Genomic DNA, 57,671 nt, shown 5'->3' with positions numbered 1-57,671 from the left:
CCGCCGACACCAAGCCGGGCACGATCACGGTCCGCGTGGAAGGCGAACACCAGAGCATGCAGGAATACGTGCTGCCGCACGGTGCATCGATGGGGATGCTGCTTACCCAGATCAAGCCGTCGGCGCAGTCGGACATGGCGAACATCCAACTGTTCCGCGTGAGCGTCCAGGCGCGCCAGAAAGAGCTGCTCGACACCTCGCTGACGAACCTGCAGCAGGCGGTACTGACCGCCCGCAGCGGCACCGCCGAGGAAGCGCAGCTGCGCAAGGAGGAAGCCGGCCTGATGCTGCAATGGGTCGATCGCGCGCGCAAGGTGACGCCGCGCGGCCAGGTGGTGATTTCCCGTGCCGCCAACCGCAACGACATGGTGCTGGAAAACGGCGATGTGCTGCGCATTCCGCCGAAAGGCAGCCTGGTCCTGGTCAGCGGGGAGGTGCTGTTCCCGAACGCGGTGGCCTACGACCCGAAATGGGACGTGGAGGATTACGTGCGCGTGACCGGCGGCCTGACCCAGCATGCGGATACCTCGCGCATCATCATCGCTCACCCGGACGGCAGTTTCGACGACAGCAGCAATCTGTCCGCGCTCAAGGCCGGCGACGAAATCATGGTGCTGCCGAAGGTGGACGTGAAGTCGCGCCAGATCTGGAAAGAAGTCACCCAAGTTATCTATCAAATCGCCATCTCGGCAAAAGTCGCACTCGGATTATGAAAATACTGACTGTATTCGGGACCCGTCCCGAGGCCATCAAGATGGCCCCCCTGGTAAAGCTGCTGGCCCGGCAGGAAGACCTGGACGCGCGCGTCTGCGTCACGGCGCAACACCGGCAGATGCTGGACCAGGTCCTTGACCTGTTCGAGATCACGCCGGACTACGACCTCGACATCATGAAGCCGGGCCAGACCCTGTCCGGCATCACGACCGAGATCCTGGCCCGCATCGAGCCGGTGCTGGCCGAATTCCGCCCCGACCTGGTGCTGGTCCATGGCGACACCTCGACCACCTTCTGCACCACGCTGGCCTGCTTCTACCAGCGCATCCCGGTGGGCCACGTGGAAGCCGGCCTGCGCACCGGCAACCTGCTGTCGCCTTGGCCGGAAGAGGCCAACCGCAAGCTCACCGGCGCCCTGGCCGCCCTGCATTTCGCGCCGACTGCCCAGTCGCAAGACAATCTGCTGCGCGAGAACACCGACCCGCTGCAGGTCCACGTCACCGGCAACACCGTGATCGACGCCCTGCTGTGGGTGAAGGAAAAGCTCGACCGCGATGAAGCGCTCGCGCATTCGCTGCGCACGCTGTTCCCGTTCCTGCGCGACGGCGCGCGCATGGTGCTGATCACCGGCCACCGCCGCGAGAACTTCGGCGACGGCTTCGAGCGCATCTGCGCCTCGATCCGCGACCTGGCGCGCGACTTCCCGGACGCCGATTTCGTCTATCCGGTGCACCTCAACCCGAACGTTCGCGAACCGGTCGGCCGCATCCTGAAAGGCCTCACCAACGTGCACCTGATCGAACCGCAGGATTACCTGCCGTTCGTGTACCTGATGACGCGTTCCCACATCATCCTGACCGACTCGGGCGGTATCCAGGAAGAGGCGCCGTCGCTCGGCAAGCCGGTGCTGGTGATGCGCGAAACCACGGAGCGCCCGGAGGCGGTGGCCGCCGGCACGGTGCGCCTGGTCGGCACCGACCCGGCGTCGATCAAGTCTGGCGTCGCGGCCCTGCTGACCGACCGCCAGGAATACGACCGCATGAGCTTTGCCCATAACCCTTACGGCGACGGCACCGCGTGCCAGCGCATCGTCAACATCATCAAGAAAACGAAGAATCAACATGCTGCAGCATAAAGTCAAATCGGTATCCGTCATCGGCCTGGGCTACATCGGCCTGCCGACCGCCGCCATGTTCGCCTCCCGCAAGGTGCAGGTCATCGGCGTCGACATCAACCAGGACGCGGTCGACATCATCAACCAGGGTCGCATCCACATCGTCGAGCCGGACCTTGACATCATCGTGCACGCCGCGGTAACCGAAGGCTACCTGCGCGCCACCACGAAGCCCGAGCCGGCAGACGCTTTCCTGATCGCCGTGCCGACCCCGTTCAAGGACGACCTCACGCCCGACCTGGCCTACGTCAAGGCCGCCGCCGAGTCGATCGCACCGGTGCTCGCCAAGGGCAACACCGTGATCCTGGAGTCGACCTCGCCGGTGGGCACCACCGAATCGATGATCGAATGGCTCGCAGCGGCCCGTCCGGACCTGCGTTTCCCGGTCGCCGGCGCGGCTGCCGACGCGATCGACATCCACGTGGCCTACTGCCCCGAGCGCGTGCTGCCGGGCCGTGTCGTCACCGAACTGATCGAGAATGACCGCATCATCGGCGGCATCACGCCCGCCTGCTCGCAGCGCGCGGCCGAGATCTATCGCGTGTTCGTGCTGGGCGAGCTCCTGTTCAGCAATGCGCGCACCGCCGAAATGGCGAAACTGACCGAGAACGCTTTCCGGGACGTTAACATCGCGTTCGCGAACGAACTGTCCCTGATCAGCGACAAGATCGGCATCGACGTCTGGGAACTGATCCGCCTGGCGAATCACCACCCGCGCGTCAACATCCTGCAGCCCGGCTGCGGCGTCGGCGGACACTGCATCGCCGTCGATCCGTGGTTCATCGTCGACAAGACGCCCGAGCAGGCACGCCTGATCCGCACTGCGCGCGAAGTCAACGACAGCAAGCCGGAATGGGTGCGCGAGCGCATCCGCACCGAAGTCGCCGCACTGGTCGCCGCCGGCAAGGCGGAGCAGGACATCAAGGTGGCCGTCCTCGGCCTGGCTTTCAAACCGGACATCGACGACCTGCGCGAAAGCCCGGCGCTGCACATCGCCGAGAAGATCGCCGCCGACTCGCGCACCCAATTGATGCTGAGCGAGCCTAACGTCGAGGCCCTGCCGGCTTCGCTGTCCGCGCTGCCGCTGGTCAGCCCGGCCGAGGCCATCGCAAGCGCCGACGTCATCGCGGTGCTGGTCAAGCACCGTCCGTTCGTCGAGCTGGCGCAGCAGCTGCGCGAGCATCCGCACGTGATCGATGCCGTGGGCATCCTCCACGCGCGCTGATCCGACGGGCAGGGGCGGCCTTCCGGGCCGCCCCTGCCGACATTCCGTACCCTACAATAGACACCCCGCACCTCCGGCGTGCCTGTGCAACCACCCATGAAAACGTCCACCCTACAAAGCGTTCCCTCCCCAATGCCAGAGAATATTTTTGAGCTGTCGGCCGACGGTGTTTCGTATCGTATGCTGCTGCCGAATGCCGACCTCGACTATATCCAGCGCAAGCTGGCGACCGAGCACATTCCTTACGAGCTGCCGATGCTCGAGGACATGCGCACGCGCCTGTCGGCGGACGACCTGGTGGTGGACGCCGGCGCGAACATCGGCAACCATACGATGTACCTTGCCGCCGTGGTCGGCTGCAAGGTGGTGGCTTTCGAACCGAATTCGGAACTTGCCACCGCCCTGCGCGGCAGCCTGGCGCTGAATGCCCTGGACGGCAAGGTGCAGGTGCGCGAGCTCGGTCTCGGCAAGGATACCGGTCGGGGGCACTTCGCCAAGGAAATTCCTGACAATCTCGGCGCCCAGAGCATTGCCAGCGGCGACGGCCCGCTCCAGATCGTTCCACTCGACAGCATCGATTTCCCGCAGCAGGTGAAGGCGATCAAGATCGACGTCGAAGGCATGGAAATCGACGTGCTGGACGGTGCGACTGGCCTAATCCAGCGCGACCGGCCTGTCCTGTACGTCGAATGTGCGGATCAGGTCAGCTTCCGCCAGATTCATCAATGGATGACCGCAAAGAACTATGGGTATTGGGATACGTTCAATGCAACGCCGACCCATTTGTTCCTGCCGAATGAACAAATGACGGTCGACCAGCGTCTGTCGCGCTTGCAGCTGAAGGGTGCTCAAGACACTTATCAGCTTCAACAGCAGATCGGCAAAACCCGCGAAATGCTGGACAGCGCGAACCTGAAATACCGTACGGCGACCGAACAGGTTGCTAGCCTGAAAGTGCAGTTGGCCCAGCAGGAGTCGGCGCGTCAGAAAGCAGAGCAGGCCGCTAACGACGCACAGGGCCAGCTGGCGCAAACGCGCGATCGCCTCGAAGGCGAACGTACTGGCCTGCAACAGGAAGTGCAGCGCCTGAGCACGCTTGCGGAGACGCACCGTGAAGCGGCGCATGATGCCGAAAAACAGCTCATCCGTATCGAAGCGGCGCTTGAGATCGCACGCGCCCAAGCTGCCGAGGCAACGGCCGGCCGCAACCGCGCGGTGGCCGAGGCCGAGCAGCAAACCGTCCAGGTACGCGAGCTGTCGAACAAACTGACGACGGCGAACGATCAACTGGCTTCCACGCGGGACAACCTGAATGAGGCCAACCGCAAATACCGTGTTACCACTGAGCAGGTGCACGAAATCCGGCGCAAGGCCGAGCACGACGATTCGCTCGCTAAGCAGGCTGCCGAGGCGGCAGCGAAAGCCAATGCGCAGCTCATCGAGACGCAATCCCGTCTGCTGGAAGAGCGCGATACGCTGCTTGGTCAGATCGAGCAGCTGCGCCAGGACTGGCATCAGGCCAGCAAGGGTGCGCACGAGATCGAAAAGCAGCTGGTCCGTATCCAGGCGCAGTTGCAGGCCGAGAAGGACGCGCTCGCCGCTGCGAACGACAGGTATCGTGAGGCAGTGAGCCAGGTCGCGGCGCTCGAGAAGCGCGTGGTCCAGGAAGAGCAGGCGGCACGCGGCGCCGAAAAGCAGCTGGGTGAAGCGCAGGCCGACATGCATCAGCTGAAAGCCGAGCTCGGCAAGGTCACGGCCAACTACCAGGCGGCGACCGAGCAGATTCGTGAGCTGAACGCAAAGATCGAGACCGAACAACAAGCGCTGGCGACTGCGAACGCGAAGGTCAGCGAAGTGGCTGCCGAGGTCGAGGCGCTCAAGCAACGCGTGGCCGAGGAAGAGCAGGCGGCGCGCGGGGCGGAACACGAGGTCGAAGCGCTCAAGCAACGCGTGGCCGAGGAAGAGGAGGCGGCGCGCGGGGCGGAACACGAGGTCGAGGCGCTCAAGCAACGCGTGGCCGAGGAAGCACAGGCGGCGCGCGGGGCGGAACACGAGGTCGAGGCGCTTAAGCAACGCGTAGCCGAGGAAGCACAGGCGACGCGTGGGGCGGAACACGAGGTCGAGGCACTCAAGCAGCGTGTGGCCGCGGAAGAGAAGGCGGCACGCGGCGCCGAAAAATTGTGGGGCGAAGCGCAGGCAGACCTGGCACGGACCAGGGCCGACCTGAACAGCAAGACCCAAGGCTACAAGGTCGCCCAGGATCGCATCGCCGACCTGGGACAGCAGCTCAATGACGCCAACGTGAAATACCGTCGCCTTACTGGCGAAGAGATACCGCAACTGAAGGCGAAGGTCCAGACCAGCCAGGCACAGGCACGCGAACAGCAGCGCAACCTGGAGCAATTAAAACTCGAACTGGCAACCCACAAGAAGAACCTGAGGGAAACGAATCAGCAACTCGAGCGTGCACGCCAGCAGAAGATGCAGGCCGAGCAGCAGGTCATCAAGACCCGCGCCAGCCTGTCGTTCCAGCTGGGTTATATCCTGATCAACGGTTTCAAATCGGTACGCGGTTTTATCGGCATACCGTCGGCCATGCTTGCATGGCGCAAGGAAGTGATCAAACGCCGCAAGCAGAAAACACAACAACTGGAGAAACTCCAGCCTGTCGTCGCCCCGGCCGCACCAGTGCAGGTTGCGCCCGCGGCACCGGTCGCCAAGGTAGCGCCGAAACCGGTGGAAAAGGCAGTGCCGGCTGCTCCAGTTGCGGCAATGCCGGTAGCCGCGGAGCTGCAGCAACCCATCCAGCGTGCTGTTGCACCGTATGACCTGTCGCGTGATCTGCGTCAGCTCAAGGTCGCTTGCATTATGGACGAGTTCACTTTTGGCTCATATCGAGCCGAGTGCGATCTGTTCCAGTTGACCCCGGCAAACTGGCAGGCCGAACTCGAAGGCTTCAAGCCGGAACTGCTCTTCATCGAATCGGCATGGCGCGGCAAGGACGAGCTCTGGGGCAGTAAAGTCGGGCATAACAGCCAGGAAGTACAAGGCATCGTCGCGTGGTGTCGCCAGCATGGCGTGCCGACGGTATTCTGGAACAAGGAAGACCCTGTCCATTTCGAAACCTTCCTGAGCACCGCAATGATGTTCGATTGCGTGTTCACGACCGACATCGACTGCATCCACCGCTACAAGGCGGCGCTGAAGCACGACAACGTGTTCCTGCTGCCGTTTGCGTGTCAGCCGAAGAACAATCACCCGATCGAAACCTACGAGCGCAAGGACGCGTTCTGCTTCGCCGGCGCGTATTACGTACGCTACCCCGACCGTACCCGCGACCTGGGTAATTTCATCAGCGAGCTGCCCAGCTTCCGCCCGGTGGAAATCTACGACCGCAACTACGGCAAGAACGACCCCAACTATCAGTTCCCGCCGGAGTACCTGCCGTACATCGTGGGTACCCTGCCGTTCGACCAGATCGACAAGGCCTACAAGGGCTACCGCTATGCGATTAACCTGAATTCGATCAAGCAGTCGCAGACCATGTTTGCGCGCCGCGTGTTCGAACTGATGGCGTCCAACACGATCACGGTCAGCAACTTCTCGCGCGGCATCCGTCTGATGTTCGGCGACCTGGTGATCACGACCGACAGCGGCCATGAGATGGTGCGCCACCTCGAATCGGTCGCGGGCGACGACGTACGCAGCGCCAAGCTGCGCCTTGCCGCACTGCGCAAGGTGCTGCAGGAACACACCTACGAGCAGCGGCTGGCGTATGTCTTCTCCAAGGTCTCGCAGCAGCCTGCGGTGGTTCGACAGCCGAAGATCGCCGTGCTGGTCACTGCGGCAAACCAAGCCGAACTGAACCTGCTGCTTGAAAACGCGGCACGGCAGACCTACGCGCATTACCAGATGCACGTGCTCCTGGCAAAGAACTTTGCACCTGCGCGTTCGACGGACGAGCGGGTACGGTTCCTGACGGCGGACGCCGCCGAAGGGCTGAGCATCGCGGCAATTGTCCAGGACGCGGAATTCGTTGCCGGCATGGTGGCGCAGGATTACTACGGCCCGAATTACCTGCTCGACATCGCACTAACAACTACCTACTCGGGGGCGGACGTCATCGGTAAAAATGCACATTACCTCTGGCAAGAAGGTGCTGTCGCCCTACAGGCGGGCGGGACGGCATATCATCCGGCGCAGAGCTTCGCGCTGCGCTGCACCGCCGTGCGCCTGGCACGCCTCGCCGAAGCGAATGCGGCGTCGTGGGTCGCCGCACTGGCCTCGTCAAAGCTGGATACGGACAACGGCCTGGCCATCGATGAGTTCAACTACTGCCGTAACGGCCAGGACAGCGCCGACCGCGCCCTGATGCTTGCCATGGTCGATGACCTGCAAGGGCTGGACAAGGGCGTGTCGATCGACGAACTGTTGAGCCTGGCGGAACACATCCCGCCTGCTGCCGAAGGCGCCGAAAAAGGCAAAATGATCAGCGGAAAGCAGTTTTCCGAAGCTTTCACCAAGGCGCCGAGCGCCGCGGTACAAACCGAGTTCGACGGTGATAACTGGTGCTTCCAGTCGTCTCTTGCGGACGGCAAACATGAATACTTGTACGCTACCACCGAATACCCGCTCGACAGCCTGGGTTGGAGCGACAAAGCGGAATTCTATTTCGATACGACTCCTGGCCTGAATCTGCAATTGGTGCTCGTGTTCCTCGATGCGCAAAAGCAGAAGATCGCACACGTGATCAAACACGCCAATCGTAATCAGGAAGCCGACATTCCACTCGGTACGGTCTACGTGCGCCCGGGCCTGCGCTTCTATGCCGGCGGCAGCTGCGACGTCAAGGGTCTGGTACTGGCGCATCGCGACCTGCAGCCGGCCGAGATCATCGGCAAGGCGGACAAGCTGATCCTGACCAACCATTATCCGTCCTACGATGACCTGTACCGGAATGGTTTCGTCCACAGCCGCGTGATGGCCTACCGGGAGCGAGGCGTCCGCTGCGACGTATTTCGGATGCGCCCCTCGGAGCCGGTCTCGTATCACGAGTTCGAAGACATCGACGTAACGACCGGCTCGCAGGAAGTGCTGCACCACATGTTATCCAGCGGCCGCTACAAGACGGTGCTGGTGCATTTCCTGGATACGACCATGTGGGAGGTGCTGAAGCACCACATCGATCGCATCAAGGTCATCGTCTGGGTGCATGGCGCCGAAATCCAGCCGTGGCACCGTCGTGACTTCAACTATTCGACGGACGATGAACGTACTGTCGCCAAAATGAAGAGCGACGCCAGGATGGAATTCTGGCGCAGCCTGCTGCGCCCGATGCCTGCCAACCTGAAGCTCGTGTTCGTGTCACATTACTTCGCAGAGGAAGTAATGGAAGACATCGGCTTCCGTATTCCCGAAGAACACTACGCGATCATCCATAATCCGATTGATACGGATGTGTTCAGTTATCATCCCAAAGCGTCCGAGCAGCGCAAGAAAATCCTGTCGATCCGCCCGTATTCGTCGGCTACCTATGCCAACGATCTGAGTGTGAAAGCGATCCAGTCCCTGGCCGAGGAGCCTTGGTTCAATGAAGTGGAATTCCGCTTGATCGGCGATGGGCCATTGTTCGACAATACACTTGCGCCATTGCGTCAGTTCAGTAACGTGTTTATTGAAAAGCGTTTCCTGAAGCGTTCGGAAATCGCAGCGTTGCATAAGGAATATGGCATTTTCCTGTGCCCGACGCGTATGGACACGCAAGGGGTCTCTCGTGACGAGGCCATGGCATCCGGTCTGGTGCCGGTGACCAACGCCGTTGCAGCAGTGCCCGAGTTCGTCGACGAAAACTGCGGTATCCTAGCGCCCGGAAATGATGCGGCCACGCTGGCACGCGGCATTGCCAAGCTTTATCACGAGCCTGCGCTGTTCCTGGCGATGTCGAAGGCGGCCAGCGAGAACGTCAACCGGCAACGCGGCAAAGAAGAGGTGATCTTGTCTGAAATTGGAATCATGTCATGACGTTTTATAAGCCATCGTTTCGCCTTGTCCATGTGATTCCGGTGCTGGCACTGGCCTGGTCCGCTGGTGCCAAGGCAGACGGAAGCGGCAATCTGCCGGCCGTCTTTACCTTTGCCGCGGGTTACCGTGTTGATTTGCCGAGCCCACGCAATTTCGTTGAGTACGGCGTCATCAGGAAATGCGGCGATGCCTGGTGCATGAATGTCGAGCGCTACGACAGCGCCAAGCTTTTGCCGCGTGTGCCGACGAAGTACATCCACGAGATGAATGCGCCTTACGGCGGGACCACGTGCATGAATGGCCCGATATCGCGTATACGCATGGACGTGGTTGAGGAGGAAAAGCCCAGAATCCGGCGGGAGCCCGATGGGATCTCCGTCGAAACCCGGAAGTTCCGATATCGCTGGGCAGCCGATGCGACTGCCCCCGACGGCTACAAGCTGGTCGAGATCACCCAGAGTGCCGGTGGAGCGCAGCTGGAGCAAGTCGTCGGTTTTGCCTTTGCAGCCGACCGTCCCATTTTGGGAGACATATCGCCCGCGCAAATTGGCTGGAAATACAAGGGCGAGATCTATGTAAAGACTGCGTTCACGGGCGTATCGGGGCAGTGGGACTTCAAGCCCTCGATCATCGATTTCCGGCGTTTCCAGTCCACTGCAGACGGGGCGGTGCTTACCTTGACAGAGCCGGGTCAGCCAGCTGTCGTCAAGAAATACGGCGGACCCATGTGGGTACAAAATTCCGTTATCCTCGCGCGTAACACCAGTCCAATCGCGCCGGTGTTGGAAGAATATGGCCACGATTTCAATCGCAACGGCTGCTTCGACGAGCCTGGACACAACAAGATGCTGCTGCCGGCTGCCGGCGACAATTCGAGCGTCAGTGCTTTCGTCTACATCGAATATGCAGCCGATTTGTTGCGCGGATTCCCCATGATGTCGGTGGGAAGATATTATCGATGATCGAAAATCCGCAATGAGATCCGATCCGCAGACCGTTCGTTCATAGCATCGAACGCCTGCCGCACCTATTCCTTACCGAGTTCCTTGTGCGCCTCTGCCAGAAACCTGGTGGATCGTTTTCCTTTGCATCGGTTGAATGATTTAACAAAAAAGATTTTCATATAAATGAACAAGGAACTGAAAGACGTGTCTGCCGAGGTGGTAGGCCAGAACCTGGTATGCCGTGCTTCCTTGTCCGTGCCTGTGGAGCCCGCGCCGAATTACGCGTTTTATGTCTACCGCAACGACGAGCGCGTTCATATGCGTTGGTATTCGAAAGAGGATACGTTTGAGTACGATACGGCTGGCCTTCCCGGTTACTACAGAGTAACTGCATTCGTCAAATACGAGGACGGCTCGATGGAAAACATGAAATCCGCGCCGATTTTCATGAATGCGCTGGCCGTAACTGCCGAAGAGTTCCCGAAAGCCGACCCGAACGCAGTGGCCTACCTGCTGAAGGGCGAGACCTGGAATTTTCCCTGCCTGTTTTACCCCGGTTCGGATGACGCGTTGTTCGTCATGATGCCGTCTGCGGTGGACCGTTCCAAGATCGTTCTCCCTTCCTTCAGCCGCTGGACTTGGGCGAAGAAAGGGGCGTTCCCTGGGCATACGCTTTGCATCGCCGACCCGACCCTGGAACTCAGTAAGGATATGGGACTTGGGTGGTGCCTCGGCAAAAAAAACGACCACGCACTCGATCAGCTGGTCGCATTCATAACGCGATTTGCCGAAGCCAAGGGCATACCAAACCAAAAAATCACGATCTGGGGGTCGTCCGCCGGCGGCTTCGCGGCATTGGCACTGGCATCGCGTATCCCGGGATCGACGGCAGTAGCCATCAATGCCCAGACCGATGCCTTGTCGTATCAAATAGCAAGGCAGGTCGCCCTGGTGCGGAAATTCTGCTTCGATGATGACTCGGAAGAGCAAATCCGTGCACAATACGCGTCTCGCATCGATATGCAGGTCCAGTGGGCCCAATTCGGACAGTCGCGGGCAATCCTGATTCAAAACGAACTGGATGCTCACCATTTCGACGTGCACTTCAAGCCTTTCTGGACATCGCTGGGCGGTACGGTACAGCCTGGCATCTCGTCCACGGGCATTCACAAGGCCTGGGTATACAAGAATGAGGACGGGCACGTTCCCGAGACTCCCGAGATGGCCCAGAAAATTATTGCCATGCTCTGACCTGGCCTGGCCCCATCGGCTTCACGACCGACTACGGATGAATGTATCCTGATGACAGGATATTTTAGTTGCGATACCAAATCTTATAATGCAAATACGATCTCTGGCGATCACCAAGCGACCTGTATGGATTGATATTCGGCAGGGGCAGCTCCAGGAAATTACTGTCAAGGCAAAAGCGCGTTTCTGGCTCGGCCAGGCAAAAGGTGCGGCCCTGTTCGTTTTCGAATTCGCAGAATGTCCGGCCTTGGAGACGCTGGCGGAACATGGGATCGGCATATCCGTGGTCGGTCCGTATATGTATCTGAGGCCACCATCGGAGGCTGGTGAATTCGAGCAAACCATTTCCTTCCCGAGCGCTACGTTGAAACGCATCGGGATTCGTTTGTGGAACGCACAGGCGCCTGTCGTCCTCGACGACATCACGATCGACGCACGCGGAGCCGAGCTGTATTCCGAGTATGAAATGGAAACGGCCCGCGCCGTGAACGATCTCCGGCGATATGCGGCATTGCCGGACCACTCCAAAGTACTCGGCCTCAACCTCGAGACGAGCAGGGAGGGCTGCACTGCGCGTTGCCACGGGATCTGCCGGCATTGGTATGGCACTATGGACGAAGTGGCCCGGCGTCATCCCGCCAATGACGTCGGCAGGACCAATGGGCTTTTCAATGTCGGTGACGGCGTGCAGGTGCCGGTGACGCTATACCATGGCCAGCCTGCCATGCTCCGCATTCCCGAAACGCTGGCAGCCTATATGAGCGTCATCGGAGACAAGGGCCGGAACATGATCCGCAAGGCCCAGAGGCAGGGGTACGCATACAGGAAAGTCGACCCCGACCAGTATCTGGACGATGTCCTTGCCATCCGCACGTCCGACCCTGAGCGGCAAGGAAAATCCATACCGGACTACTTCAAGGTTCGCCCGACGCAAATGATCGATGATGCTTTCCGCAACGATTGCGAACTGCATCGTGAAGAATTTTTCGGAGTCTTCAAGGACGACAGGCTCGTCGCTTACACAACGATTTTCTTTTATGGCGAACTGGGGCAGGTAGACCATATCCTGGGGCATGCGGATCACCTGCAGGAAGGGATCATGAACCTATTGCTCAGCGAAATGGTCCGTGAGGTCATCGAAAACAAGCCGTGGGTTCGTGCGATTAACTACTTGTATCCCCATACAAGCAGGATGAACGGCGGGATGGGGCTGTTCAAGAAAAGCATCGGCTTTTTCCCCGAATCTGTCATGGTCACGCAAAGCGGTTTTGACCTGCGCTCGTACTTTTCCTCACTGCCCGACAAAGCTGAAGCCAGGCAGGAAGAACAGCCGTCAACCCCAAAGAAGCCAAGGCTGGCGGTGGGCAAGGCGGTCAAACAGGCCGCGCTTTCCGGCGACCTCGACCTCATTGTTCTGGAAAGCGAGGTCGACCGGACACAGGCCGTCGAGGCAGGCTTACAGCGGCTGCACGATGGCGATGCAGGGTTGAAGACCATTCGTCATCGGATCGACAGGCAGGAGTCTTTCGGCCAGGCTTTTGCCGAAGGCCAGATCCATGCCATCGTCTTCGATAACCTGCGTGTCAGTCGGCTTGAAGATTTTTTATCGGCAAAGCTGAAGGGCTTCCGTTCCTCGATCCCCAAAAATTCCTTTTTGTTATTCGATTTCAAGCGCAGGCTGAATCGAGAGCCGGACGGGAAATTAATCGTCATATTCCAGTCCCTGACTTCGCTATTACTGCCGCGAGGCTGGAGCATCAACGAGCGACTGGTTGAATATTTTCTCAAGCGTTTCAAATCGGTCGACCTGTCGATCGACGACGTGAAGCGCGGATTCAAGGGGAGCGATTACGTCGTAGCGGGGCTGATTGATTACACGAGCAATGGCTCTCATCGGAGTTTCGACAGCCTCCTAATCTTGCGCAAGATACGTTGAGCGCAATCTGGCGATATGCGGACTGCCGCCGCACGCCGCAGCAACAAAGGAACAGTTAAGATGATGAGGCTGTTAAAGCAGCTGAATAAGGTGCGGCGTGGGGATGCAAACGGCCCACGCATCGCCCTGGTATCGGACGCCTTGACCCAGTCCAGCCTGGATGCGGAATGTGACGTCATCACGATTACGCCGCGCAACTACAAGTTCGCCCTGAAATACGGGCGGCCGGACCTGCTGCTGGTCGAATCGGCCTGGCAGGGCTATGCGGAAACATGGAAGTTCAAGATCGCCGCCTATCCGGATCATCCGAAGCGCAGCAATGCGGCCCTGGCCGCGCTGGTCGCGCATGCGCGCGATGCCGGTATTCCGACGGTATTCTGGAACAAGGAAGACGGCGTGCATTTCGAGCGCTTCATCGACAGCGCGCGCCTGTTCGACCATATCTTCACGGTCGACGAAAACTGCCTTCCGCGCTACCGCGCCGTGGTCGGGCCCGAGGTCACCGTGAACACGCTGCTGTTCGCGGTCCAGCCGGTGACGCACAGCTTTTCGGGCTTCCATTTCAAGCACATGCGCAGCAATTTCGTGGGCAGCTACAGCCGCCACATCCACGACCGCCGCCGCACCTGGCAGGACATGTTTTTCGACGCGGCCCTGGAAACCGGGCTGGGTGTGACCGCCGTGGACCGCAATTCCGCCCGCAAGGCGGCGCATTACCGTTATCCGGACCGGAGCAATCTCGAGGTGCTGCCCGCGGTCACGCATGCGCAGACCTCGCAGATCTACAAGGATTACCTGGTGTCGTTGAACGTCAACACCATCGAAGATTCGGCAACGATGTTTTCGCGCCGGCTGGTCGAAATCCTGGCCTGCGGCGGCATCGCCGTGACCAATCCGAGTCCGGCGGTGGCGCGTTACTTCGAAGATTTTTGCCATGTGGTCCGGACTCCCGACGAGGCGCGTGAACTGTTCGCCCGGCTCAAGCATGGCCCGGACGCGCAGGATCTCGAGCGCGCCCACGCCGGCGCCGAGTACGTCCTGCGCGAGCACACCTGGGCGCACCGTGTCGAAGAAATCCTGGCCGTGGCAGGACGATGATGGCCGTTTCCGCTGTTCGCATTCCGGTCTGGAATTACGGTTTGTGGCGCCAGCCTTACCTGGCGCAGTTCCTCGGCCGGCCGGTCAAGGTGTCGTTGTTGCCCTCGCGGTCGAGCCAGAAAAGCGCCTGGCTGTGCTGGGGCGCCAAGCCGAGCGCGCGCCGCACCGCCTGGTACGCCGCCCGATCGGAGGAACCCTTGCTGCGCCTGGAAGATGGGTTCCTGCGCTCGTGCGGCCTGGGCGTCGACGGCCACCGGCCCTTGTCGCTGGTCGTGGACGACCTCGGCATCTATTACGATGCGACCCGGCCGTCGCGCCTGGAAGCCATGATCGCCGCGCTCGAGCCGGATCCGGAAGCGCAGGCGCAGGCAAGCAGGGCGATCGCACTGATCCGCCGCCATCGCCTGTCGAAATACAACCACGCTCCCGAGCGCAGCCTGCCGCCGCGGGCGGACGGCTGCCGCGCGCGGGTGCTGGTCATCGACCAGACCATGGGCGACGTCTCGGTGCGCCTGGGCGGAGCCGACGCAGATGTGTTCGCCGGCATGCTGCGCTCCGCGCTGGAGGAAAATCCGGATGCGGAAATCTGGATCAAGACCCATCCGGACGTCGTCAGCGGCAAGAAGCAGGGCTACCTGAACGCGCCCTCCCTGGCCGGCACCGATCCGCGCATCCGCCTGCTGGCCGAGGACATCTCGCCGCTGATGCTGCTGGAGCAGGTCGACAAGGTCTACGTGGTGACCTCCCAGATGGGTTTCGAGGCGCTCATGCTGGGCAAGCCGGTGGCCTGCTTCGGCTTGCCGTGGTACGCGGGCTGGGGCCTGACCGACGACCGCAACCGCGGCATGGAGACCCTGCGCCCACGGCGTACGGTCGAGCGCACGGTCGAGCAGTTGTTCGAAGCCGCCTACCTGCGGTATTCGCGCTACGTCAACCCGTTGACGGGCGGGCCGGGCGCGATCTTCGACGTGATCGACTGGCTGGCCCGCAACAAGGCCGTGAACGACCAGACCCGCGGGACGCTGTACTGCGTCGGCATGAGCATGTGGAAGCGCGCCATCGTGCGTCCCTTCCTGACCAGCGCTTCGGCGAAGCTGCGCTTCGTCCGCTCGGCCGCGGCGCTGGACCGGCGTCCACTGGAGCCGGACAGCCGCGTAGTCCTGTGGGGCATCAAGAATGAAGCCAGCGTCACCGCGGTGGCCGAGCGGCGCGGCCTGCCCGTATGGCGGATGGAAGACGGTTTCCTGCGCTCGGTCGGGCTCGGGTCCGACCTGTTCCGGCCAGTGTCGCTGGTGCTGGACCAGTCCGGCATGTACTACGACCCGGCGTCGGGCAGCGCGCTCGAGCGCATGCTCGCGACCCAGCAGCTGGACGCCGACGACCTGGCGCGCGCCGCGCGGCTTCGCCGCGACTACGTCAAGCTCAAGCTGAGCAAGTACAACCTGAGCCGTTCGGCCCTGGACGTCGACAGCCGCGGCCGCAAGGTCCTGCTGGTGCCGGGGCAGGTCGAGGACGATGCCTCGATCCGGCGCGGCTCGCCGGCGGTCCGCAGCAACCTGGAACTGCTGCGCGCGGTGCGCGCGGCCAATCCGGACGCCTGCATTCTCTACAAGGCGCACCCGGACGTGGTGGCCGGCAATCGCCAGGGAGCGGTGCCGCCCGAGGAGCTGGCGGTCCTGGCCGACCAGTGCGTGAACGATGCCAACATCATCGACTGCATCCTGGCCGCCGACGAAGTGCATACGATGACCTCCTTGTCCGGCTTCGAAGCGCTGCTGCACGGGCGCACCGTGCATTGCTATGGCGGTCCGTTCTATGCGGGCTGGGGCTTGACCGTCGATCATTTCCCATTGCCCGTGCGGCAGCGCAAGGTCGACCTGGACGCCCTGGTGTTTGCCGTCATGCTGGCCTATCCGCGCTACGTGCTGCCGGGTGCGCCCGGCTTCGCCTCGGCAGAGCAGGTGATGCATTTTTTGGTCGAACAGGCGGCTGGCGCCGCTTCCTCCCACGGCACCGGCTGGGTTGCGCGCAAGCTGCGCAAGACCAAGGCGCTCATCGAATTAATGAGTGGAAAGTAGCCGCCGCGCCTTCGTCAATTCTGGAACTTCTTTTGATAAAATGTTGTATTGCAACATTCATCTCGTATTTACTTTATTTCTAGAAAGTTATTGAGCTGGAAACAAGAGGAGACAAGGGGTAAATACGTCTCTCGACCAAGTGTTGCGCCGCAGCGGTTTTTTTTCAAGATTGTGACAATGTGCAATTTTTCGTAGGGTAACAGTTGCTTATAATCATGCCTGGTTATCCCGGCACTGTTCACCTACGAATCTGGCATGAATGCACGTCTCGACGCCAGCCAACTGGCGCGCTACCGGAACGGCGACTACACCGTCCCTGGCTATTACAATCTCCTGCAGTGCACGCGGGTCCTGATGTTGCAGGGCCCGATGGGGACGTTCTTCAATCGGGTGGCTGCCTGGCTGAACGAGCAGGGCGTGGCCGTCAAGAAGATCAACTTCAGCGGCGGCGACTGGCTGTTCCACCGCAAGCTCGATGCTGTCGACTACAAGGGCGAGCTAGCCGACTTCCCGTCCTTCCTGCGCGATTTCCTGCTCGAGAACGATATCGACGGCGTGGTCTGCTTCGGCGATTGCCGCCATTACCATGTGGCCGCCAAGCCGGTGGCGGACGCCCTCGGCATACCCTTCTTCGTGTTCGAAGAAGGGTATGTACGCCCGGATTACATCACGCTGGAATGCGGCGGCGTAAACGCCCATTCGTCGATGCCGCGCAGCGCGGCGTTCTACCATGCCTTGCCGGACGTCGACATCCAGCCGCCGCAGCCCGCCCATCCGCGCTTCGGCCGGGCGGCATGGGCAGCGATGTTCTACTATGCCGGCAGCCGGGCGCTCAAGCCGCTGTATCCGAATTATGAGCACCACAAGATCCTGTCGGTACGCTACGAGGCGCGCAACTGGTGCCGCTCGTGGGTACGCAAGCATCTGAACCGCCGGCGCGACAAGCCGGTGATGGAAAAGCTCCTGCGCGAACACGACGGCAAGTATTTCGCGGTGGCGCTGCAGGTGTACAACGATAGCCAGATCAGGTCGCACAGCCAGTACGCCGACGTGCGCGACTTCATTCGCGAAGTGGTCGCATCGTTCGCTGCCAGTGCGCACGACGACCATCACCTGGTGTTGAAGCACCATCCGATGGACCGCGGCCAACGCGACTACCGCAAGCTGGTGGACAAGCTGTGTGACGACCTTGGCGTCACCGGGCGCGTGCATTATGTGCACGACGTGCACCTGCCGACGCTGCTGCGCCGTGCGCGCGGCGTGATCACCATCAACAGCACCGTCGGCCTATCCGCCCTGTACCACTACAAGCCGCTGAAGGTGATGGGCCGTGCAATGTACGACATGGAAGGCCTGACTTTCCAGGGTGAGCTGGGACAGTTCTGGACCGCCGCGCCGACATTCGATCGCGAGCTGTGGCGCCGTTTCCGCGCTTATATGATCAGCCAGACCCAGCTGAACGGGGCATTCTATGGCCGCGATTTCCAGACCCTGCTGGGCGCCGACGCGCCGGGCGCCAAGGAAAAGCTGTCGACTCCGCTGGAACTGAAGCTCGTGCCGTCTCCAAAAGTCGACTTACGCAAGCGGAAGCTGAACCAGGCTGCGATCTGAGCGGCTGTTCACATCGAAATCTTCAGCATTAGCGAGAGGATATTTCCTTTTTTCTTGCGCGCCGACAGGTGCGGCACGTAGGTGGCGACCAGCTGGGCCGCGCGGTTGCCGATCGACGCGATCGGCAGCACTGCGGGGAAGGGCCGGCCGTCATACCAGTCGTGGCGGCGGATGACCAGCGCAGTCAGCCCGGCGCCCACTTCCACGCCCGCGTGCGACTTCAGGGGAAACATCCACTTGTACTGGTAGCCAGCCATCCATTGCGGGCGGTTGTTCGAATCGCGGATGCCCATCAGGTACACCCCTTCTTCATTGCCGCGCTCGTTGCGGAAACTTCTTCCGAGGCCGCCGCCCCAGGTCAGTTCGTTCATCTTGCGCAGCTGCGCCTTCGAGTACGTGTCGCGGTCGTGGTAGGCGTAGCCGGACAGGTAGACATCCCAGTACGAGGATTTCGGCGCGTCCTCATCCAGTTTCAATGACCGTGTGAACGTATCGCCCTCCGGCGCGGCGCTGGCGGCAGCGGCGTTGTCGTCGGCCCAGGATGAGGCGGCCGGCAGCGTAAACAAGAGCAATGTTGCAGTGCGGCAAAAACGTGCTGTCGTAGACGTGCACATGGGTATCTCCCGAATTCAAGGTCAGTCATCGGCAAGCAAAACGAACGGTCGAACGAACATTTCTTCAGGAGTCCCACGAGCAATGTTTCCCTCTTGAATTATCCAGCACGGGTTTCATTGCGGGTGTATTTATTGTAGACCTAGTATGAAAAATGCGTAACACGATTGCTAGAAAATTTCGCAACTCTATTGATTTTGCATCGCAGCATTTCCGGGGCACTCTGTCCGGCGACAAGTTAAAGCCTTGGGCATGCCGCATATATGAGGTGTTTTTTCTCCCCTGTTCCATGTATGGCCGTGGGGCAACTCCAGTGATAATGTGGGCTCGCCTCGATGGGCGATGATTACGGGAGCTCGGGATGGCGGAAAGCAGCAACGCAGAAAAGACAGAACCGGCGTCAGCCAAACGGCTGAGGCAGGCGCGCGAGAACGGCGACATCCCCCGTTCGCGCGAAGTCGCGACGTTCACCGTCCTGATGACGGCCGGCGCCGGCCTGTGGATGCTGGGCGGCGGCGTCATCAACAAGCTCTCCAGCACCCTGGAACGCGGCCTGTCGCTCGACCGCGAACAGATCGCCAACCCGAACGTCCTGCTCGAGCGCATCGCCGCTGATATTGCCGGCGTGATGCTGGCCTGCCTGCCGCTGGCGATCGCGATCATGCTGGTCGCCGTGGTCTCGCCGCTACTGATCGGCGGCTGGAACTTCAGCGCCAAATCCTTCATGCCGAATTTCGGCAAGCTCAACCCGCTGAACGGACTGGGCAACATGGTCTCGACCAATGCCCTGATCGAACTGCTGAAAGCGGTTGCCAAGACCCTGCTGGTCGGCGCCGTCGCCTGGTATGTGGTGCTGAGCGAGAAGGATGCCGTGATTGGCCTGGCGGTCGAGCCGCTGGGCGCCGCCACCTCGCACCTGGCCGGCCTGGTCGCCAAGGCCTTCCTGGTCATGGTCGGCTCGCTCGGCGCGATCGCCGTGCTGGACGGGCCATACCAGAAATGGCACTACGCCAACAAGCTCAAGATGACGCGCCAGGAAGTGATCCAGGAATCCAAGGAATCGGACGGCAATCCGCAGATCAAGGGCAAGATCCGCCAGCTGCAGCGCGAGATGGCGCGCAAGCGCATGATGAGCAACGTCCCGACCGCCGACGTGGTCGTGACCAACCCGACCCACTTCGCGGTGGCGCTGAAGTACGCCGACGGGAAGCAGGGCGCGCCGCGCGTGGTGGCCAAGGGTACCGACGAAGTCGCGGCCAGGATCCGCGAGATCGCAAAGGAAAACAAGGTCGCGCTGCTGGAAGCGCCGGCCCTGGCCCGTGCGCTGTACAAGCACACCGACATCGACGACGAGATCCCGGAAGCCCTGTACTCGGCGGTGGCCGAAGTGCTGGCCTACGTCTACCAGCTGCGCGCCTACACCAAGGGCGCCAGCGACCATTATCCGGACCGCCCGGGCAAGCTGCCGGTGCCGCCGGAGATGGACCCTTTCAACAATAAAGGTACGACGCAATGAACGGTTTCAAACTGCCGGCCTGGGCGCAGGCGATCGCGGGACGCGGCAACGCGCTGGCGGCGCCGATCCTCATCATCATGCTGCTGGCGATGATGATCCTGCCGCTGCCGGCGTTCGCACTGGACCTGTTCTTCAGTTTTAACATCGCGATGTCGGTCATCGTGCTGCTGACCGCGCTGTACACGGTCAAGCCGCTCGACTTCATGGCCTTCCCGGCCGTGCTGCTGGTGACCACCATGCTGCGCCTGGCGCTGAACGTGGCCTCGACCCGCGTGGTGCTGACCGAGGGCCATACCGGCGGCGCGGCGGCCGGCAAGGTGATCGAAGCCTTCGGCCACTTCCTCATCGGCGGCAACTACACCGTCGGCCTGGTGGTGTTCATCATCCTGACCATCATTAACTTCATGGTCGTGACCAAGGGCGCCGGACGTATCGCCGAAGTGGGAGCGCGTTTCGCCCTGGATGCGATGCCGGGCAAGCAGATGGCGATCGACGCCGACCTGAACGCCGGCCTGATCGGCGAGCAGGAAGCCAAGGCGCGCCGTTCGGAAGTGGCGATGGAGGCCGAGTTCTACGGCGCGATGGACGGTGCTTCGAAGTACGTGCACGGCGATGCCGTGGCCGGCATCCTGGTCACCCTGATCAACGTGATCGGCGGCCTGATCGTCGGCATGCTCCAGCACGACATGGCCTTCAGCGACGCGGTCAAGAACTACACGCTGCTGGCCATCGGCGACGGCCTGGTCGCGCAGATCCCCTCGCTGATCATCTCGATCGCGGCCGGCATGGTGGTGTCGCGCGTGGCCAGCGACAAGGACGTCGGCGCCCAGGTCATCGGCCAGCTGTTCGCCCGCCCGATCGTCATGTACATCACCGGCGCCATCATCGGCGGCATGGGCATGATCCCGGGCATGCCGAACCTCGTGTTCCTGCTGCTGGGCAGCGCCCTGTTCGGTACCGGCTGGCTGATCGAGAAACGCAACAAGAATGCGCCGCCGGCGGGCGCGCCGGGAAGCGCGGGCGCGGCAGGCGAGGCCGGCGGGGCAGGGGGCGCCGCGGGGGCCGCCGCCGCCGCCACGCCGGCCGAGCAGGAAGAAGCGACCTGGCAGGATGTCATGCCGGTCGATACCCTGGGCCTGGAAGTGGGCTACCGCCTGATCCCGCTGGTCGACAAGGGCCAGGCCGGCGAGCTGCTCAAGCGCATCAAGGGTATCCGCAAGAAGTTTGCCCAGGAAGTCGGCTTCCTGGCGCCGCCGGTGCACATCCGCGACAACCTCGAGCTGAAGCCCTCGGCTTACCGCATCACGCTGAAAGGCGTGGAGGTGGGGACCGGCGAGGCGATCAACGGCCAGTTCCTGGCGATCAACCCGGGCATGGCCAGCGGCACGCTGCCGGGCCTGGTGACCACCGATCCTGCCTTCGGCCTGCCGGCGATCTGGATCGACGCCGCCCTGAAGGACGAGGCGCAGAGCATGGGCTATACCGTGGTCGATGCCGGCACCGTGATCGCGACCCACCTGAACCACCTGATCACCACCCACGCCTCGGAACTGCTGGGCCGCATGGAAGTGCAGGCGCTGCTGGACCACCTGGCGAAGGATGCGCCGAAGCTGGTCGAAGACCTGGTGCCGAAAGTCGTGTCGCTGTCGACCTTGCAGAAAGTGCTGCAGAACCTGCTGCAGGAAGGCGTGCACATCCGCGACATGCGCACCATCATCGAGACCCTGTCCGAGCATGGCGCGACGACCCAGGATCCGAACGACCTGACGGCGCTGGTGCGCATCGCGCTGGGCCGCGCCATCGTGCAGCAGCTGTTCCCGGGCACGAACGAGCTGTCCGTGATGACCCTGGACAACCGCCTCGAGCGCCTGCTGGTGCAGGCCCTGAACGCCGGCGGCGACGGCACCGGCATCGAGCCGGGCCTGGCCGACACCATCGTCCAGCAGGCCGCCAACGCGGCCCAGCAGCAGGAGGCGATGGGCCTGACGCCGGTGCTGCTGGTGCCGGGGCCGCTGCGCACGCTGCTGTCGCGCTTCCTGCGCCGCGCGCTGCCGCAGCTGAAGGTGCTGTCGCACTCCGAAATCCCGGAAACCAAGACGATCCGCGTGACCAGCCTGGTGGGCACGGCCTGATCGCGCGCCGTGGACCGGATATGCCTGTGGTGACGGCATACGCGGTCCAAATATCCTGCCTCGGGGAAATAAGCAGGTTTCCCCGTCCTGTTCCTCCGATGGTTTCCCTGCGGCATCGTCAATAATCCTATCCGTGAATGGGCCAATATGCCCGCCGTACCGATAGCGACCGATTGACGTAACACCTGCCTGCAAGAGCGGAGACCAACGATGAACGTGAAGAAATTTACAGCCCCGACTTCCCGTGAGGCCCTGCGCAAGGTGCGCGATGCCCTGGGCCCGGACGCGGTCATCCTGTCGAACCGCCCGGTGGATGGCGTGGTCGAGATCCTGGCGCTGGACAACGACGACGTCGCGTCGCTGGCCTCGCCCTCGCCCGAGTCCGACATGGCGGCGCCGCGTCCGAACCTGCAGCACATGGACGAGATGCCGGCCCCGGCCGCGCCGGCCGCCCGTGCGCTGCACGCTGCCGGTGCGCCGCGCCCCTACGACGCCCCGGCGGCGCGCCCGTCCATGCCGTCCTTTCCCGACCTCGACGAGCCGCAGGCGTTCTCCGGTTCGCACACCTACGCCAACCGCCGCGCCCAGCCGGAAACGCCATCTTTCGACGTGGCCGCGATGACCGCCATGATGTCGGCCGCGATCGCCCAGGCGAAGGAATCCGCCGCCGCCGAGATGCAGGGCATGATGAGCGAGCTGCGCGCGATGCGCGGCATGATGGAATCGCAGCTGGCCGAGCTGTCCTGGGGCAGCACCCAGCAGCGCGAACCGCAGAAGGCCGCCGTGCTGCGCGAGATGCTGGCGGCCGGCTTTTCGGCCAGCCTGTCGCGCTACCTCGTCGACAAGCTCCCGGCCGGCAAGGATGCCGCCGAGGCTATGCGTTGGATCAAGACCGTGCTGGCGCGGAATATCACCACCATGTCCGACGAAGACGCCATCCTCGACCGCGGCGGCGTGTTCGCCCTGGTCGGCCCGACCGGCGTCGGCAAGACCACCACCACCGCCAAGCTGGCCGCGCGTTGCGTGATGCGCCACGGCCCGGAAAAGCTGGCCCTGATCACCACCGACGCCTACCGTATCGGCGGCCACGAGCAGCTGCGCATCTACGGCAAGATCCTCGGCGTGATGGTGCACTCGGTGAAGGACGAAGCCGACCTGCGCATCGCCCTGAAGGAACTGCGCAACAAGCATACCGTGCTGATCGACACCATCGGCATGTCGCAGCGCGACCAGATGGTGACGGAGCAGGTGGCCATGCTGACGGACAGCGGCGCCAACGTGCAGCGCCTGCTGTGCCTGAACGCGACCTCGACCAACGAGACCCTGAACGAAGTGGTGCGCGCCTACCAGGGCACCGGCCTGGCCGGCTGCATCATGACCAAGCTGGACGAAGCGGCATCGATCGGCAACGTGCTGGACGTGCTGGTGCGCCAGAAGCTGAACCTGTATTACATCTCGAACGGCCAGCGCGTGCCGGAAGACCTGCACCTGGCCGACCGCGCCATGCTGGTCGACCGCGCCTTCCGCAACAAGAAGGATGCCGCTTCCCAGTTGAGCGACGCCGACCTGCCGCTGATGATGGCCGGCCTCGGCAACCTGAACAACGACCGTTCGCTGCGCGAGGTGTACGTTGGCTAGTTTCGACTTCGACCAGGCCGAAGGCCTGCGCCGGATGCTGGCCGGCCCCAAACCGCGTATCGTGACCTTCCTCTCGGCGACCGCGCAGGACGACAAGGGCGCCATGCTGGTGAACCTCGGCGCTTCGCTGGCGCAGTCCGGCAACGACGTGCTGATCGTCGACGCCTGCGAGCGCGACTACGGCGTGGCCCAGCGCCTCGGCGTGGACCGCGGCCCGGGCCTGCTGCAGGTGGCGCGCCAGGAGTGCGCACTGAACCAGGTGATCCATCCGGCGCCGCAGGGCTTTTCGGTGGTGAAGATGCGCCCCGGCTGCACGGCCGAAGAAACGCGCCGCCTGGCCAAGGCCTTCGACGTGCTGGTCAAGCAGTCGGCCGGCAGCATCGTCATCGTCGACGGCGAGTTTCCCGATGCCGGCAGCTTCCCGGTGCCGGTCATGGCCTCGTCCGAGATCGTGGTGCAGGTCTCGACCGGCGCCGCCTCGATCACCAATGCCTATGCATTGATCAAGCGCCTGTCCCAGCATCTGGGCCGGCGTCCCTTCGGTGTCCTTGTCACGGGCGCTACCGAAGCCGAGGCAAAGGTGGTATACGATAATATGTCATCCGCGGCAACACGTTACCTTGCAGTAACGCTGAGCTCCATGGGCTCGGTGCCGGCCGACGAGTACCTGCACCGCGCCGCGCGTCTTGGCCGCGCCGTGGTCGATGCGTTCCCGCTGGCGGGCGCCTCGGTGGCATTCCGTCGCCTGGCCGGACGTTTCGCGGCGGGCATGAGCCGGGCCGCATAATCAGGCTGCAATAAGCACGAATAACGAAAAAATGTACACGGTCAAAGGGAAAGCGGACAAGAATCATTTGCTGACGGAGCACATGCCGTTGGTGAAGCGTCTCGCCCACCAGATGAAGGCGAAGCTGCCGCCGTCCGTCGAAGTCGATGACCTGGTACAGGCAGGCATGATCGGCCTGCTCGATGCGATCAGCCGTTACGAGGAAAACCACGGCGCCCAGTTCGAGACCTATGCGGTGCTGCGGATCCGCGGCGCCATGCTCGACGAGCTGCGCAGCAGCGACTGGATGCCGCGCTCGACCCGCCAGAACATGCGCAAGGTGGAGCAGGCGATGGCCACGCTGCAGCAGCAGCTCGGCCGTCCGCCCAGCGAATCCGAGGTCGCGAAATCGCTCAAGCTCTCGCTGGCCGATTACCAGGACCTGCTGGGAGAGTCGGGCGGGCACCAGCTGGTCTACTACGAAGACTTCCATCACGATGGCGATGGCGACGGCAGCGACAGCTTCCTCGACCGCTACGCCGTCGACGACGACGACCCGCTGCGCGCGCTCATGGAGACCGACTTCCGCCAGGCCGTGATCGATGCCATCGACGCCTTGCCGCCGCGCGAAAAACTGCTGATGGGCCTGTATTACGAGGAAGAGCTGAACCTGAAGGAGATCGGCGCGGTGATGGGCGTGTCCGAATCGCGCGTCTCGCAGCTGCACAGCCAGGCCGTGGCACGCCTGCGCACCTTCTTGCGGGAGCGCGCGTGGACATAGCCAGCCTGCTCGGGCTGCTGCTGGCGATCGCCGGCATCCTGGTCGGCCACACCCTCGACGGCGGCAAATTCTCGTCGCTGGTGCAGCCGGCCGCGTTCGCGATCGTGGTGGTCGGCACCTTCGGCGCGGTGCTGCTGCAGACGAAAAAATCCACCTTCATCCGCGGCCTGCGCATGCTGCGCTGGGTGTTCGCGCCGCCGCCCGACCGCCGCCAGCAGCTGGCGCGCGAGATCCACTTGTGGAGCCTGTCGGCGCGCCGCGACGGCCTGCTCTCGCTGGAACAGTACATGACGAAAGCCGATCCCTTCATCCAGAAGGGCTTGCGGCTGGTGGTCGACGGCATCCATCCCGACAAGCTGCGCAGCCTGCTCGACACCGAGATCAACGCCTACGAGCTGCGCGAGCGCCAGGCCGCCCGCATCTGGGAAGCGGCGGCCGGCTATGCGCCGACGGTCGGCATCCTCGGCGCCGTGCTGGGCCTGATCCACGTGATGGAAAACCTGAGCGACCCGTCGCGCCTGGGCGCCGGCATCGCGGTCGCCTTCGTCTCGACGGTGTATGGCGTGGGCCTGGCCAACCTGCTGTTCCATCCGGTCGGGAACAAGCTGAAGGGCATCGTCGCCGAGCGCGTGCTGCAGTACGAGATCCTGACCGACGTGTTCCACGACATCGCGACCGGCGACCATACCCGGGTGCTCGAGGAGCGCATCGCCTGCCTGGCGGCGCCTCACTGAACCGGCATTCCCATGGCGCGCCGCAAACGCTTCGACGACGACTCCCACGAGAACCACGAGCGCTGGCTGATCTCCTACGCCGACTTCATCACCCTGCTGTTCGCCTTCTTCGTCGTCATGTACGCGGTCTCGGTGGTCAACACCGGCAAGTACAAGGTGCTGTCCGATGCCCTCGGCGACGCCTTCGGCGGCCGCGGCGCCGCCCGCCGGATCGACGCCCCGGTGGAGGTCGAGGCGCTGCCGCTGTCGAACATCATCGCGCACAGGCGCGCCGAGGCTGCGAAGCGCGACCGCGAACGCCTGGACCTGCTGGCCCGCAAGCTCAATAGCGTGCTGGCGCCGCTCATCAACGCTGGCCGCGTGCGCGTCACCCAGACCGCGCGCGGCATCACCGTCGAGATCAACGCCAGCGTGCTGTTCGACGAGGGCGACGCCGCCCTGGTCGGCAATGCGCGCGAGACCCTGCGCACGGTGGCCGGCCTGCTGAAGGACGATCCGCACGCGATCGAGGTCGAGGGCCATACCGACACCACGCCGATCCGCAACGCGGCCTTCCCCTCGAACTGGGAACTGTCGGCGGTGCGCGCCAGCACCGTGGTGCGGCTGTTCGTCGAGAACGGCGTGGCTGAACCGCGCCTGGCCGCGGTGGGTCGCGGCGCCAACCAGCCGGTCGCCTCGAACGGCGATCCGGCCGGACGCGCGCGCAACCGGCGCGTCGCCGTCACCATCCTGTCGGGCACAGGCAGCGACTGATCCGTTCCCCCTGACCGTAGTGGACGAGCTGTGCGCCGGATGCCGCGCCGCTTGCGTTAATGTCTCGGCATGGACATCGACAAACCGCCCAGCCGGGTGCCGTTTCCGGTGGTCGGCATCGGCGCCTCGGCCGGCGGCTACCCGGCCCTGATGACGCTGCTGCAGAACATGCCGCCCCATCCCGGCATGGCGCTGGTGGTCATCCTGCACCTGGCCGCGGACGAACCGAGCGGCGCCGACCGGCTGCTGCAAAGCGCGACCGACATGCCGGTGGTGCAGGTCACCCACACCATGCCGGTCCTGCCCGACAACGTCTACGTGATTCCCCCCGACCGCAGCCTGGCCATGCGCAATGGCGAACTGGTGCTCGACCGCCTGGACCGCAGCGCCGGCCGTCCGGTCGCGATCGACATCTTCCTGCGCACCCTGGCCGAGGCGCATCGGGAATACGCGATCGGCGTGGTGCTGTCCGGGATGGGGTCGGACGGCACCGCCGGCCTTGCCTGCATCAAGGAGATGGGCGGCGTGGCCATCGCGCAGTTGCCGACCGATGCGGAACACGGCGGCATGCCGCGCTCGGCGATCGAATCCGGCATGGCCGACTTCGTGCTCCCGGCCGGCGAGATACCGCGCAAGCTGGTCGAGCTGCGCGACGTCCTGTGCGCGATCAGGCGCAAGGCCAGCGCCGGCCACCGGCTCGACGAGGTCCCGCTCGACATGGGGCCGCGCCCGGAGGTCGCCCTGCGCGACGTGCTGGAGGTCCTGCACGAGCGCACCGGGCACGACTTCACGCATTACCGGCGCCCGACCTTGCTGCGCCGCCTGGAGCGGCGCGTGCAGGTGCGCGGAATGCCCGACCTGGCCAGTTATTACCGGGTGCTGCAGAAGGATTCCGCCGAGGCGCATGCGCTGCTGAAGGATCTCCTCATCGGCGTGACCAGCTTCTACCGCGACCGCGAAGCCTTCGAGGCGCTCGAGCGCATGGTGTTGCCGGGGCTGTTCCGCTCGGGCGACGGCCCGCTGCGCGCCTGGGTGGCCGCCTGTTCCACCGGCGAGGAGGCCTATACGGTGGCCATGCTGCTGGCCGGCCAGGCCGCGCGCCACGCGGAGGGCGGTGGCGCGGGCCGCGACTGGCAGGTGTTCGCCTCGGACATCGACGAACATGCGATCGAGGTCGCGCGGGCAGGCCTGTATCCGGACACGATCGCCGATTCCGTTCCCGAGGCCCAGCTGCAGCGCTGGTTCATCCGCGACGGTGACCACTTCAAAGTGCGCAAGCCCCTGCGCGACCGGGTCCTGTTTGCCCGCCACAACCTGCTGCACGAGCCGGCGTTTTCGCGGCTCGACCTGATCTGCTGCCGTAACTTCCTGATCTACCTGAACCGCGAGATGCACCGGCACCTGCTGCAGCAGTTCCACTTCGGGCTCAACCCGGGCGGCTACCTGATGCTGGGCAGCGCCGAGTCGGTCGAGGCAGCCACCGACCTGTTCGTGCCGGTCGATGCGGCGCAGAAGATCTACCAGGCCAGGCGGGTCGCGCGGCCGGTCCATGCGCCGGCCGCGCCGGCGAGCGTCCATGTCGCGCTCGCGGCGCCCGCGACGGCGGCCGCGCGCGAGGCTGGCGCCGATCCTGCTTCGTCCTCCATGCGGCGCGGGCGGCTGTTCTCGTTCGCCGATATCCACCTGCACAAGGCGGCCGAGCTGGCCCCGCCCAGCATCCTGCTGAATGCGGACGGCGACATCCTGCACATCTCGGAACAGGCGGCGGGCTTCCTGCGCCAGGCCGGCGGCGAGCCGACCCGGGAACTGGTCAGGCTGGTGCCGCCGGAATTGCAGCTGGCCTTGCGGGTGGCCTTGTTCCAGGCCCGCAAGAGCGGACGCCAGGCCGGCACCGGGCCGCTGCGCTACGAGCGGGCGGGACATGTCCACGCGCTCGACCTGCAGGTGCTGCCGTTCCAGGATCCGCACGCCGAAGACGGACTGATGCTGGTCCGCTTCGTCGCACTGCCGGACGCCGGACCGCAGGCGGCGCAGGCGCCGGCCGCGCCGCGGGAGCAGGCCTTGCTGGGCCAGCTCGACGAAGAATTGCACCGTACCCGCAGGCAGCTGCGCGAGACCGTCGAGCAGGCCGAAACGGCCAGCAACGAGATGCGGCTGTACAGCGAAGAGATGCAGGCCACGGTCGAGGAGCTGCGCGCTTCCGTGTCCGGGCTGGAACGCAGCCGCGCGGATTTGCTGTCGGCGAACCAGGAGCTGGCCGCCGCCAACCTGGAACTGCAGCGGCGGGCCAGCGACACCGCCAAGGCGCACGACGACCTGGTCAACCTGGTCGTCTCGAGCGACGTCGCCACCATCTTCCTCGACCGCGACATGCGGATCCTGCGCTACACCCCGCGCATCGCCGAATTCTTCAACGTGATCCCGGCGGATCTCGGCCGCCCGCTGCTGCACATCACCACCCGGCTGGACTATCCGCGCCTGGCCGAGGACGCGGCCGAGGTCTTCGCCACGCTGCAGGCGCTGGAGCGGGAAGTGCGCAGCAAGGATGGGCGTGATTACATCGTGCGCATGCACCCCTACCGCACCACGGAACACCGCATCGACGGCGTGGTGCTGACGTTCTTCGACATCACCCAGCGCAAGCGCGACGAAGAGCTGATCCGCGAGAGTGCGGCCCGGCTGCATACGATGTTCGAGAGCCTGCCGGTCGGCGTCGGCGTGTACGCGAGCGGCGGCGCGGTGCTGATGGCGAACCGCATCATGCACCGTTACCTGCCGACCGGCCTGATGCCTTCGCGCGACCAGGGCCGGTCGATGCGCTGGCGCGCCTGGCATGCCGATGGGAGCCCGGTCGGCCACGATGACTTCCCCGGCTCCCGCGCGCTGCGCGGCGAGCGGGTGGTGCCCGGCATCGAAATGCTGTACCGGCAGGACGACGGGTGCGAGATCTGGACCCAGGTCGCCGCGGCCGCGATCATCGACGACCAGGGCCGCGCCACCGGCGAGGTGGCGGTGGTCATCAACGACATCGATGCCCTGAAGCGCACCGAAGAGGCGCTGCGCGAGAACGAGGCCCTGCTGCGCGACCTGCTCGGCGGTGTGGTCCTGGCAGTGTGGGAGACCGATCCCGGAGGCCGGGTCGTGACAGACTCGCCGAGCTGGCGCGCCTGCACCGGCCAGCGGGTCGAGGAGTGGATGGGCGAAGGCTGGATCGATGCCCTCCATCCGGACGACCGCGACAGGGTATTACGGGAATGGCGTGGCGCGGTGGCAAGGCGCGGTACGATCGAGATCGCCTACCGCCTGCATATTCCCGCCGGCGGGTGGCGCCGCTGCCGGGTGCGCGCCCTGCCGCTGTTTAATCTCGACGGCACGGTGCGCAAGTGGATCGGCGTGAACGTGGCGGAGGACGCCAATGAATAGACGAACGACGATATGTGCGATGCTGCTGGCAGGGGGCGCCGCCGGCGCCGCCGGCACCGATAAAGGAGAAGCGATGAATGTGCATGCGAGCCTGAGCGTCGACGCCAGGCATGACAAGGTGCTGGTGACTTTCAGGATCGAGAACCGCGGCGAGCGCCGGATCGGGCTGCCGCGGGAGATCGCTTCCGATACCGGGCTCACGCGCCGCCTGTTCGACCTGCGCGGGCATCCCGGCGATGCCGAAGTGCCGTACACCGGGCGCATGGTCAAGCGCGGGCCCCTGGAGCTGGACGATTACGTCGAGCTGGCGCCGCACTCCGCGCACACGCACACCATCGACATCACGCACGCCTACGCCTTCAGGCCGGGCATGCACACCTATGTGATCCGCTACGAAGGCGAGGCGCTGGCGGATGTGCGCCAGCTCGGGTCGGCGGCCGGTATCCGGACGGATCCGGTCATGTTCAGCCACACGGAACGGTGATCTTCCGCCGTTCCCGCGCGGGCGGGAAGCCAGGTTCTGCGAGTTGCGACGACCCTGGGCCCCCGCCTGCGCGGGGGCGACGGGAGCTTACTGCAGCGCCGGCGTATTCTCGCCAAAATATTCGTGCGAGTCGGCGTTGTCGATGGCCTTGTTCGGATCGCTGATCGCCAGGCTGGCCGCGCCCGACTGGCCGTAGACCCAGTCGTCGGTGCTGGCCACCACGTTGAAGTGGCTCATCTCGTGCACGAGGGTGCCGCCCTTGGAGTCGGTGCCCGTCATCGGCGCGCTCCAGAAGGCCTTGCAGACGTAGATCGTGTAGGGCTGGGTCGGATAGACGTAGGCGTAGTAAGTCTTCTTGCAGCCGCAGTCCACCGTGATCGGCTTGGTCGCGAAGGCGTCCTTGAGCGCCGCGAAATGCGATTTGATGGTGGCGACCCGGCCGGTGTCGACCACGCCGAACCACTTCGTGTAGCGCGTGCCCATCGTTCCCCTGGCCATGTAGGCGTCGCCGTCGCTTGCCATCGACAGCGCGGCCGACACGGCCGAGGTGATGTCGGCCTGCTGGGAGGTCGTGCACCTGTTGAAGGAGAGAGCACCGCCGGCAGCCGGCACCGGATTGGCCTGGGCCTTCATCTCGGCCAGGGTCTTGGTTTCATCGCTCGAGCCGCGCGGGCGCAGTCCGTCGATCCAGACCGTGGCGGCCTGCGACTTCAGCTCGCCCACCTCATGGCCGTTGGCGAACAGCTGGGGCGAGACGGCGTGGTAGCGGATCGCATAGTCGCCGGTGGTGGCCATGTCGTACAGGGACGACAGCTCGACCCTGACGCTGTAGGAAGCGCCGGGCTTGAGCAGGAAATAGTCGGACGCGGTGGGCGCCGGACGCTTGGCGATCGCGCCCAGGTAGCGCACCGGCTTGCCGTCACGCGTGATTTCGAACAGCGGGGCCTCGACCTCCTCGAACGGCGTGTGCGATTTCAGCACGTACTGCGGGCTGCCCGAGGTGTTGGTGAAGGTGACCTTGACCACTACGTCGTCCTTCTTGCCCAGCGATGCTTTCTCGGGCGCGACCGAGACGGCGACGCCGTTGTTGCCCGCCTGGGCGGCGAAGGACATGGCCAGCACGGCGGCGCCGACGGCCCATTTCAACATATTCCTGCTCATATGTTTCTCCGTAAGGTTCGTTATCCGCTGCATGGCAGCGTTTGTCGTGACGGGCAGAGCCCGCTACTCATCCTCGCGGAATTTATGAGCACACGCAAACGAATTCCAGCAGTGTTGTATATACGATTGATGACCCTCAAACGATTCAATCGTGCGCTGGAAAATTTAACAAGCTCATGTTAGGCAGGGTCAACGAAGGTCGAGGTGAGGCGTGTTTTCACCGAAATATTCGTGCGAATCGGCATTGTCGAGCGCCCTGGCCGGATCGCTTGCCGCCAGCTGCCCGGCCGCCGATTGCCCATAGGCCCAGTCGTCGGTGCCGGCCACCACGGTGAAATGGCTCATCTCGTGCACCAGCGTGCCGCCCTTGGAGTCGGTGCCGGTCAGCGGCGCGCTCCAGAAGGCCTTGCACACATGGATCTTGTACGGCTGGTCCGGATAGACGTAGGCGTAGTACGACGCGTTGCAGCCGCAGTCGACCGTCACCGGCTTGTTCGCGAAAGCGTCCCTGATCGCCTGGAAGTGGCGTAGCGCGGCGACCGGGCGCTCGGCGTCGATGGCGCCGAACCAGCTGGTGTAGCGCGCGCCCAGGGCCGTGCGCTGCAGGTAGAGATCGGCGTCCTGCGCGATCCCCTGCGCGGCCTGCACGGCGCCGGCAATCGTCTCTTGCTGGGCGTTCGAGCAGCGGCTGAAGGACAGGCCCGCGCCCTCCGGCGCCGGGGTGCCGGTGTCCAGCGCGCCGCGCGGCAGGCGGCCGTCGATCCAGACCGCGGCCGGGACCGGATCGGGCAGGGCGGTGGCGCGCGCCGGCAGCGCGGATGCATCGGCCACGGTGTGGGCCATGCCGGGACGGCTGAACAGCTGCGTCGCGCCATCGCGCCAGCGCACGCTGTAGGCGCCGGTGACGGCCATGTCGTACAGCGCGGACAGCTCGATCCGCACGCTGCGCGAGGCGCCCGGCCTGAGAATGAGGTAGTCGGCGGCGGAAGGGGCAGGGCGCTTGACCTGCACGCCCAGGTAGCGCACCGGCAGGCCGTCGCGCGTGATCTCGAACAGCGGCGCCTCGATGGCGCCGAACGGCGTCTGCCACTTCAACAGGTATTGGGTGGCCGCGGTCGCATTCGTGACGGTGACGTTCACCACCACGTTATCGCTTTTCGCCAGGCTCTGGCGTTCCGGCGTGACCTTGACCGTGACCGCGCCCGCGGCGGCGGCCATGACGGTATCCGGAGCGGCCAGTGCGCCCGCGGCGAACGCCGCTCCCATGATCGGTTTCCAGTCCATGTCTTCCTCCCATGCTTGTACAAGGCTCCGGTTGTAGCAAGGCTTGGAGGGAAGGGTATTGCCGTGTCGCAAGGGCCACACGGCTGCTTCCAGTCACCGACGCGCCGAAGACGGCCGTCGAGGGCGTCCGGGGAAACTTGGGTTCCCGCCTGCGCGGGAACGACGAGGGAAGTGCGCGGGAACGACGAGGGAAGTGCGCGGGAACGACGAGGGAAGTGCGCGGGACGACGAGGGAAGTGCGCGGGACGACGAGGGGAGTGCGCCCGAACGAGGGAAGTGCGCCGGAACGACGCGGAAAGATATCGCGGGAAGGAAAGTCAGCCGACCAGGAAACGCCGCGAAGGCCCGCTCGGCATCGCCTGGCCGCCCGGCCCGTACACGCCGGCGCCGGCCGCTGCGGGGCGCAGCGCGTTCAGCATGCCCTGGGTGTGCGCCAGCTGTTTGTTGACCAGCATGCCGTTCACGCGGTTGAGTTCCTTGGCTTCGCGCGACAGTTCCAGCAGGCGGTTCCACAGGCTGCGCAGCTCGTCGTTGCCGCCGACCGCCAGCCAGGGCTCCATCCCGCTTTCCGCAGCGGGGAAGCCGGCGGCGCCGAGGGCCCTGTGGCGCAGGCGCGACAGTTCGGCCGCTTTCTGGGCCAGTTGCAGTTTCTTCGGGGAGATGGTGGAGAGACCATCGGCATCCGCACTGACCAGGAACTGCTGTTCCGTTTTCATCAGCTCCACGATGGAGCCGATCAGTTGCTGTTCGTCGCGCAGGGTTGCGCCGGGGGATGCAATGGCCATGTGTTATCTATCGTTTGCGGGAGTGCAGCAGGTCGCGTACCGTTTCCAGCAGGCCGTCCGCCACTTTCTCCGAATTTACCTGGAACTGGCCATCCGCGATGGCCGCCTTGATGCGCTCGACTTTCTTGGTGTCGAACACCTGATTCGTACTGCCGGCAGCCATTGCCTTGCCCTGCTGGGACAGGCGCACGGTGTCGGTGGCGGCAGGCGAGGTCGCGTTCGCGGCCGCCGCGGCCGCGTTGTCGGCGCTCTTCGCAGTCGCTGGCGGCGTGGTGTTCGCCTGAACGCCTGCGTTGTTCTTGAGGGTATCGTTGATTTTCACAGCATCATCCTTTGCAGGTCGGAACAGAAAGCCCGGGATCTGCCAGGGTTATCGGCGACCTTGCCGAAAACTTTAGCATGTGTGAATCAAAAAGCCACCTCGACCATGCCGCCGGCCTTCGCCGTGCCGCTGACGACCGTGCCGGACGGGGTGCGCACTTGCACCACCTGGCCTTCGCCGGCGGTGCCGATCGCGCGACCCTCGGCCGACACGGAAAAACCGTTGCCGTTCAACACCAGCCGCACCGCCTGGTTCTGCTGCACCACGGGTTTGCTTTTCAGCGTGTCCAGGCGCAGCGGCGTGCCCGCCGCCAGCGAGACGGTCGGGGTGCGCCCGATCGCCTGCGCCATGTCCGTGATGATCCCGTTCGGCATCGCCGCGATGTCGCCTTTTACCAACATCAGCTGGCCCTGCTCGACCGGCTGGCCCTGGGCCAGCGGCACCGCCGCCGCCACGTAATCGGCCTTCACGTTCACCTGGGCCTGGATGAAGATCGTCCAGCTTGATGGCGCCGTGCAGCGCACGCCGACCGTGGTCTTGCCCCAGGCGCGCGCGCCCGGCTGCAGGAAGGCTTCCGGCGCCGGGCAGTGCGCCAGCGCGGTGCGCGGATCGACCGCCCCGACCTTTACCGACACCTCGCCCGGCAGGCCGGCGGCCTGGGTCTTCAGGAATTGCTCGACAACGGCGCGCAGCGCGTTCGCGTTCTGGATCGAGGGCGCGGCCTGGACGGCGCCGCACAGGGCGAACAGCGAAGCGGCCGACAGGAGGGAAAACAGGGTGCGGATCATTGCGATAAGCCCGGAACAAGCGGCCGGTGTGGTAATCGATGCTGCCATCTTAGGCGTCTTGATTCTCTACTGAAACTTGGAATAGCCCCCTTTTGGCTGTCTTTATTGCCCGATTGGAAGACTCGACAGGCCCGTATGATCGATGCTGTCCAATAAGTTATTGCCCCGGAGGCGGCATGATCGGCAAACTCGACGATTACCTGCGATTCAACGAAACCGCGCTGAGCCTGCGCTCGCAGCGCCAGGAACTGCTCGCCTCGAACATCGCGAACGCGGACACGCCCAACTACAAGGCGCGCGACATCGATTTCTCGAACGCGCTGCAGGGCGCGCTGTCGCGGGCCGCGCAGCCGCAGGGAAGCCTCGCCACGACCGCCCAGGGCCACATCGGCAACGGTCCGCTCGATGGCAAGACCCTGCCGGACGGCACCCCGGTGCTGTACCGCACCGTGTCGCAGGGCGCGGTCGACGGTAACACGGTCGACATGGATACCGAACGCACCCAGTTCGCCGACAACGCGCTGCGCTACGAAGCCGGCATCACCATGATCAACCACCAGATCCACAACCTGCTCGCCGCCATCCAGGGAGGTCAGTAATGTCGCTCTTCAATGTCTTCAACGTCGCCGGTTCGGCGATGAGCGCGCAGTCGCAGCGCCTGAACACCACCGCCAGCAACCTGGCCAATGCCGACAGCGCCACCAGCGCCAGCGGCGAAGCCTACCGCGCCAAGCAGGTCGTGTTCGAAGCCGTGCCGATGGCCGGCGGCTCCACCGCCGTCAAGGTGCGCGAAGTGGTCGAGGACCCGTCGCCGATGAAGCAGGTGTACGACCCCAAGAATCCGCTGGCCGACGACAAGGGCTATGTGACGATGCCGAACGTGAACGTGGTCGACGAGATGGTCAACATGCTGTCGGCCTCGCGTTCCTACCAGACCAACGTCGAAACCATGAATGCGGCCAAGACCATGCTGCTCAAAACGCTGACCCTCGGCCAGTAATCCATAAAGGCATTCCATGTCCACCATTAACACAAACACCGGTTCGGCCACCAACATCAGCGACCTGATGGCGACCATGAACGCCAAGACCGCGACCACCGGCGGCGACAGCGTGCAGGCCGACACCGACAAGTTCATGACCCTGCTGGTCACCCAGCTGAAGAACCAGGATCCGCTGAACCCGCTCGACAACGCGCAGGTCACCAGCCAGCTGGCGCAGCTGCAGACCGTGACCGGCGTGAACAAGCTGAACGAGACCCTGAACACGCTGAAGGCCAGCTACCAGAGCTCGGAAGCGATGCAGGCGACCAACCTGATCGGCCACGGCGTGCTGGTCGAGGGCGGCAACGTCACCCTGTCGGGCAGCAAGGCGATCCTGGGCGTGGAGCTGGGCAGCGACGTCGACAACCTGAAGGTCGTCATCAGCGACAAGAGCGGCAAGGAAGTGCAGACCATGGACCTGGGCGCGCAGAAAGCCGGCGTGATCCCGCTGGCCTGGGACGGCATCCCCGACCCGACCAAGCTCGACGCCAACGGCAAGCCGGTCACCCTGGCCGACGGCAATTACACCTTCCAGATCGTCGCCACCAAGGGCGGCGACAAGGTGAGCGACGCCAAGACGCTGGCCTTCGACAGCGTGGCCTCGGTCACCACCAACAGCACCGACGGCGTCAAGCTGAACCTGCCCGGCAAGGGCGTGGTCACGCTGGCCGACATCAAGCAAGTCTTGTAATCGCATCTTTAGGAGTCAAGCATGTCTTTCCAACAGGGCCTGAGCGGCTTGAACGGCGCCGCGAAATCGCTGGACGTCATCGGTAACAACATCGCCAACGCGAGCACGGTCGGCTTCAAGGGCTCGACCACCCAGTTCTCCGACGTCTACGCGCGTTCGCTGAACGGCGCGGGCGGCAACCAGGCCGGCATCGGCGTGGCCGTGGCCGGCATCGCCCAGCAGTTCACGCAGGGGAATATCGAGACCTCGAACAACCCGCTCGACATCGCCATCAACGGCGCGGGCTTCTTCCGCACCGAGACCTCGGGCCTGGTCCAGTACACCCGCAACGGCCAGTTCTCGCTCGACAAGAACGGCTTCCTGGTGACCCCGCAGGGCGCCAACCTGACCGGCTACAGCGTCGGCCCGAGCGGCCAGATCCTGGCGGGTTCGCCGATCCCGCTGCAGATCAATACCTCCGACCTGAAGCCGGTGCCGACGTCGAAGGTCGACACCGCGCTGAACCTGGATTCGCGCGTCGATCCGCCGTCGAACTACCCGTTCAACGCCAACGACCCGACCACCTACAACAAGCAGACGCCGGTCGACGTCTACGACACCCTGGGCAACGCGCACGTGATGTCGCTGTACTACGTGAAGACGGGCGCCGGCACCTGGGACGTGTACGCCGGCAGCGACGGCACCGAACTGACCAACGTGAACGTGGCAGCGGCAGGGCAGAAGGACGCCACCGTGACCGCCGCGCGCGACGCCTGGCTGACCGCCACCAAGGCCGTGCCGCCGGACGCGACCGACATCGCGGCCAAGCTGAAGGATTACGGCGACAAGGCGTCCGCCGCCGTGGTGGCCGCCGCCACCGCCGCCGGCGCCAGCGCCGCGACCATCAGCGCGATCCAGGCCGCGGCCACCAGCGCCGGCGGCACCGCCGGCTACAGCCCGGACCAGATCGACAAGGACATCGCCGCCGCCGTCTCCGTGCCCTCGGTCCCGGTCGGCCACCTGAATTTCGACTCGAACGGCGCGCTGTCGGCCACCCTGATGAGCCCGCAGACCCTGCCGCTGACGGTCAACCTGCCGGTGTACCCGCCGACCGGCGCCAAGGACAGCCTGGCGATCAAGCTGAACTTCGCCGGCACCACCCAGTACGGCGCCGACACCAGCGAGAAGAAGACCACCCAGGATGGCTACACCGCCGGCCACCTGCAGCGCTTCTCGGCCGCCGCCGACGGCACCATCCTGGGCCAGTACAGCAACGGCCAGACCAAGCCGCTGGGCCAGGTCGTGCTCGCGAACTTCACCAACCCGAACGGCCTGGAGCCCCTCGGCAACAACGCCTTCGCCGAGACCTCGGCCTCGGGCACCCCGCTGGTCGGCACCCCCGACACCGGCAGCCTGGGCGTGCTGCAATCGTCGGCCACCGAAGCCTCGAACGTCGACCTGACCGCCGAACTGGTGAACATGATCACGGCGCAGCGCGTGTACCAGGCTAACGCCCAGACCATCAAGACCCAGGACTCGGTGCTGCAGACCCTGGTGAACCTGCGCTAACGCAAACCGGGGTCAGACTCCGGTTTTTGGAAATAGCCAAGGGTCAGTTGCCAAATTTGGGAGTCTGACCCCGGTTTGATGGAAGATAAACATTATGGATCGGTTGATTTACACGGCGGCCAGCGGTGCCAAGCACATCCTGGAACAGCAGGCGACCACCTCGAACAACCTGGCGAACGTCAGCACCACCGGTTTTCGCGCGCAGTTCGATACCTTCCGGGCGGTGCCGGTGCAGAGCGAGGGCTTGCCCACGCGCGCTTTCGTGGTCGACAACACGACCGGCGCCGATTTCTCCGCGGGGCCGCTGCAGGTGACCGGGCGCGACCTCGATGTCGCGATCAAGGGCAAGGGCTGGATCGCGGTGCAGAATCCGGACGGTACCGAGTCGTACACGCGCAACGGTTCGCTGCAGCTCAGTCCGAACGGCATCCTGCAGACCTCGAACGGCCTGACCATCGCCGGCGAGGGCGGCCCGATCACGGTCCCGCCCGATGTCACCGTGTCGGTCGGCAGCGATGGCACGATCTCGACGCTGTCCACCACCACCACGCCGGCCGCGCCCACTGTGCTGGGCCGGATCAAGCTGGTGAATCCGAACGAAGCCGACCTGGTGCGTGGCGACGACGGCATGTTCCGCCTGAAGGACGGCAGCAGCGCCCAGGCCGATCCCGCCGTGACGATGGCCGGCGGCGCCCTCGAGGGCAGCAACGTGTCGGCAGTCGACGCCATGGTGAACATGATCTCGCTGGCGCGCTCCTTCGAAACCCAAATGAGCCTCATGAAGAACGCCGAGAATAACGCGGCGAAAGCCACCCAGATCCTCGCTTTGACTTGATTGCCGCTGGGACATAATTTCATGGTGGGCGATGGAGTTCCGTCGCCGTCAGGAGAACTCCACCATGATCCGTTCCTTATTCATCGCCAAGACCGGTCTCGAAGCCCAGCAGACCAACCTCGACGTCATCACCAACAACCTCGCCAACGTCAGTACCAACGGCTTCAAGAAGTCGCGTGCGGTGTTCGAGGACCTGCTGTACCAGAACGTGCGCCAGCCCGGCGCCCAGTCCTCGCAACAGACCCAGCTGCCGTCCGGCCTGCAGATCGGCACCGGCGTGCGCACCGTCGCCACCGAGCGCATCCACACCCAGGGCAATCCCCAGCAGACCGGCAACTCGAAGGACGTGATGGTCAACGGCCCCGGCTACTTCCAGGTGCTGCTGCCGGACGGTACCCAGGCCTACACCCGTGACGGCTCCTTCCAGACCGACGCCAACGGCCAGCTGGTCACTTCCAGCGGCTACGTGCTGCAGCCGCCGATCACGGTTCCGAACAATGCGCTGTCGCTGACCGTCGGCCGCGACGGCACCGTGTCCGTGACCACCCCGGGCCAGACCGCTCCGACCCAGATCGGCTCGATCCAGCTGTCGACCTTCGTGAACCCGGCCGGCCTGGAATCGCGCGGCGAGAACCTGTACGTCGAGACCGGCGCCTCGGGCACCGCGAACACCAACACCCCGGGCACCAACGGCGCCGGCGCCCTGATGCAGGGCTATGTCGAAACCTCGAACGTGAACGTGGTCGAAGAGATGGTCAACATGATCACGACCCAGCGCGCCTATGAGATCAACTCGAAGGCGATCACGACGTCGGATCAGATGCTGCAGAAGCTGGCACAGTTATGAAAAAAGTTGGTAAAGCTTGGATCCCCGCCTTCGCGGGGGCCACGATGAAGAAGGGCGCTGGGGCGACGGTAATGCTCGCGATGCTGGCCCTGGCCGGCTGCGCCGCCACCCCGACCTCGATCGTCAAGGGCCCGACCTCGGTGCGCCCGATGATCGCCGATGCCGGTACGCCGACCGAAGGCGCGATCTACAACGCCAGCACCTTCCGTCCGATGTTCGAAGACCGCCGCGCGCGTCACATCGGCGACATCCTGACCGTCAGCATCGTCGAGAAGACCTCGGCCAACAAGAGCGGCGCCAGCACCGGCAACAAGTCCGGCAGCGCGGGCTTCGGCATCCCCGGCCCGCTGCAGGGCCGGCTGGGCGCGAACGTCAGCGCCAGCAACAGCAGCAAGTACGCCGACGGCGACACCCAGACCGCCTCGAACGCCTTCACCGGCACGATCGGCGTGACGGTCTCGGAGGTGCTCCCGAACGGCAACCTGATCGTGGTCGGCGAAAAGCAGGTCGCGATGAACAAGGGCGTCGAATTCATCCGCTTCTCCGGCATGGTCAACCCTGACACCATCCAGCCGGGCAACGTGGTGTCGTCGACCGTGGTGGCCGACGCCCGCGTCGAGTACCGTACCAACAGCCAGATCGACCGCGCCGAGTTCACCTCGATGATGTCGCGCTTCTTCCAGTCGATGTTGCCTTTTTAAATTTTCGGGGTCGGACCCCGGTTCACACGATTGGGCTCTGCCCCCGACTGACTAAACCATGCGCCTGAATTTCAAACTGATCGCCCTCGCCGCCGCCCTCATCGGCCCGATCCTGTCGACGCCGGCCCAGGCCGAGCGCCTGAAGGACATCGCCAGCTTCGGCGGCGTGCGCCAGAACCAGCTGTCCGGCTACGGCATCGTGGTCGGCCTCGACGGCACCGGCGACCAGACCACCCAGACCCCGTTCACCGTGCAGTCGATCATGGCGATGCTGCAGCAGAAGGGCATCAGCCTGCCGCCCGGCACCCAGCTGCAGCTGAAGAACGTGGCCGCGGTGATGGTCACCACCTCGCTGCCGGCCTTCGCCCAGCCGGGCCAGACCATCGACGTGACCGTGTCCTCGATGGGCAATGCGAAGAGCCTGCGCGGCGGCACGCTGCTGATGACGCCGCTGCAGGGCGCCGACGGCCAGGTCTACGCCATGGCCCAGGGTAACGTGCTGGTCGGCGGGGCCGGCGCTTCCAGCGGCGGCGCCTCGGTGCAGGTGAACCAGCTGGCGGTCGGTCGCATCTCGGCCGGCGCCACCGTCGAACGCGCGGTCGCCTCGAACCTCGGCGCGGACAATCAGGTCAAGCTGGAATTGAACACCACCGACTTCGCCACCGCCAGCCGCGTGGTCGAGGCGGTCAACGACAAGTTCGGCCCGGGCATCGCCACCGCGCTGGATGGCCGCGTGATCCGCGTGCGCGTGCCCTCGTCGAGCGACCAGCGCGTGTCCTTCCTGGGCATGCTGGAAAACATGGAAGTGCGCCCGGCCGAAGCCGCCGCCAAGGTGATCCTGAATGCGCGCACCGGCTCGGTCGTGATGAACCGCGCCGTCACGCTGGATTCCTGCGCGATCTCGCACGGCAACCTGTCGGTGACGGTCGGCGTCGACACGGCCGTCAGCCAGCCGGCGCCGGGTTCGCGCGGCGCCACCGTCGTCGCCCAGAACCCGTCGGTCTCGGTCAAGAAGGACGCCGGCAAGGTCATCATGCTGAACAACGGCGCCTCGCTGGCCGAAGTCGTGAAGGCGATGAACGCGATCGGCGCGACCCCGCAAGACCTGCTGGCGATCCTGCAGGCCCTGAAGGCCGCCGGCTCGCTGCGCGCGGAACTCGAGATCATCTAACGAACAAGACCACGAAGGCCCACCATGCTTGGCTCGACCTCTGACCTGTCCGGAAAATTCGCGCTCGACACCAACAGCCTCGGCGACCTGAAACAGTCCGCCAAGGCCGGTTCGCCGGAAGCCTTGAAAGGCGCGGCGACGCAGTTCGAGTCCATGTTCATCAACATGATGATGAAGAGCATGCGCGACGCCATGCCACAGGACGGCATGCTGGACAGCCAGGAGACCAAAACCTTCACCACCATGCTGGACCAGCAGATGAGCCAGAAGCTGGCCAAGCGCGGCATCGGCCTGGCCGACGTGCTGGTGCGCCAGCTGGGCGCGCAGGCGTCCGGGCAGGCGCTGGCCAAGGAGATGCAGTCGGGGGCCCTGGGGATCGGCTCCAACCCGGGCGCCGAGCCGGGTACGGGCGCCACCCGCCTGCAGCGCGACACCGACACCATGCCGACCGATGGCGCAGCCTCCGCTTCCGGCATCAAGGGCAGCGCGCGCAGCACCACGGACGCCGGCAAGCCGGCCCACGTGCGCGCCTTCCAGGACAAGCTGGCCGACGCCGCCGAGGAAGCCGAGCGCGCCACCGGCGTGCCGGCCAAGTTCATGATGGGCCAGGCGGCGCTGGAAACGGGCTGGGGCAAGCGCGTGATCCGCAACAGCGACGGCAGCTCCAGCAACAACCTGTTCGGCATCAAGGCCGGCCCGGGCTGGAAGGGCAAGGTCGCCACCGCCGTCACCACCGAGTACGTGCACGGCCGCCCGCACACGCGCGTCGAAAAATTCCGCTCCTACGCCTCGCATGCGGAAGCGTTCAAGGATTACGCGAGGATGCTCAGCAATAACCCGCGCTACGAAAAAGTGCTGGCCCACGGCGGCGACGCCGCCACCTTCGCGCACGGCCTGCAGCGCGCCGGCTACGCCACCGACCCGCAATACGCGGCCAAGCTGTCGCGCATCATCAAGCACTCGCTGGCATAAAGTTCTGGCGCGTTTTGCCGAAAACGACACAGTAAACAGGAAGAAGAGCACATGTCCCTCCTTAGCATCGGCAAGTCCGGTCTGTATGCCGCCCAGGCGGCGCTGTCGACGACCGGCCATAACATCACCAACGCCAACGTGGCAGGCTACAGCCGCCAGGGCGTGGTGCAGGAAGCGTCGATTGCGATGGGGGGCAGCAATGGATTCCTCGGCACCGGCACCCAGATCGCCCAGGTCAAGCGGTATTCGGACGAGTTCCTGAACGCCCAGGTGCGCACCGCCCAGGCGGGCAGCAGCGGGCTCGAGGCCTACCAGGCCCAGGTCACCCAGATCGACAACCTGCTGGCCGACACCACCTCCGGCCTGTCGCCGGCGCTGCAGGATTTCTTTTCGGCGGTGCAGAACCTGACCGGCGACCGCGCCGGCGTGCCTTCGCGCGGCGCGCTGCTGACCTCGGCCGACACCCTGGCCGCACGCTTCCAGAGCATGAACGGGCGCCTGGAAGAGATCCGCCAGGGCGTGAATACCCAGATCACGTCCAGCGTCACCCTGGTCAACACCTATGCCTCGCAGATCGCCGAACTGAACGACCAGATCGGCAAGCTGTCCTCGGGCGACAGCCAGAACCTGCCGAACGACCTGGTGGACAAGCGCGACCAGCTGATCATGGACCTGAACAAGCAGGTCAAGGCGAGCGTCATCCAGGGCGATAACAACATGCTGACGGTCTCGATCGGCAACGGCCAGCCGCTGGTGGTCGGGTCGAGCTCCTTCCAGCTGGTGGCCATGCAATCGGCCACCGACCAGACCCGCATCACGGTCGGCTATGAAACCGGCGGCAAGCTCTCGCCGATGCCGGAAAGCGCGCTGACCGGCGGCGCCCTGGGCGGCGTGCTGGAATTCCGCACCAAGTCGCTCGACCTGGCCCAGAACTCGCTGGGCCGCATCGCGCTGGGACTGGCCCAGACCTTCAACGACCAGCACCACCTGGGCCTGGACGCGAACGGCAATCCGGGCGGCGACTTCTTCACCATGGCGCCGGCCGAGGTCACCAAGAACGTCCACAACAACCAGACCAGCACCACCAGGATCAGCGCGACCGTTACCGACGCGACCCAGCTCACCACCAGCGACTACCGGGTCGACTTCGACGGCAGCAACTACAACGTGGTGCGCCTGTCGGACAACAGGAAGACCGTGATCTCGCCGTTCCCGCAGACCACGCCGCAGACCATCGACGGCCTGGCCTTCTCGGTGAGCGGCGCGGCCGCGGAGGGCGACAACTTCCTGGTGCGCCCGACCATCGGCGGCGCCGCCAACCTGAAGCTGGTGCTGACCGACGTGTCCCAGGTCGCGGCCGCGGCGCCGATCGCCACCAGCATCCCGCTGACCAACAAGGGCACCGCCAAGATCAGCGAAGGTTCGGTCGACAAGAACTACATCGGCGCGCCGCTGGGCAGCCCGGTCAACCTGGTCTACGACAGCGCGAGCGGCAGCCTGAGCGGCTTCCCGGCCACCCAGGCGGTGACGATGACGGTGGGCGGCGTCACCACCACCATCCCGGCCGGCGGCAGCGTGCCGTTCAAGGACGGCGCCAGCTACACGGTGGGCGGCATGAATTTTTCGCTGACCGGCGCGCCGCAGCAGGGCGATACCTTCACCATCCAGCACAACAGCGGCGCCGGCGACACCCGCAACGCCAGCCTGCTGGGCGACCTGCAAACCAAGACCATCCTGGACAACGGCAAGGCGACCTACCAGTCGGCCTATGCCCACATCGTCAGCACGATCGGCAACAAGACCCGCGAGGTGCAGGTCAATGCCGAGGCCAGCGCGGCCCAGCTCGACCAGGCCAGCAAGGCGGCGCAGAACGTCTCGGGCGTGAACCTGGACGAGGAAGCGGCCAACCTGCTGAAGTACCAGCAGGCCTACCAGGCGGCCAGCAAGGTGATGCAGGTCGCCGACACGATCTTCAACGCCCTGCTGCAGATTGGCCACTAAGTCGGCCACTAAAGGAATCTGAACCATGTCCCTTCGCATCAGCACCAGCGCCATCTTCGATGCCGGCACCACGCAGCTGAACACGCTGCAGAGCCAGATCGCCAAGACCCAGATGCAGCTGTCGACCAACAAGCGCAACCTGACCGCGGCCGACGATCCGATCGCCACCGCGCGCGCGCTCGAGGTGACGCAGTCGCAGGCGATGAACACCCAGTTCGGCACCAACCGCAGCAATGCGAACGCGTCGCTGTCGCTGGTGGACAAGACGCTGCAGGACGTGACCGGCCAGATCCAGGACATCCAGACCCTGATCGTCACCGCCGGCAACGGCGGCTACGACGCCAGCAACCGCGCAGCCCTGGCGACCGAGCTCGAAGGACGCCTGACCGACCTGATCGGCCTGGCGAACACCGCCGACGGCACCGGCGGCTACCTGTTCTCGGGCTACCAGTCGACCACCCAGCCGTTCTCGAAGACTTCGAGCGGCGCCGCCTACCAGGGCGACCAGGGCCAGCGCATGCTGCAGGTCGGCTCGGCGCGCAAGATGGCGATCAGCGAAACCGGCAGCGCCATCTTCGAAGCCATCCCGACCGGCAACGGCCGCTTCACGACCGCGGCCGCGAACACCAACACCGGCTCCGGCATCGTCTCGCCGGGCGCGGTGGTCGACAGCAGCCAGCTCAACGGCCACAGCTACGAGATCAAGTTCGGCGTCGCCGGCACCCCGGCGGTGACGACCTACACCGTGACCGACAAGTCGGCCTCGCCGCCGGTCGACGTGCTGGCCAACCAGCCCTACACCGCAGGCGCCTCCATCTCCTTCGGCGGCATGTCGATGGACGTCAAGGGCGCACCGGCCGACGGCGACAGCTTCAGCGTCGAGCCGAGCGCCAGGCAGTCGGTGTTCACCACCATCGCCAACCTGATCCAGACCCTGCGCACCCCGGCCGACGGCTCGGACGGCAAGGCGGCCCTGGCCAACGGCCTGAACACCGCGTCGTCGAACATGAAGAACGCGCTGGACAACGTGCTGACGGTGCAGGCCTCGGTGGGCGCGCGCATGAAGGAACTCGACAACCTCGACAGCACCGGGGACGACCTCAACATCCAGTACCAGACCACCCTGAGCAACCTGCAGGATCTCGACATGGTGAAGGCGATCTCGCTGTTCGCGCAGCAGCAGCAGACCCTGCAGGCGGCGCAGATGTCGTTCAAGACCATGTCGGGGCTGTCATTGTTCAACTACATCACTTGATTTTGTGGCAAACTTGCCCGGATTCATGTGCGCCCAAGCCCTGCATCAAGAATAACAAACTCACCATGACCGGCCGCTAGCTTCTGCTCCAGCTTCGGCCCGGTTCGTATGACGGCGCATTTCATTGCTGTTGATGTCGTTTTTTAACGTATCAAAGAATGCGAAATGCACGATCAACTCTACGAGCTCGACCCGGCCCAGGTCCGGGTCAACCAGCCCCTGCAATGGGACGTCTTTTCGGCCCAGGGCAAGCTCCTGCTGCACAAGGGCTCCGTCATCCACAGCGAACTGCAGCGCGACAGGCTGCTCGAACTGGGCGTGTGCGTCAGCAGGGCGGACGTCGCGAAGCAGAAGTTCGAAGCGCCGGCCCGCGTCTACGATCCCTTCTACGAATGGCAGGACCTGTGCGGCCGCCTGGCGCGCATGAACCTCGGCTTGATCGAGGCCGCGCGCGCACCGGCCCCGGCCCCGCGGCTGCTGGCTGACCTGGACCGGATCGCCGAACGCGTCATTGCGCTGGTGGTGAAAGCGCCGGACATCGCCATCTTCGAGATCATGCAGATGGACATGGCCAACTACACGGTCGCCCACCACCTGCAGGCCGCGGCGCTGTCGGTACTCATCGCGCAGAAGCTGGGCTGGAGCGCGGAGGCCGCCCGCAATGCCTGCCGTGCCGCCCTCACGATGAATGTCGCGATGCTCGACCTGCAGGCCGTGCTGTCGGGCCAGCAGCAGCCGATGACACCGGCGCAGCGGGAAGCGATCCGCGACCATGGCGCACGAGGGCGCAGGGTGCTCGAGGCGCTCGGCGTCGCCGACCATGACTGGCTGGAGGCGATCGAGCAGCATCATCCGGAGCGCCTGCCGCCCGGCACCCGGGTGTCGAACCTGGCCAGCCTGCTGCACCACGTCGACATCTACCTGGCCAAGATTTCCCCGCGCGCCTACCGGGCCGCCAAGACTCCGCAGGCGGCGGCGCGCGAACTGCTGCAGGATGCGCAGGCGGACAAGGGCCTGGTGAGCATGCTGATCAAGATCGTCGGCATCTATCCTCCGGGTACTTATGTCAGGCTGGCCTGCGGCGAGATCGCCGTGGTGGTGCGGCGTGGCGCCAGCGCCCACACGCCGCGCGTGTGCAGCCTGATGAGCACGGCAGGCATGCCGCTGGGCGAGCCGGCGCCGCGCGATACCACGCTGCCGAAGTTCGCCATCGACTCGATCGTCGGCAAGCGCAGGGTCATGGTGCTGGTGGATCCCGGCCGCCTGTTCGGGGCCGGGTGAGGGGACATCACGGGAAATCGAACTCGTGCTTTTCCTGGAATTCGATGCGGATGAATGGGCGTGACGCGATCAGGAACCGCAGCTGTCTGGCATACTTCCTGAGGTAATACAGGTAGTTCCGGCCATTCACGATCTTCTTCACCCTGACTCCCATGGCATCGATACTGGAACAGAGACTGGCGGGCGTCAGGCCGATCGGATAGGGCACCAGCGCCTTGACCGGGAAGAACCGTTCCTGGAAATACTCCCACTTGTCCGCCACGACGTAGACCGGGTATAAATTCCGAACCAGGATTTCCGCAGCCGCTTTGGTCACGAAATAGCCATGGGCGCAGACCCCGCGATAGGCGTCGTAGATGCAGCGGCCGTCATCCAGCCGAAGCCCGGACGTGCCATCGTAGCGCTGCACATGATTCAGCAGCACGGCCACCGGTGTGTCGCCCGGATAGCGCTGCGCCAGGTCCGACAGGGTCGCAGGCACGCCGTCGTCGAGGATCCTGGCGTCGTCTTCGAGGATCAGGGCATGGGGGATGTCCTCCGCGACCATCTTTCGATAGATGCTCACGTGGCTGAGCGCGCAGCCGATTTCGCCTTTCGACAGTTCGCGGTTGAAGAGCCTGACGGCCTTCTTGCGATCGTAGGACGCGGCCAGTTCTTCCTCCGACAGTGCGACCCCGTGCACGGCCGTCACGACCGAAAACCGCATCGCCAGTTTCTGCAGCTGTCTTTCGAGATTCTCGCGCCGGTTCTTGTCTTTCGGCAGGCTGATGATGAAGGTGGGTACTTCGTTTTGCGTGGTCACGGGGGCAGGTGCGCTGGTCGACATGTGCATGCATTTTATGCAATGAATTATTGCGGCGCATTATAGGTTTGGCGCCCGCCCGGTGCAACCGGATTTGTTTCTCAATTTGTAAGCGGCCGGAGACACGCGGGCGCGCTGCGCCCGCTTGCAGGAGGAAGTAGCCGGCAGGCCTGGACGGCCCGGCCGGATTACACCAGGTCGGTACGGCGGAGGGTGCCGACGGCCTGTTCGACCGACGAAGCATGTTCGCACATCGTGCCGACCGCGGACGCGCTTTGCTCCGCCAGCAGCACCGTTTGCCGCGTGGTCTGCTCGATCTCCTGGATCGTGCCTTTCATCTGCTCGATGCCGTCGCGCTGGGCCTGGCTGGCGTCGGCGATGGCGGCCATGATGCCGGCCGCCTGCTTGACCGAGGCGACGATCTCGCCCATGGCCTTGCCGGCTTCGTCGACCAGCTTCCCGCCCGCGGTCACGCGCACGACGGAATCGTCGATCAGGTGCCTGACCTCTTTCGCGGCCTGGGCGCTGCGCTGGGCGAGGTTGCGGACTTCCGCCGCGACCACGGCGAAACCGCGGCCATCTTCGCCGGCGCGCGCCGCTTCGACGGCGGCGTTCAGCGCCAGGATATTCGTCTGGAAGGCGATGCCGTCGATGACGCTGATGATGTCTTCGATCTTGCGGGAGCTGGACTGGATCGCATCCATGGTCTGGACCACGTTGGCGACCACCTCGCCGCCCTTGACGGCCATCGTCGAGGCCGACGACACCAGCCGGTTGGCGTGCGCGGCATGGTCGACGTTGCGCTTGACCGTCACCGTCAGCTGTTCGATCGCCAGCGCCGCCTGGCCCAGCCGCGATGCCTGCGCCGTCGCCTTGGCCGACAGGTCCGCGCTGCTGGACGCCACGGCGCCCGAGGTTTCGGTAATCAGGTGCATGTCGCGCGCCACCTCGTCCGCGCTGGTGCGCATGGTCCGCAGGGTGTCCTGCAGCAGGGCCGCGCTCTGCGTCACCGCCGCGGTCTCACGCTGCAGCCTCCAGGCGAGATAGCCGAGGACGGCGGCTTCGACCACCACATACACCGCGTGCAGCAGGACGATGCCGAGGCCGGGGCGGGTGAAGCACAGCGCGGGAAAACCCCATTCCTGCAGATAGTTGAACGTCAGGTGATGGACCGCGGCGGTCAGCGCGGCGGCGATGATCACGCGCCAGTCCTGGTAGCACACCAGGAAAGCCAGCAGGACGAAGATACCGAAATGAAGCTCGGGCCTGCCATGCGCCTGGTGGATATGGAGCGCACAAAACAGCATCAATGCCACGGCGACGGACATCCGTGTGGCCAGCCTGTGCGGCGCGCTCAGGATGAGGACCGTGGGCAGGAGGGCGAGCGGGATGCCGGCAAGCAGCGCCAGCATCATCGTATCGTCGATGACCGACAGTCCGAGCGAGGTGGCGAACAAGGCCCACAGCACGACGAGGAATAACTTGTTGGCGCCTCCTGCCTGGGTACCGTCAGCATGCCGGGAGAGCTTCATCTGCTTTTTATCCTTTGCAATGTAGGTTTAATCCTACGAATGCTACACAGATAGACAAGTTGAAATTCTCACCAAATTTCACAAGGTTGCCGTAAATCGGGGTGCTGCGACAGCCCGGCCGGCCGCGGATTTTACGATGCCGGCACGATGGCGGCCGGCGGCGCCGGCGGCCTGGGCTGCCCCGGCCGCTCGCCGCCGGTGCGCGGGATCCGCCGGCTCGCTTCGATGCCCTGGTTGAACAGGTTCTGCAGCGGCGTGCCCAGGTAGGGAAGCGTCAGGCTGATCACCAGGAAGCCCGCGCCCAGCGTGATCGGGAAGCCGATGCCGAACAGGTTCAGCTGCGGCGCGGCGCGGGTCAGGATCGCCAGCGCGATGTTGGTGACCAGCATGGCGGCGATGATCGGCATGCCGATCTGCAGGCCGGCCGAGAAAATGCGGCCGCCCCAGCGCACCATCTCGAGCGGCGCCGCGAGCGACATCGGGGTGGCGGAGATCGGCAGGGTGAAGAAGCTTTCGACCAGCGCCTGCACCAGCACCAGGTGGGCGTTCATGGCGAGGAAGGCCATGGTCGCGACCAGGGCCAGGAACTGGCTGATGGCCGAGGAGCGGCCGGCCGAGGCCGGGTCGAAGAAGGTGGCGAAACCGAGGCCCATGGTCGAGCTGGCGACCTCGCCGGCGAATTCGACGGCGGCGAACACCAGGCGCATCGCAAAGCCCATCGATACGCCGATCAGCATCTCCTGCGCCAGGATCAGGATGCCGGCCCAGGACGTCGGGTCGACCGCCGGGATGCCGGGAATGGTCGGCGCGACGATCGCCGCCAGCAGCACGCCGAGGCTCAGCTTGACCAGCATCGGCACGCCGGTATTGCCGAACACCGGCGCAGCCGTCACCAGGCCGAGGATACGCGTCAGGGGCCATAGCAGGCCCCCGATCCAGGCGTACAGCTCGGTCGTGGTGAAGCTGATCATCTGGAGGAGATCAACCGATCATTCCGGGAATGCCGGTGAAGATGTTGCGCATGTAGTCCGTCATCACGGTCAGCATCCACGGACCGGCCAGCACCAGCGCGACGAACACGCCGACCAGCTTGGGAATGAAGGACAGGGTCTGTTCGTTGATCTGGGTGGCGGCCTGGAAGATGCTGACCACCAGGCCGATGATCAGGGCCACCAGCAGCAGCGGGGCGGACACCATCAGGGTGACTTCCATGGCCGTGCGGCCCATCGCGATGACGCTTTCCGGAGTCATGCTCGCATCCTTGATTGAAAACTCTCGCTAATTGAAACTTTGAGACAGGGAGCCCAGCAGCAGTTGCCAGCCGTCGACCAGCACGAACAGCATCAGCTTGAACGGCAGCGAGATCACCGCCGGCGACATCATCATCATGCCCATCGACATCAGCACGGAGGCGACCACCATGTCGATGATGAGGAAGGGGATGAAGATCGCGAAGCCGATCTGGAATGCGGTCTTCAGCTCGCTGGTGATGAAGGAGGGGATCAGGACCCGCAGCGGCACGTCTTCCGGCCCCTGCAGCGCCGGCGTGCGCGAGATCTTCACGAACAGCGCCAGGTCGGACTGGCGGGTCTGCTTCAGCATGAAGCCCTTCAGCGGCGCGGCGGCCTTGTCCATCGCCTCGCCCATCTGGATCCGGTTTTCCTGCAGCGGCACATAGGCTTCGGTGTAGATGCGGTCAAAGGTCGGACCCATCACGAACAGGGTCAGGAACAGGGCCAGGCCGACCATCACCTGGTTCGGCGGCGCGGTCTGGGTGCCGAGCGCCTGGCGCAGCAGCGACAGCACGATGATGATGCGGGTGAAGCTGGTCATCATCAGCAGGGCCGCCGGGATGAAGGTCAGCGCCGTCATCAGGAGCAGGGTCTGGACCGGCAGCGAATACGCGGTGCCGCCGCCCGGCGCCGGGCTGGTGGTGAAGGCGGGAATGGCGGGCGCCGCGATCGCGGTGGCAGCTGCAGCCAGCGACAGGCCGGTCAGGCCCGCCGCCAGCAGGAATGTTTGTTTACGCATTTACTTACGTTTGTCGATGGTCTGCTTCAGCCAGTCGGCGAAGTTGTTTGCCGGCTGGCTGTGCGGCGCCAGCGTGGCGCCGGCCGAGGTCATGTCGGCGTTCTCCTGTTTCGGCATCGTCGCCAGGGCATTGATGCGGCCGGGCGAAGCGCCCACCACGATCCACTGGTCGCCGACTTCCACCACCAGCACGCGCTCGCGTCCGCCGAGGTTGAGGGCCCCGACCACGCGCAGGTTGGCGTTGCCGCCGCCGGCCTTCGGGCCGTAGCGCTTCAGGAACCAGGCCAGGGCGCCGAGCACGCCCAGCACCACGATCAGGGCGAGCAGGGTCTGCAGCAGGCTGCCGGTGGCCGAGCTGGCCGGCATGCTCACGGCGCCGGCGGCGGGCGCGGGACGGTTGGCGGCGCCGCCGCCGACCGTGGTCTCGGGTGCGGCCGGGCTGGCCGGGTTCATGGCGGGCGCGTTGGCGGCCGCGGCAGGGACGGCGGCGGCTTCCGCGGCCGGCGCGCTTGGCGCTTGCGCGGGCGCAGCCGCGGCCTGCGCTGCGGGAGCCGAAGCGGGAGCCGCGGCCGCGCAGGCGATCAGCGGCAGGGAGAGGGCGAGGGCGGTCAGCAGGCGCGCAGTCGTCGTCATTTATTCAGTTTGCGGATACGCTCGGACGGCGTGATGATGTCGGTGAGGCGGATACCGAACTTGTCGTTCACGACCACCACCTCGCCCTGGGCGATCAGGCAGCCGTTCACGAGCACGTCCATCGGTTCGCCGGCCAGGCCGTCCAGTTCCACCACCGAGCCCTGCGCAAGCTGCAGCAGGTTCTTGATGGCGATCTTGGTGCGTCCCAGCTCCACCGTCAACTGTACCGGGATATCGAGGATGAAGTCGATATCGTTGGGCGTATCCGGGCGCGGGCCCTTGTTCGAAAAGTCCTTGAACACGGCGGCGCTGGCCGCCTGCTGCTGGCTGGCGAGCGCGGCGGCTTCCGCGGCCGCCTGCTCGGCGATGGCGGCGCCCCAATCGTCGTCGAGGCTGCTCTGGTCGTCTTGGGTGTCGGACATGTGCTTCTCCTGAATTACGCTTGCGCGGCGCCGACGCTAGCAGGCGCGGCCCCGTCTTTATTGAAGGTTTCGCTATTGGCGATGAGGCGTTCGACTTTCAGCGCGTACTGGCCGTTCGACACGCCGTAGGTGCAGTCCATCACGGGCACGCCGTCGACGGTGGCCTGGATGACTTCCGGAACCGAGATCGGGATCACGTCGCCGACCTTCATGTTCAGGATTTCGTCGAAGTTCGCCTTGCCGTGGCCCAGCACGGCCACCAGTTCCACCTCGGCCACCTGGATCTGCTGCGTCAGCAGGCGGATCCAGCGCTTGTCCACTTCCAGGGCCTCGCCCTGGATGCTGGAGGTCAGCGCATCGCGGATCGGTTCGATCATCGAATACGGCATGCAGAAATGGATCTGGCCCGACACCGAACCGAGCTCGATGGTGAAAGTGGACGATACCACGACTTCGTTCGGGGTGGCGATGTTCGCGAACTGCGTGTTCATCTCCGAACGGATGTATTCGAATTCGATCGGGTAGACCGGTTCCCAGGACTTGGCATAGGCCTCGAACACGATGTCGAGGATGCGCATGATGATGCGCTGCTCGGTCTGGGTAAAGTCGCGGCCCTCGACGCGGGTGTGGAAACGGCCGTCGCCGCCGAACAGGTTATCGACCAGCAGGAACACCAGGCCCGGATCGAAGACCATCAGCGCGGTGCCGCGCAGGGGCTTCATGTGGATCAGGTTCAGGTTGGTCGGGACCACCAGGTTGCGGATGAATTCGCTGTACTTCGAGACCCGCACCGAGCCGACCGAGACTTCGGCGCTGCGGCGCAAAAAGTTGAACAGGCCGACCCGCAGATACCTGGCGAAACGCTCGTTGATGATCTCGAGCGTCGGCATGCGGCCGCGGACGATCCGCTCCTGCGTTGCCAGGTTATAGGTGCGGACTCCCGAGGTGTCTTCAGGAGCCGCGACATCGTCCTGATCGCCGTTGACCCCTTTTAAGAGGGCATCGACTTCTTCCTGTGAGAGAAAATTATCGGCCATGCTGCTTTACTGGTAGATAACGCTGGTTGAATTACTGGATGATGAACGAGGTGAACAGGACGTCCGAGACTTCCTGCTCTTCGCCATGTTCGGCGAACGGCAGCTTGACCGCGGCCAGGATCTCGCCGGCCAGCTGCTGCTTGCCTTCCACCGTGTTGATCTCGGACGCTTTCTTGCCGGACAAGAGCAGCAGCACGCGGCTGCGCACCTTGGCCATGTTCTTCTTGATGGCCTCGGCCTGCTCGGCGCCGTCGACCTGCAGCGTGAACGCCACCTGCAGGTACTGGTCGCCATTCTCCGGTTGCAGGTTCACCGTGAAGGGCTCGACCGCCAGGTACTCGGGAGGATGCTCTTCCTTTTTCTTCTTGCTGCCGCCGCCGTGGTCCTTCTTGTCCGGCGCGGACGCCTCCGCGCTGCTGCCGTGCATGAAGTACCAGCTGGCGCCGCCGCCCAGGCCGAGCACGAGCACGGCCGCGCCGATCATCATGAACAACTTGTTCTTGCCGCCTGCCGCCGGCGCCGCTGCCTCCGCTTTCGGATCAGCCTTCATTTTTGGATTCGCTTTCAAGATACCTCGGCCCCACTGTGGATCGTCCCGTCATTATGTCATTATCGGGAAAAAGTGAGCAGGAGCAATGATTGAAAAGAGGGGGGTTCGGGGGCTATCTCGTTGTTTCTTGACGGTTTTGATGGCGATGTGACCACGATGCCCGCGCCGTGGGCATGACGCCCACCCTACGCGAAGGTATCGACCATGCCGCGGTCGCCCAGGATCGCGGTGCGGGTCGCCGGGCGGGCCGCCGGCTCGTCGATCGCATTGCCGTTGTCGCCACGGCCGCGGCCATGGTTGCCGAAACCGCCACCGTTGCGCGCCGCCTGTTCCTGGCCCTGGCGCCCGTCCGGCATGCCGGCGTTGACCGTCGCGTTGCCCAGCGCGATGCCGCTTTCGCTCATCATCTCGCGCAGGCGCGGCAGGGCGTTCTCGAGGGCCTGGCGCACTTCTTCCTGGTTCGCCGAGAAGGTCACGCTGGCCTGGTCGTTGCTCACCGATAGCACGACCTGCAGCGGACCGAGGTCCGGCGGGTTCAGCGTCAGCGAGGCGGTCTGCTCTTCGCTGCCGGCCATGTAGACGATCTTCTGGCCGACCTGGTTTTCCCAGGCATCGGTGCCGACGCGCGCGCCCAGGCGGTCGGCGGCGCCGGCTGCGGCCTGCACGGCTTCCATCACGGCCGGCTGGGGCTGGGCCAGTGCGGCCGCCGCGGCGACCGGCTCGCGCACGGCGGTCTCGCGCGCCTGCTGCAGGCCCGGTTCCGCCGTCTCGATTCGTACTTCGGCCCCGCCCTTGCCGGCGCCGGCGGCGAATGCCGCGCGCAGCTCGGCGCCCGGCGTCGCGCCGGCGCCGGCAGCCTTGTCGTCCGCGCCGAGCGCGGCGCCGGTGGCGGCCAGGGCCGGGTTATTCAGGGCCGCGGTATCGGAGAAGGCCTTGCCGGCGGTGGTGGCGATGCCGGAACCGTCCTTCGACACCGATTTCATTGCCGCCTGCAAGGCCGCCAGCTGGGCGGCCTCGCCGCGCTTGCCCTTGCCGGCAGCGCCGCCCAGGGCATCGAAGGCCTGGGCCGCGGCGCCGGTGGCGGCGCCTTTCGCGTCGCTGGCCGGCTGCTGCAGGCTCGCCATCAGGGCCAGCATGGCGCTGGCCGGATCGCCGGCCTGGCCGGACGGCGCATCGTCCTTGCCGTCTTCGCGGTCGGCGTTGTCGCCGTCCCTGGCTTCGGCGGCCTTGTCGGCATCGGCCGGCTTGCCTCCCTGTTCCGGTTTGGCGGCCTGCTGCGGCGCGCCGGCGCCGTCGGGCTGGGCCGGCTTGTCGGCGGCCTGCGGCTTCGGCGCTTCCGCCTTCGGGGCCGGCGCCGGGGCGGGGGCGAGGGCGGGCGCATGAGCGGGCTGGCGCAGTTCCATTTCGCTGGACAGCATGGCGCTGAATTGCGCGCCGTCGCTGCTCGCGGAGGCGCCATGGCGCTGCGCCTGGGACGGGCCGTTCGTGTTCAGCTGGATCGGGAGGGAAGTGGTCTGCATGATCGTCTCGTTCAGTGCCGCATTCGGCGTCGCATTCAGCGTTGGATTCGCGCGGTCCGGGCCGCGAAATCGTCCATCATCTTCTGGTCGCGCCTGGTCTCGACCGCCAGCGCCTGGGCCGCCGCGCGTTCGTTCAGGGTGCGGTAGGAAAGGCGCTTGCGCTCGGCCTCCTGCAGGGCCTTGCGCTCGGTGTCGGCCTTGTACTGCGCATGCTTGATGACTTCCTTCTGGCCGTTGACCGCGTTGTCCAGCTTGCCCATGAAGGCCACGAAGTTGGCGTAGGCGAAGGGCGTGATCCCGTTCACCTGGGCCTGGTCCAGGCGGTCCGCATAATCCTGGCGGTAGCCCAGCAGCATCTGCAGCTTCTGCTCCGCTTCCTCGAGCGCCTTCAGCGCCGCGCCCAGGCGCCGGGCGCGGTCGTCGGACTCGCGCTGGGCGAGGTCGATCAGGGTGTCGAGTGCGGATGGATTGGCCATGATGGATCAAGTATACCGGCCGGGCGGCGCAGCCAATCAGCCGAACAGAGAGGTCAATTCCCCCAAGCTCTGCAGCATGTCGGTGTGGTCGTGGATTTCCTGGCACAGGAAGGCTTCGATGCGCTCGTGCAGGGCGATCGCCTTGTCCAGCACCGGGTCGGTGCCCGGCACGTAGGCGCCCACGCTGATCAGGTCGCGCGCCCGCTCGTAGCGCGAATACAGCTGCTTGAGCGTGCGCGCCGCCTGCTGGTGTTCGCGCGAGGTGATGCCGTGCATCGCGCGCGAGATCGACTGCTCGATGTCGATCGCCGGATAGTGGCCGGCTTCGGCCAGCTTGCGGTTCAGGACGATGTGGCCGTCGAGGATACCGCGCGCCGCGTCGGCGATCGGGTCCTGCTGGTCGTCGCCTTCGGACAGCACGGTGTAGAAGGCGGTGATCGAGCCGCCGCCTTCCTGGCCGTTGCCGGCGCGTTCGACCAGCACCGGCAGCTTCGCGAACACCGACGGCGGATAGCCCTTGGTGGCGGGCGGTTCGCCGATCGCGAGGGCGATCTCGCGCTGCGCCTGCGCGTAGCGGGTCAGCGAGTCCATGATCAGCATGACGTTCTTGCCCTCGTCGCGGAAGTGCTCGGCGATCGCGGTGGCATAGGCGGCGCCCTGCATGCGCAGCAGCGGCGGCGAGTCGGCCGGCGCCGCCACCACGACCGAACGGGCCAGGCCTTCCTGGCCCAGGATCTGTTCGATGAATTCCTTCACCTCGCGTCCCCGTTCGCCGATCAGGCCGACCACGATCACGTCGGCCGTGGTGTAGCGGGCGATCATCCCCAGCAGCACCGACTTGCCGACGCCGGTGCCGGCGAACAGGCCGAGGCGCTGGCCGCGGCCGACGGTGAGCATGGCATTGATGGCGCGCACGCCCACGTCCAGCGTCTCCTTGATCGGCGCGCGCTCCAGCGGGTTGATCGGGCGCGCGTTCAGCGGGCCCATGTCGGTCGCGTCGAGCGGGCCCTTGCCGTCCAGCGGGCGACCGGCGCCGTCGACCACGCGGCCCAGCAGGCCCCAGCCGACCGGCAGGTGGCGTGCGCGGTCCATC

General features: G+C 64.8%; 49 protein-coding genes (2 of these 49 cut by a window edge). 31 read left to right on the top strand and 18 right to left on the bottom strand.

All coding sequences use genetic code 11. The annotated features are described in order from the left end of the window. The 10 genes from AC3A6M_RS00495 to AC3A6M_RS00450 form a co-directional block, all read left to right on the top strand. Positions 1-713, top strand: partial view of a polysaccharide biosynthesis/export family protein gene (locus tag AC3A6M_RS00495; RefSeq protein ID WP_487850799.1) — the 3' end only. It extends 997 nt beyond the left edge of the window; only the last 713 of its 1,710 coding nucleotides appear in the window; its start codon lies beyond the left edge, outside the window; its stop codon occupies positions 711-713. Beyond that, positions 710-1,849, top strand: a complete 1,140-nt coding sequence (gene wecB, locus AC3A6M_RS00490) for a non-hydrolyzing UDP-N-acetylglucosamine 2-epimerase (protein WP_487850798.1) — start codon at positions 710-712, stop codon at positions 1,847-1,849. The genes AC3A6M_RS00495 and wecB overlap by 4 nt, the downstream gene beginning before the upstream one ends. After that, positions 1,836-3,113: a UDP-N-acetyl-D-mannosamine dehydrogenase gene (gene wecC, locus AC3A6M_RS00485; protein WP_487850797.1), complete on the top strand. Its 1,278-nt coding sequence runs from the start codon at positions 1,836-1,838 to the stop codon at positions 3,111-3,113. Before wecB ends, wecC begins: the two co-directional genes overlap by 14 nt. A 96-nt stretch (positions 3,114-3,209) precedes the next feature. Beyond that, positions 3,210-9,134 carry an FkbM family methyltransferase gene (locus AC3A6M_RS00480; RefSeq protein WP_487850796.1) on the top strand — a complete coding sequence of 1,975 codons (5,925 nt, stop codon included), beginning with the start codon at positions 3,210-3,212 and terminating at the stop codon, positions 9,132-9,134. Further along, positions 9,131-10,096 (top strand): hypothetical protein, encoded by a 966-nt coding sequence (locus tag AC3A6M_RS00475; protein WP_487850795.1) that lies wholly within the window; start codon positions 9,131-9,133, stop codon positions 10,094-10,096. Before AC3A6M_RS00480 ends, AC3A6M_RS00475 begins: the two co-directional genes overlap by 4 nt. Positions 10,097-10,261: 165 nt before the next feature. Continuing rightward, on the top strand, positions 10,262-11,329 hold the full coding sequence (locus AC3A6M_RS00470; protein ID WP_487850794.1) for a hypothetical protein: 1,068 nt from the start codon (positions 10,262-10,264) through the stop codon (positions 11,327-11,329). Positions 11,330-11,417: 88 nt separating this feature from the next. Next, positions 11,418-13,265, top strand: coding sequence for a hypothetical protein (locus AC3A6M_RS00465; RefSeq protein WP_487850793.1), 1,848 nt, complete (start codon positions 11,418-11,420; stop codon positions 13,263-13,265). 60 nt (positions 13,266-13,325) lie between these two features. Next, entirely contained in the window at positions 13,326-14,363 is a 1,038-nt protein-coding gene (locus tag AC3A6M_RS00460) for a CgeB family protein (protein WP_487850792.1), read from the top strand. Beyond that, positions 14,360-16,441 (top strand): capsule polysaccharide biogenesis protein, encoded by a 2,082-nt coding sequence (locus AC3A6M_RS00455; protein ID WP_487850791.1) that lies wholly within the window; start codon positions 14,360-14,362, stop codon positions 16,439-16,441. Before AC3A6M_RS00460 ends, AC3A6M_RS00455 begins: the two co-directional genes overlap by 4 nt. Positions 16,442-16,696: 255 nt before the next feature. Beyond that, the gene (locus AC3A6M_RS00450) at positions 16,697-18,052 is read left to right on the top strand and encodes a capsule polysaccharide biogenesis protein (RefSeq protein WP_487850790.1); all 1,356 of its coding nucleotides are present in this window, start codon (positions 16,697-16,699) and stop codon (positions 18,050-18,052) included. An 8-nt stretch (positions 18,053-18,060) separates the two neighbouring features. On the opposite strand, the gene AC3A6M_RS00445 is transcribed toward AC3A6M_RS00450, so the two are convergent. Beyond that, the gene (locus tag AC3A6M_RS00445) at positions 18,061-18,624 is read right to left on the bottom strand and encodes a hypothetical protein (RefSeq protein WP_487850789.1); all 564 of its coding nucleotides are present in this window, start codon (positions 18,622-18,624) and stop codon (positions 18,061-18,063) included. Between the two features lie 401 nt (positions 18,625-19,025). On the opposite strand from AC3A6M_RS00445, the gene flhB reads away from it, so the two are divergent. From flhB to AC3A6M_RS00400, 9 genes are all read left to right on the top strand, one after another. Next, complete coding sequence (gene flhB, locus AC3A6M_RS00440) at positions 19,026-20,180, top strand: flagellar biosynthesis protein FlhB (protein WP_487850788.1); 1,155 nt, start codon at positions 19,026-19,028, stop codon at positions 20,178-20,180. Further along, entirely contained in the window at positions 20,177-22,312 is a 2,136-nt protein-coding gene (gene flhA / locus AC3A6M_RS00435) for a flagellar biosynthesis protein FlhA (protein ID WP_487850787.1), read from the top strand. The genes flhB and flhA overlap by 4 nt, the downstream gene beginning before the upstream one ends. 210 nt (positions 22,313-22,522) lie before the next feature. Beyond that, positions 22,523-23,950 (top strand): flagellar biosynthesis GTPase FlhF, encoded by a 1,428-nt coding sequence (flhF, locus tag AC3A6M_RS00430; protein WP_487850786.1) that lies wholly within the window; start codon positions 22,523-22,525, stop codon positions 23,948-23,950. Continuing rightward, a complete protein-coding gene (locus AC3A6M_RS00425) occupies positions 23,943-24,737 on the top strand; it encodes a MinD/ParA family ATP-binding protein (protein ID WP_487850785.1) in 795 nt (264 codons plus the stop codon). The genes flhF and AC3A6M_RS00425 overlap by 8 nt, the downstream gene beginning before the upstream one ends. Positions 24,738-24,768: 31 nt before the next feature. Next, on the top strand, positions 24,769-25,497 hold the full coding sequence (locus tag AC3A6M_RS00420) for an RNA polymerase sigma factor FliA (RefSeq protein WP_487850784.1): 729 nt from the start codon (positions 24,769-24,771) through the stop codon (positions 25,495-25,497). After that, positions 25,488-26,231, top strand: coding sequence for a flagellar motor protein (locus AC3A6M_RS00415; RefSeq protein ID WP_487850783.1), 744 nt, complete (start codon positions 25,488-25,490; stop codon positions 26,229-26,231). Before AC3A6M_RS00420 ends, AC3A6M_RS00415 begins: the two co-directional genes overlap by 10 nt. 12 nt (positions 26,232-26,243) lie before the next feature. Next, positions 26,244-26,984, top strand: a complete 741-nt coding sequence (motD, locus tag AC3A6M_RS00410) for a flagellar motor protein MotD (RefSeq protein WP_487850782.1) — start codon at positions 26,244-26,246, stop codon at positions 26,982-26,984. 69 nt (positions 26,985-27,053) lie between these two features. Beyond that, positions 27,054-30,407: a CheR family methyltransferase gene (locus AC3A6M_RS00405; RefSeq protein WP_487850781.1), complete on the top strand. Its 3,354-nt coding sequence runs from the start codon at positions 27,054-27,056 to the stop codon at positions 30,405-30,407. Continuing rightward, positions 30,400-30,891 (top strand): hypothetical protein, encoded by a 492-nt coding sequence (locus tag AC3A6M_RS00400; RefSeq protein WP_487850780.1) that lies wholly within the window; start codon positions 30,400-30,402, stop codon positions 30,889-30,891. Before AC3A6M_RS00405 ends, AC3A6M_RS00400 begins: the two co-directional genes overlap by 8 nt. Before the next feature lie 87 nt (positions 30,892-30,978). Here the strand turns inward: AC3A6M_RS00400 and AC3A6M_RS00395 are convergent, their stop codons facing one another. The 5 genes from AC3A6M_RS00395 to flgA form a co-directional block, all read right to left on the bottom strand. Further along, positions 30,979-32,052, bottom strand: a complete 1,074-nt coding sequence (locus tag AC3A6M_RS00395) for a M35 family metalloendopeptidase (protein WP_487850779.1) — start codon at positions 32,050-32,052, stop codon at positions 30,979-30,981. 189 nt (positions 32,053-32,241) lie between these two features. Further along, positions 32,242-33,336: a M35 family metalloendopeptidase gene (locus AC3A6M_RS00390; protein WP_487850778.1), complete on the bottom strand. Its 1,095-nt coding sequence runs from the start codon at positions 33,334-33,336 to the stop codon at positions 32,242-32,244. 317 nt (positions 33,337-33,653) lie between these two features. Beyond that, entirely contained in the window at positions 33,654-34,121 is a 468-nt protein-coding gene (locus AC3A6M_RS00385) for a flagella synthesis protein FlgN (protein ID WP_487850777.1), read from the bottom strand. A gap of 7 nt (positions 34,122-34,128) precedes the next feature. After that, complete coding sequence (gene flgM, locus AC3A6M_RS00380) at positions 34,129-34,443, bottom strand: flagellar biosynthesis anti-sigma factor FlgM (RefSeq protein ID WP_487850776.1); 315 nt, start codon at positions 34,441-34,443, stop codon at positions 34,129-34,131. Positions 34,444-34,529: 86 nt separating this feature from the next. Continuing rightward, complete coding sequence (flgA, locus tag AC3A6M_RS00375; protein ID WP_487850775.1) at positions 34,530-35,231, bottom strand: flagellar basal body P-ring formation chaperone FlgA; 702 nt, start codon at positions 35,229-35,231, stop codon at positions 34,530-34,532. Between the two features lie 176 nt (positions 35,232-35,407). On the opposite strand from flgA, the gene flgB reads away from it, so the two are divergent. From flgB to AC3A6M_RS00315, 12 genes are all read left to right on the top strand, one after another. Then, positions 35,408-35,830, top strand: coding sequence for a flagellar basal body rod protein FlgB (flgB, locus tag AC3A6M_RS00370; RefSeq protein WP_487850774.1), 423 nt, complete (start codon positions 35,408-35,410; stop codon positions 35,828-35,830). After that, positions 35,830-36,231 (top strand): flagellar basal body rod protein FlgC, encoded by a 402-nt coding sequence (gene flgC / locus AC3A6M_RS00365; RefSeq protein WP_487850773.1) that lies wholly within the window; start codon positions 35,830-35,832, stop codon positions 36,229-36,231. Before flgB ends, flgC begins: the two co-directional genes overlap by 1 nt. 16 nt (positions 36,232-36,247) lie before the next feature. Further along, positions 36,248-36,964 carry a flagellar hook assembly protein FlgD gene (locus tag AC3A6M_RS00360; RefSeq protein WP_487850772.1) on the top strand — a complete coding sequence of 239 codons (717 nt, stop codon included), beginning with the start codon at positions 36,248-36,250 and terminating at the stop codon, positions 36,962-36,964. Positions 36,965-36,985: 21 nt separating this feature from the next. Further along, positions 36,986-38,512, top strand: coding sequence for a flagellar hook protein FlgE (locus tag AC3A6M_RS00355; protein ID WP_487850771.1), 1,527 nt, complete (start codon positions 36,986-36,988; stop codon positions 38,510-38,512). Positions 38,513-38,606: 94 nt separating this feature from the next. Further along, complete coding sequence (gene flgF / locus AC3A6M_RS00350; RefSeq protein ID WP_487850770.1) at positions 38,607-39,347, top strand: flagellar basal-body rod protein FlgF; 741 nt, start codon at positions 38,607-38,609, stop codon at positions 39,345-39,347. A 64-nt stretch (positions 39,348-39,411) separates the two neighbouring features. Beyond that, positions 39,412-40,194, top strand: a complete 783-nt coding sequence (gene flgG / locus AC3A6M_RS00345; RefSeq protein ID WP_487850769.1) for a flagellar basal-body rod protein FlgG — start codon at positions 39,412-39,414, stop codon at positions 40,192-40,194. A gap of 44 nt (positions 40,195-40,238) precedes the next feature. Then, a complete protein-coding gene (locus tag AC3A6M_RS00340; protein WP_487850768.1) occupies positions 40,239-40,895 on the top strand; it encodes a flagellar basal body L-ring protein FlgH in 657 nt (218 codons plus the stop codon). A gap of 58 nt (positions 40,896-40,953) precedes the next feature. Further along, the gene (locus AC3A6M_RS00335; protein ID WP_487850767.1) at positions 40,954-42,066 is read left to right on the top strand and encodes a flagellar basal body P-ring protein FlgI; all 1,113 of its coding nucleotides are present in this window, start codon (positions 40,954-40,956) and stop codon (positions 42,064-42,066) included. Between the two features lie 24 nt (positions 42,067-42,090). Further along, entirely contained in the window at positions 42,091-43,038 is a 948-nt protein-coding gene (flgJ, locus tag AC3A6M_RS00330) for a flagellar assembly peptidoglycan hydrolase FlgJ (RefSeq protein ID WP_487850766.1), read from the top strand. A gap of 51 nt (positions 43,039-43,089) precedes the next feature. Continuing rightward, the gene (gene flgK / locus AC3A6M_RS00325; RefSeq protein WP_487850765.1) at positions 43,090-45,039 is read left to right on the top strand and encodes a flagellar hook-associated protein FlgK; all 1,950 of its coding nucleotides are present in this window, start codon (positions 43,090-43,092) and stop codon (positions 45,037-45,039) included. Positions 45,040-45,064: 25 nt separating this feature from the next. Beyond that, entirely contained in the window at positions 45,065-46,294 is a 1,230-nt protein-coding gene (gene flgL, locus AC3A6M_RS00320; protein ID WP_487850764.1) for a flagellar hook-associated protein FlgL, read from the top strand. 165 nt (positions 46,295-46,459) lie between these two features. Next, the gene (locus AC3A6M_RS00315) at positions 46,460-47,575 is read left to right on the top strand and encodes an HD-GYP domain-containing protein (protein WP_487850763.1); all 1,116 of its coding nucleotides are present in this window, start codon (positions 46,460-46,462) and stop codon (positions 47,573-47,575) included. 7 nt (positions 47,576-47,582) lie between these two features. Here AC3A6M_RS00315 and AC3A6M_RS00310 read toward each other — a convergent pair whose 3' ends face one another. The 12 genes from AC3A6M_RS00310 to fliI all read right to left on the bottom strand — a co-directional run. Next, entirely contained in the window at positions 47,583-48,407 is an 825-nt protein-coding gene (locus AC3A6M_RS00310) for a glycosyltransferase family 25 protein (protein WP_487850762.1), read from the bottom strand. Positions 48,408-48,565: 158 nt separating this feature from the next. Then, on the bottom strand, positions 48,566-49,909 hold the full coding sequence (locus AC3A6M_RS00305) for a methyl-accepting chemotaxis protein (protein ID WP_487850761.1): 1,344 nt from the start codon (positions 49,907-49,909) through the stop codon (positions 48,566-48,568). A gap of 131 nt (positions 49,910-50,040) precedes the next feature. Beyond that, the gene (gene fliR, locus AC3A6M_RS00300) at positions 50,041-50,880 is read right to left on the bottom strand and encodes a flagellar biosynthetic protein FliR (RefSeq protein WP_487850760.1); all 840 of its coding nucleotides are present in this window, start codon (positions 50,878-50,880) and stop codon (positions 50,041-50,043) included. A gap of 10 nt (positions 50,881-50,890) precedes the next feature. Next, the gene (gene fliQ, locus AC3A6M_RS00295) at positions 50,891-51,160 is read right to left on the bottom strand and encodes a flagellar biosynthesis protein FliQ (RefSeq protein ID WP_487850759.1); all 270 of its coding nucleotides are present in this window, start codon (positions 51,158-51,160) and stop codon (positions 50,891-50,893) included. Positions 51,161-51,187: 27 nt separating this feature from the next. Continuing rightward, positions 51,188-51,940, bottom strand: a complete 753-nt coding sequence (fliP, locus tag AC3A6M_RS00290; RefSeq protein ID WP_487850758.1) for a flagellar type III secretion system pore protein FliP — start codon at positions 51,938-51,940, stop codon at positions 51,188-51,190. Then, positions 51,941-52,573, bottom strand: a complete 633-nt coding sequence (fliO, locus tag AC3A6M_RS00285) for a flagellar biosynthetic protein FliO (RefSeq protein WP_487850757.1) — start codon at positions 52,571-52,573, stop codon at positions 51,941-51,943. Then, positions 52,570-52,995: a flagellar motor switch protein FliN gene (gene fliN, locus AC3A6M_RS00280; RefSeq protein ID WP_435569949.1), complete on the bottom strand. Its 426-nt coding sequence runs from the start codon at positions 52,993-52,995 to the stop codon at positions 52,570-52,572. Before fliN ends, fliO begins: the two co-directional genes overlap by 4 nt. Positions 52,996-53,009: 14 nt before the next feature. Then, positions 53,010-54,032 (bottom strand): flagellar motor switch protein FliM, encoded by a 1,023-nt coding sequence (gene fliM, locus AC3A6M_RS00275; protein ID WP_487850756.1) that lies wholly within the window; start codon positions 54,030-54,032, stop codon positions 53,010-53,012. Between the two features lie 31 nt (positions 54,033-54,063). Beyond that, positions 54,064-54,582: a flagellar basal body-associated protein FliL gene (gene fliL / locus AC3A6M_RS00270; RefSeq protein ID WP_487850755.1), complete on the bottom strand. Its 519-nt coding sequence runs from the start codon at positions 54,580-54,582 to the stop codon at positions 54,064-54,066. Positions 54,583-54,767: 185 nt separating this feature from the next. Continuing rightward, positions 54,768-56,102, bottom strand: coding sequence for a flagellar hook-length control protein FliK (locus tag AC3A6M_RS00265; protein WP_487850754.1), 1,335 nt, complete (start codon positions 56,100-56,102; stop codon positions 54,768-54,770). Positions 56,103-56,137: 35 nt separating this feature from the next. Then, positions 56,138-56,578 carry a flagellar export protein FliJ gene (gene fliJ / locus AC3A6M_RS00260; protein WP_487850753.1) on the bottom strand — a complete coding sequence of 147 codons (441 nt, stop codon included), beginning with the start codon at positions 56,576-56,578 and terminating at the stop codon, positions 56,138-56,140. Between the two features lie 36 nt (positions 56,579-56,614). Then, positions 56,615-57,671 carry the 3' portion of a flagellar protein export ATPase FliI gene (gene fliI, locus AC3A6M_RS00255; protein ID WP_487851212.1) on the bottom strand. The gene runs 260 nt beyond the window's last position, so the window shows 1,057 of its 1,317 coding nt (coding positions 261-1,317); its start codon lies off the right edge, out of view; the stop codon is at positions 56,615-56,617.

The organism is Telluria sp. Soil_C_11 (assembly GCF_057657395.1).
This window is presented reverse-complemented; position numbering and strand designations above follow the sequence as displayed.

Coding starts and splice junctions, on each gene's coding strand:
- wecB (WP_487850798.1), top strand. CDS start 710: ATGAAAATACTGACTGTATTCGGGACCCGTCCCGAGGCCATCAAGATG.
- wecC (WP_487850797.1), top strand. CDS start 1,836: ATGCTGCAGCATAAAGTCAAATCGGTATCCGTCATCGGCCTGGGCTAC.
- AC3A6M_RS00480 (WP_487850796.1), top strand. CDS start 3,210: ATGAAAACGTCCACCCTACAAAGCGTTCCCTCCCCAATGCCAGAGAAT.
- AC3A6M_RS00475 (WP_487850795.1), top strand. CDS start 9,131: ATGACGTTTTATAAGCCATCGTTTCGCCTTGTCCATGTGATTCCGGTG.
- AC3A6M_RS00470 (WP_487850794.1), top strand. CDS start 10,262: ATGAACAAGGAACTGAAAGACGTGTCTGCCGAGGTGGTAGGCCAGAAC.
- AC3A6M_RS00465 (WP_487850793.1), top strand. CDS start 11,418: ATGCAAATACGATCTCTGGCGATCACCAAGCGACCTGTATGGATTGAT.
- AC3A6M_RS00460 (WP_487850792.1), top strand. CDS start 13,326: ATGATGAGGCTGTTAAAGCAGCTGAATAAGGTGCGGCGTGGGGATGCA.
- AC3A6M_RS00455 (WP_487850791.1), top strand. CDS start 14,360: ATGATGGCCGTTTCCGCTGTTCGCATTCCGGTCTGGAATTACGGTTTG.
- AC3A6M_RS00450 (WP_487850790.1), top strand. CDS start 16,697: ATGAATGCACGTCTCGACGCCAGCCAACTGGCGCGCTACCGGAACGGC.
- flhB (WP_487850788.1), top strand. CDS start 19,026: ATGGCGGAAAGCAGCAACGCAGAAAAGACAGAACCGGCGTCAGCCAAA.
- flhA (WP_487850787.1), top strand. CDS start 20,177: ATGAACGGTTTCAAACTGCCGGCCTGGGCGCAGGCGATCGCGGGACGC.
- flhF (WP_487850786.1), top strand. CDS start 22,523: ATGAACGTGAAGAAATTTACAGCCCCGACTTCCCGTGAGGCCCTGCGC.
- AC3A6M_RS00420 (WP_487850784.1), top strand. CDS start 24,769: ATGTACACGGTCAAAGGGAAAGCGGACAAGAATCATTTGCTGACGGAG.
- motD (WP_487850782.1), top strand. CDS start 26,244: ATGGCGCGCCGCAAACGCTTCGACGACGACTCCCACGAGAACCACGAG.
- AC3A6M_RS00405 (WP_487850781.1), top strand. CDS start 27,054: ATGGACATCGACAAACCGCCCAGCCGGGTGCCGTTTCCGGTGGTCGGC.
- AC3A6M_RS00400 (WP_487850780.1), top strand. CDS start 30,400: ATGAATAGACGAACGACGATATGTGCGATGCTGCTGGCAGGGGGCGCC.
- AC3A6M_RS00395 (WP_487850779.1), bottom strand. CDS start 32,052: ATGAGCAGGAATATGTTGAAATGGGCCGTCGGCGCCGCCGTGCTGGCC.
- AC3A6M_RS00390 (WP_487850778.1), bottom strand. CDS start 33,336: ATGGACTGGAAACCGATCATGGGAGCGGCGTTCGCCGCGGGCGCACTG.
- AC3A6M_RS00385 (WP_487850777.1), bottom strand. CDS start 34,121: ATGGCCATTGCATCCCCCGGCGCAACCCTGCGCGACGAACAGCAACTG.
- flgA (WP_487850775.1), bottom strand. CDS start 35,231: ATGATCCGCACCCTGTTTTCCCTCCTGTCGGCCGCTTCGCTGTTCGCC.
- flgB (WP_487850774.1), top strand. CDS start 35,408: ATGATCGGCAAACTCGACGATTACCTGCGATTCAACGAAACCGCGCTG.
- flgC (WP_487850773.1), top strand. CDS start 35,830: ATGTCGCTCTTCAATGTCTTCAACGTCGCCGGTTCGGCGATGAGCGCG.
- AC3A6M_RS00360 (WP_487850772.1), top strand. CDS start 36,248: ATGTCCACCATTAACACAAACACCGGTTCGGCCACCAACATCAGCGAC.
- AC3A6M_RS00355 (WP_487850771.1), top strand. CDS start 36,986: ATGTCTTTCCAACAGGGCCTGAGCGGCTTGAACGGCGCCGCGAAATCG.
- flgF (WP_487850770.1), top strand. CDS start 38,607: ATGGATCGGTTGATTTACACGGCGGCCAGCGGTGCCAAGCACATCCTG.
- flgG (WP_487850769.1), top strand. CDS start 39,412: ATGATCCGTTCCTTATTCATCGCCAAGACCGGTCTCGAAGCCCAGCAG.
- AC3A6M_RS00340 (WP_487850768.1), top strand. CDS start 40,239: ATGAAGAAGGGCGCTGGGGCGACGGTAATGCTCGCGATGCTGGCCCTG.
- AC3A6M_RS00335 (WP_487850767.1), top strand. CDS start 40,954: ATGCGCCTGAATTTCAAACTGATCGCCCTCGCCGCCGCCCTCATCGGC.
- flgJ (WP_487850766.1), top strand. CDS start 42,091: ATGCTTGGCTCGACCTCTGACCTGTCCGGAAAATTCGCGCTCGACACC.
- flgK (WP_487850765.1), top strand. CDS start 43,090: ATGTCCCTCCTTAGCATCGGCAAGTCCGGTCTGTATGCCGCCCAGGCG.
- flgL (WP_487850764.1), top strand. CDS start 45,065: ATGTCCCTTCGCATCAGCACCAGCGCCATCTTCGATGCCGGCACCACG.
- AC3A6M_RS00315 (WP_487850763.1), top strand. CDS start 46,460: ATGCACGATCAACTCTACGAGCTCGACCCGGCCCAGGTCCGGGTCAAC.
- AC3A6M_RS00310 (WP_487850762.1), bottom strand. CDS start 48,407: ATGCACATGTCGACCAGCGCACCTGCCCCCGTGACCACGCAAAACGAA.
- AC3A6M_RS00305 (WP_487850761.1), bottom strand. CDS start 49,909: ATGAAGCTCTCCCGGCATGCTGACGGTACCCAGGCAGGAGGCGCCAAC.
- fliR (WP_487850760.1), bottom strand. CDS start 50,880: ATGATCAGCTTCACCACGACCGAGCTGTACGCCTGGATCGGGGGCCTG.
- fliQ (WP_487850759.1), bottom strand. CDS start 51,160: ATGACTCCGGAAAGCGTCATCGCGATGGGCCGCACGGCCATGGAAGTC.
- fliP (WP_487850758.1), bottom strand. CDS start 51,940: ATGCGTAAACAAACATTCCTGCTGGCGGCGGGCCTGACCGGCCTGTCG.
- fliO (WP_487850757.1), bottom strand. CDS start 52,573: ATGACGACGACTGCGCGCCTGCTGACCGCCCTCGCCCTCTCCCTGCCG.
- fliN (WP_435569949.1), bottom strand. CDS start 52,995: ATGTCCGACACCCAAGACGACCAGAGCAGCCTCGACGACGATTGGGGC.
- fliM (WP_487850756.1), bottom strand. CDS start 54,032: ATGGCCGATAATTTTCTCTCACAGGAAGAAGTCGATGCCCTCTTAAAA.
- fliL (WP_487850755.1), bottom strand. CDS start 54,582: ATGAAGGCTGATCCGAAAGCGGAGGCAGCGGCGCCGGCGGCAGGCGGC.
- AC3A6M_RS00265 (WP_487850754.1), bottom strand. CDS start 56,102: ATGCAGACCACTTCCCTCCCGATCCAGCTGAACACGAACGGCCCGTCC.
- fliJ (WP_487850753.1), bottom strand. CDS start 56,578: ATGGCCAATCCATCCGCACTCGACACCCTGATCGACCTCGCCCAGCGC.